The 57,671-nt window shown below is 38.3% G+C and carries 54 protein-coding genes and 3 pseudogenes (1 of these 57 running past the window's edge); 12 read left to right on the top strand and 45 right to left on the bottom strand.

The genetic code is table 11. The features are described 5' to 3' along the window. The 12 genes and pseudogenes from KE503_RS08990 to KE503_RS09045 form a co-directional block, all read right to left on the bottom strand. A partial coding sequence (locus KE503_RS08990; protein ID WP_001820669.1) for a hypothetical protein occupies positions 1 to 188 on the bottom strand: 188 nt, incomplete at its 3' end. Positions 189 to 259: 71 nt separating this feature from the next. Next, positions 260 to 490 carry a YdbC family protein gene (locus KE503_RS08995; RefSeq protein WP_001206986.1) on the bottom strand — a complete coding sequence of 77 codons (231 nt, stop codon included), beginning with the start codon at positions 488 to 490 and terminating at the stop codon, positions 260 to 262. 45 nt (positions 491 to 535) lie between these two features. Next, entirely contained in the window at positions 536 to 1,390 is an 855-nt protein-coding gene (locus KE503_RS09000) for a ParB/RepB/Spo0J family partition protein (protein WP_000743700.1), read from the bottom strand. Positions 1,391 to 1,398: 8 nt separating this feature from the next. Further along, on the bottom strand, positions 1,399 to 2,364 hold the full coding sequence (gene mobV, locus KE503_RS09005; RefSeq protein WP_001820668.1) for a MobV family relaxase: 966 nt from the start codon (positions 2,362 to 2,364) through the stop codon (positions 1,399 to 1,401). Positions 2,365 to 2,881: 517 nt separating this feature from the next. Further along, a pseudogene (locus KE503_RS09010) lies at positions 2,882 to 3,914 on the bottom strand (AAA family ATPase). A gap of 154 nt (positions 3,915 to 4,068) precedes the next feature. Continuing rightward, a pseudogene (locus tag KE503_RS09015) lies at positions 4,069 to 4,543 on the bottom strand (RNA polymerase sigma factor). A gap of 83 nt (positions 4,544 to 4,626) precedes the next feature. Then, entirely contained in the window at positions 4,627 to 5,052 is a 426-nt protein-coding gene (locus KE503_RS09020; protein WP_000323895.1) for a sigma-70 family RNA polymerase sigma factor, read from the bottom strand. A 94-nt stretch (positions 5,053 to 5,146) separates the two neighbouring features. After that, positions 5,147 to 5,656 (bottom strand): sigma-70 family RNA polymerase sigma factor, encoded by a 510-nt coding sequence (locus tag KE503_RS09025; RefSeq protein ID WP_105116765.1) that lies wholly within the window; start codon positions 5,654 to 5,656, stop codon positions 5,147 to 5,149. A gap of 490 nt (positions 5,657 to 6,146) precedes the next feature. Then, a complete protein-coding gene (locus tag KE503_RS09030; RefSeq protein WP_002779755.1) occupies positions 6,147 to 6,320 on the bottom strand; it encodes a cysteine-rich KTR domain-containing protein in 174 nt (57 codons plus the stop codon). A 51-nt stretch (positions 6,321 to 6,371) separates the two neighbouring features. Further along, positions 6,372 to 8,291: a tetracycline resistance ribosomal protection protein Tet(O) gene (gene tet(O), locus KE503_RS09035; protein WP_015521635.1), complete on the bottom strand. Its 1,920-nt coding sequence runs from the start codon at positions 8,289 to 8,291 to the stop codon at positions 6,372 to 6,374. Between the two features lie 366 nt (positions 8,292 to 8,657). Further along, positions 8,658 to 9,032, bottom strand: a complete 375-nt coding sequence (locus KE503_RS09040; RefSeq protein WP_001129922.1) for a TnpV protein — start codon at positions 9,030 to 9,032, stop codon at positions 8,658 to 8,660. Positions 9,033 to 9,083: 51 nt separating this feature from the next. After that, positions 9,084 to 9,236, bottom strand: coding sequence for a hypothetical protein (locus KE503_RS09045; RefSeq protein ID WP_330621962.1), 153 nt, complete (start codon positions 9,234 to 9,236; stop codon positions 9,084 to 9,086). On the opposite strand from KE503_RS09045, the gene KE503_RS15065 reads away from it, so the two are divergent. Continuing rightward, complete coding sequence (locus KE503_RS15065; RefSeq protein ID WP_349110089.1) at positions 9,235 to 9,441, top strand: FCD domain-containing protein; 207 nt, start codon at positions 9,235 to 9,237, stop codon at positions 9,439 to 9,441. The genes KE503_RS09045 and KE503_RS15065 overlap by 2 nt on opposite strands. Before the next feature lie 57 nt (positions 9,442 to 9,498). On the opposite strand, the gene KE503_RS09055 is transcribed toward KE503_RS15065, so the two are convergent. Together KE503_RS09055 and KE503_RS09060 are read right to left on the bottom strand one after the other, a co-directional pair. Then, on the bottom strand, positions 9,499 to 11,172 hold the full coding sequence (locus tag KE503_RS09055; protein WP_212385041.1) for a glycoside hydrolase family 13 protein: 1,674 nt from the start codon (positions 11,170 to 11,172) through the stop codon (positions 9,499 to 9,501). A gap of 13 nt (positions 11,173 to 11,185) precedes the next feature. Then, positions 11,186 to 12,754 carry an AAA family ATPase gene (locus KE503_RS09060; protein WP_212385042.1) on the bottom strand — a complete coding sequence of 523 codons (1,569 nt, stop codon included), beginning with the start codon at positions 12,752 to 12,754 and terminating at the stop codon, positions 11,186 to 11,188. A gap of 230 nt (positions 12,755 to 12,984) precedes the next feature. Between KE503_RS09060 and KE503_RS09065 the strand changes: the two genes are divergently transcribed. From KE503_RS09065 to KE503_RS09080, 4 genes are all read left to right on the top strand, one after another. After that, positions 12,985 to 13,092 carry a hypothetical protein gene (locus tag KE503_RS09065; RefSeq protein ID WP_207642837.1) on the top strand — a complete coding sequence of 36 codons (108 nt, stop codon included), beginning with the start codon at positions 12,985 to 12,987 and terminating at the stop codon, positions 13,090 to 13,092. Between the two features lie 139 nt (positions 13,093 to 13,231). Continuing rightward, positions 13,232 to 13,972 (top strand): hypothetical protein, encoded by a 741-nt coding sequence (locus KE503_RS09070; protein WP_212385043.1) that lies wholly within the window; start codon positions 13,232 to 13,234, stop codon positions 13,970 to 13,972. Continuing rightward, positions 13,908 to 14,252, top strand: a complete 345-nt coding sequence (locus KE503_RS09075; RefSeq protein WP_212385044.1) for a PTS sugar transporter subunit IIA — start codon at positions 13,908 to 13,910, stop codon at positions 14,250 to 14,252. The genes KE503_RS09070 and KE503_RS09075 overlap by 65 nt, the downstream gene beginning before the upstream one ends. A gap of 105 nt (positions 14,253 to 14,357) precedes the next feature. After that, a complete protein-coding gene (locus KE503_RS09080; protein WP_212385045.1) occupies positions 14,358 to 14,594 on the top strand; it encodes a hypothetical protein in 237 nt (78 codons plus the stop codon). An 84-nt stretch (positions 14,595 to 14,678) separates the two neighbouring features. Here the strand turns inward: KE503_RS09080 and KE503_RS09085 are convergent. The 5 genes and pseudogenes from KE503_RS09085 to KE503_RS09105 form a co-directional block, all read right to left on the bottom strand. Next, a pseudogene (locus tag KE503_RS09085) lies at positions 14,679 to 14,975 on the bottom strand (AAA family ATPase); the annotation flags it as partial. Between the two features lie 124 nt (positions 14,976 to 15,099). Next, the gene (locus KE503_RS09090) at positions 15,100 to 16,428 is read right to left on the bottom strand and encodes a dicarboxylate/amino acid:cation symporter (RefSeq protein WP_022375566.1); all 1,329 of its coding nucleotides are present in this window, start codon (positions 16,426 to 16,428) and stop codon (positions 15,100 to 15,102) included. Positions 16,429 to 16,976: 548 nt separating this feature from the next. Beyond that, on the bottom strand, positions 16,977 to 18,872 hold the full coding sequence (locus KE503_RS09095; protein ID WP_117944505.1) for an ABC transporter ATP-binding protein: 1,896 nt from the start codon (positions 18,870 to 18,872) through the stop codon (positions 16,977 to 16,979). Further along, positions 18,865 to 20,598, bottom strand: a complete 1,734-nt coding sequence (locus KE503_RS09100) for an ABC transporter ATP-binding protein (protein WP_055197726.1) — start codon at positions 20,596 to 20,598, stop codon at positions 18,865 to 18,867. The genes KE503_RS09095 and KE503_RS09100 overlap by 8 nt, the downstream gene beginning before the upstream one ends. Continuing rightward, positions 20,591 to 21,073: a MarR family winged helix-turn-helix transcriptional regulator gene (locus KE503_RS09105; protein WP_008391831.1), complete on the bottom strand. Its 483-nt coding sequence runs from the start codon at positions 21,071 to 21,073 to the stop codon at positions 20,591 to 20,593. The genes KE503_RS09100 and KE503_RS09105 overlap by 8 nt, the downstream gene beginning before the upstream one ends. Before the next feature lie 191 nt (positions 21,074 to 21,264). On the opposite strand from KE503_RS09105, the gene bioB reads away from it, so the two are divergent. The 3 genes from bioB to KE503_RS09120 all read left to right on the top strand — a co-directional run bounded on the left by bioB (position 21,265) and on the right by KE503_RS09120 (position 24,143). Next, complete coding sequence (bioB, locus tag KE503_RS09110; protein WP_117944507.1) at positions 21,265 to 22,218, top strand: biotin synthase BioB; 954 nt, start codon at positions 21,265 to 21,267, stop codon at positions 22,216 to 22,218. Positions 22,219 to 22,462: 244 nt separating this feature from the next. Further along, positions 22,463 to 22,984, top strand: a complete 522-nt coding sequence (locus KE503_RS09115) for an ECF transporter S component (protein WP_212385046.1) — start codon at positions 22,463 to 22,465, stop codon at positions 22,982 to 22,984. A 25-nt stretch (positions 22,985 to 23,009) separates the two neighbouring features. Continuing rightward, the gene (locus tag KE503_RS09120) at positions 23,010 to 24,143 is read left to right on the top strand and encodes a pyridoxal-phosphate-dependent aminotransferase family protein (protein WP_055197732.1); all 1,134 of its coding nucleotides are present in this window, start codon (positions 23,010 to 23,012) and stop codon (positions 24,141 to 24,143) included. A gap of 153 nt (positions 24,144 to 24,296) precedes the next feature. Here KE503_RS09120 and KE503_RS09125 read toward each other — a convergent pair whose 3' ends face one another. The 15 genes from KE503_RS09125 to KE503_RS09195 all read right to left on the bottom strand — a co-directional run bounded on the left by KE503_RS09125 (position 24,297) and on the right by KE503_RS09195 (position 36,394). After that, on the bottom strand, positions 24,297 to 24,941 hold the full coding sequence (locus KE503_RS09125; protein WP_242852144.1) for a Crp/Fnr family transcriptional regulator: 645 nt from the start codon (positions 24,939 to 24,941) through the stop codon (positions 24,297 to 24,299). 104 nt (positions 24,942 to 25,045) lie between these two features. Continuing rightward, positions 25,046 to 25,621 (bottom strand): xanthine phosphoribosyltransferase, encoded by a 576-nt coding sequence (locus tag KE503_RS09130; RefSeq protein WP_055197736.1) that lies wholly within the window; start codon positions 25,619 to 25,621, stop codon positions 25,046 to 25,048. 39 nt (positions 25,622 to 25,660) lie between these two features. Next, positions 25,661 to 26,266: a nucleotidyltransferase family protein gene (locus KE503_RS09135; RefSeq protein WP_022374682.1), complete on the bottom strand. Its 606-nt coding sequence runs from the start codon at positions 26,264 to 26,266 to the stop codon at positions 25,661 to 25,663. A gap of 1 nt (position 26,267) precedes the next feature. Next, a complete protein-coding gene (locus KE503_RS09140; protein ID WP_055197738.1) occupies positions 26,268 to 28,553 on the bottom strand; it encodes a xanthine dehydrogenase family protein molybdopterin-binding subunit in 2,286 nt (761 codons plus the stop codon). Further along, entirely contained in the window at positions 28,550 to 29,023 is a 474-nt protein-coding gene (locus tag KE503_RS09145) for a (2Fe-2S)-binding protein (protein ID WP_022374680.1), read from the bottom strand. The genes KE503_RS09140 and KE503_RS09145 overlap by 4 nt, the downstream gene beginning before the upstream one ends. A 2-nt stretch (positions 29,024 to 29,025) precedes the next feature. Then, complete coding sequence (locus tag KE503_RS09150; protein WP_022374679.1) at positions 29,026 to 29,823, bottom strand: FAD binding domain-containing protein; 798 nt, start codon at positions 29,821 to 29,823, stop codon at positions 29,026 to 29,028. Between the two features lie 81 nt (positions 29,824 to 29,904). Beyond that, the gene (locus tag KE503_RS09155) at positions 29,905 to 30,840 is read right to left on the bottom strand and encodes an anthrax toxin lethal factor-related metalloendopeptidase (RefSeq protein WP_212385047.1); all 936 of its coding nucleotides are present in this window, start codon (positions 30,838 to 30,840) and stop codon (positions 29,905 to 29,907) included. 136 nt (positions 30,841 to 30,976) lie between these two features. After that, positions 30,977 to 32,035: a type IV pilus twitching motility protein PilT gene (locus tag KE503_RS09160; protein WP_055197809.1), complete on the bottom strand. Its 1,059-nt coding sequence runs from the start codon at positions 32,033 to 32,035 to the stop codon at positions 30,977 to 30,979. A 14-nt stretch (positions 32,036 to 32,049) separates the two neighbouring features. Further along, positions 32,050 to 32,535 (bottom strand): hypothetical protein, encoded by a 486-nt coding sequence (locus KE503_RS09165; RefSeq protein WP_022374676.1) that lies wholly within the window; start codon positions 32,533 to 32,535, stop codon positions 32,050 to 32,052. Next, positions 32,522 to 32,962 (bottom strand): hypothetical protein, encoded by a 441-nt coding sequence (locus KE503_RS09170; RefSeq protein WP_212385048.1) that lies wholly within the window; start codon positions 32,960 to 32,962, stop codon positions 32,522 to 32,524. The genes KE503_RS09165 and KE503_RS09170 overlap by 14 nt, the downstream gene beginning before the upstream one ends. 9 nt (positions 32,963 to 32,971) lie before the next feature. Beyond that, positions 32,972 to 33,427 (bottom strand): DUF4860 domain-containing protein, encoded by a 456-nt coding sequence (locus tag KE503_RS09175; protein WP_212385049.1) that lies wholly within the window; start codon positions 33,425 to 33,427, stop codon positions 32,972 to 32,974. 23 nt (positions 33,428 to 33,450) lie between these two features. After that, positions 33,451 to 33,786, bottom strand: a complete 336-nt coding sequence (locus KE503_RS09180; RefSeq protein ID WP_022374673.1) for a hypothetical protein — start codon at positions 33,784 to 33,786, stop codon at positions 33,451 to 33,453. A 12-nt stretch (positions 33,787 to 33,798) separates the two neighbouring features. Continuing rightward, a complete protein-coding gene (locus tag KE503_RS09185) occupies positions 33,799 to 34,839 on the bottom strand; it encodes a type II secretion system F family protein (RefSeq protein WP_022374672.1) in 1,041 nt (346 codons plus the stop codon). A 12-nt stretch (positions 34,840 to 34,851) separates the two neighbouring features. Next, positions 34,852 to 35,763, bottom strand: a complete 912-nt coding sequence (locus KE503_RS09190) for a transglutaminase-like domain-containing protein (protein WP_022374671.1) — start codon at positions 35,761 to 35,763, stop codon at positions 34,852 to 34,854. A 166-nt stretch (positions 35,764 to 35,929) separates the two neighbouring features. Continuing rightward, positions 35,930 to 36,394, bottom strand: coding sequence for a hypothetical protein (locus KE503_RS09195; protein WP_022374670.1), 465 nt, complete (start codon positions 36,392 to 36,394; stop codon positions 35,930 to 35,932). 121 nt (positions 36,395 to 36,515) lie between these two features. Here KE503_RS09195 and KE503_RS09200 point away from each other — a divergent pair, with 121 nt between their 5' ends. Both KE503_RS09200 and KE503_RS09205 read left to right on the top strand, forming a co-directional pair. Then, a complete protein-coding gene (locus tag KE503_RS09200; RefSeq protein ID WP_022374669.1) occupies positions 36,516 to 37,493 on the top strand; it encodes a phosphotransferase in 978 nt (325 codons plus the stop codon). Positions 37,494 to 37,552: 59 nt separating this feature from the next. Then, the gene (locus KE503_RS09205) at positions 37,553 to 39,277 is read left to right on the top strand and encodes a phospho-sugar mutase (RefSeq protein WP_212385050.1); all 1,725 of its coding nucleotides are present in this window, start codon (positions 37,553 to 37,555) and stop codon (positions 39,275 to 39,277) included. Positions 39,278 to 39,444: 167 nt separating this feature from the next. Here the strand turns inward: KE503_RS09205 and KE503_RS09210 are convergent, their stop codons facing one another. From KE503_RS09210 to aroF, 9 genes are all read right to left on the bottom strand, one after another. After that, entirely contained in the window at positions 39,445 to 39,927 is a 483-nt protein-coding gene (locus KE503_RS09210; RefSeq protein ID WP_022374667.1) for a GNAT family N-acetyltransferase, read from the bottom strand. 23 nt (positions 39,928 to 39,950) lie between these two features. After that, the gene (locus KE503_RS09215; protein ID WP_212385051.1) at positions 39,951 to 40,625 is read right to left on the bottom strand and encodes a GntR family transcriptional regulator; all 675 of its coding nucleotides are present in this window, start codon (positions 40,623 to 40,625) and stop codon (positions 39,951 to 39,953) included. A 74-nt stretch (positions 40,626 to 40,699) separates the two neighbouring features. After that, complete coding sequence (gene ispE / locus KE503_RS09220) at positions 40,700 to 41,566, bottom strand: 4-(cytidine 5'-diphospho)-2-C-methyl-D-erythritol kinase (RefSeq protein ID WP_022374665.1); 867 nt, start codon at positions 41,564 to 41,566, stop codon at positions 40,700 to 40,702. A gap of 92 nt (positions 41,567 to 41,658) precedes the next feature. Continuing rightward, positions 41,659 to 43,221: a DUF3794 and LysM peptidoglycan-binding domain-containing protein gene (locus KE503_RS09225; RefSeq protein ID WP_022374664.1), complete on the bottom strand. Its 1,563-nt coding sequence runs from the start codon at positions 43,219 to 43,221 to the stop codon at positions 41,659 to 41,661. 66 nt (positions 43,222 to 43,287) lie between these two features. Beyond that, positions 43,288 to 43,536, bottom strand: a complete 249-nt coding sequence (locus KE503_RS09230; RefSeq protein WP_022374663.1) for a Veg family protein — start codon at positions 43,534 to 43,536, stop codon at positions 43,288 to 43,290. Between the two features lie 212 nt (positions 43,537 to 43,748). Further along, positions 43,749 to 44,858, bottom strand: coding sequence for a peptidylprolyl isomerase (locus tag KE503_RS09235; protein ID WP_212385052.1), 1,110 nt, complete (start codon positions 44,856 to 44,858; stop codon positions 43,749 to 43,751). A gap of 63 nt (positions 44,859 to 44,921) precedes the next feature. Next, positions 44,922 to 48,443, bottom strand: a complete 3,522-nt coding sequence (gene mfd, locus KE503_RS09240; protein WP_117944518.1) for a transcription-repair coupling factor — start codon at positions 48,441 to 48,443, stop codon at positions 44,922 to 44,924. A 3-nt stretch (positions 48,444 to 48,446) separates the two neighbouring features. After that, positions 48,447 to 49,019, bottom strand: coding sequence for an aminoacyl-tRNA hydrolase (gene pth, locus KE503_RS09245; RefSeq protein WP_022374660.1), 573 nt, complete (start codon positions 49,017 to 49,019; stop codon positions 48,447 to 48,449). Between the two features lie 134 nt (positions 49,020 to 49,153). Then, positions 49,154 to 50,161, bottom strand: coding sequence for a 3-deoxy-7-phosphoheptulonate synthase (gene aroF / locus KE503_RS09250; protein WP_022374659.1), 1,008 nt, complete (start codon positions 50,159 to 50,161; stop codon positions 49,154 to 49,156). Positions 50,162 to 50,857: 696 nt separating this feature from the next. Here aroF and KE503_RS09255 point away from each other — a divergent pair. Next, positions 50,858 to 52,582: an ABC transporter ATP-binding protein gene (locus KE503_RS09255; protein WP_212385053.1), complete on the top strand. Its 1,725-nt coding sequence runs from the start codon at positions 50,858 to 50,860 to the stop codon at positions 52,580 to 52,582. A 546-nt stretch (positions 52,583 to 53,128) separates the two neighbouring features. Here KE503_RS09255 and KE503_RS09260 read toward each other — a convergent pair. After that, positions 53,129 to 54,094 (bottom strand): D-2-hydroxyacid dehydrogenase, encoded by a 966-nt coding sequence (locus tag KE503_RS09260; RefSeq protein WP_212385054.1) that lies wholly within the window; start codon positions 54,092 to 54,094, stop codon positions 53,129 to 53,131. 240 nt (positions 54,095 to 54,334) lie between these two features. On the opposite strand from KE503_RS09260, the gene KE503_RS09265 reads away from it, so the two are divergent. After that, positions 54,335 to 54,502, top strand: coding sequence for a hypothetical protein (locus tag KE503_RS09265; RefSeq protein WP_212385059.1), 168 nt, complete (start codon positions 54,335 to 54,337; stop codon positions 54,500 to 54,502). A 210-nt stretch (positions 54,503 to 54,712) separates the two neighbouring features. On the opposite strand, the gene carB is transcribed toward KE503_RS09265, so the two are convergent. Further along, on the bottom strand, positions 54,713 to 57,671 hold the 3' portion of the coding sequence (gene carB / locus KE503_RS09270; RefSeq protein WP_022374574.1) for a carbamoyl-phosphate synthase large subunit. 269 nt of this gene lie beyond the right edge of the window; 2,959 of the gene's 3,228 nt are visible here — the last part of the coding sequence; the start codon falls outside the window, past its right edge; its stop codon occupies positions 54,713 to 54,715.

Below are 57,671 nucleotides of genomic sequence, written 5' to 3' on the forward strand. Positions count from 1 at the left end.
GCGGACAGCCCCTCATTGTCGAAGGTGTCGCCCTCGGCAATCTTCTTCCGAATATCCTCGGAGATAATCGGGACAAACGCTTCTGTAACGGTCTGTGTGCCGACATATTCACGGCTGATTATCATCTGCACTGGTGCTTTTGGCACGATACGCTTTCTCTTTTTATCTGCTTTCTTATCCTCGCCCATACTTAAATCTTCCTTTCCAGACAGGGCAGGGAAGAGTTTGGAAATGTCCCCGCCCTGCCAATCAGATACCATTAATCCTCGCTGTTTAATTCTTTCTGTAATGCTTTAAGGAGTGCCGCCGCTTCATCAGCGTTCAGCGTGATTCCCTTGCCGCACTTTTCACGGTTCGGGGAAAAGCTGCGGATGTCATACTTCGGCTCTTTCCCATTCCATGAAATGAGATTGATTTCCTTTGTGTAGCCACTGTCGCCCGTAGACAATACTGCGATTTCCTTTACGATTTCATACTGGATTTCTCTCATTCTCCATACCTCAACTCTCTGTATTTACTTCCCGAAAAAAGAAGATTAGCGGCTGTCACGGTTGCGTTTCCTCTGCAACTCACGCTCCAAAAGTTTGATGATGGTTTCCTCCATCTGCTTCGGCGTTGTGTTCTTCGGAAAGTATTTTTTCAGCTTGCTTGTGTTGATTTTCAAGGTTTCTTTCTGGTTGCCCTTTTCCTCCGTCATAATCGCAAATATCGTATCCATGTCAAGCCGCCCGCTCTGGCTTAACTGTTTCATCCGCTGTGCCTGTGAGAGTGAGGGCGTTGCTTCTTCGCTCTCCATCGTGGCAAAGAGGTTTTCCTGCTCGTCTTTCTTCAAGAAGGACAGTTCCACCGCAGGCGTGAGGGCGATTTTCCCCTCGTCCACCATCTGCAAAATCGGCGGTATCAGTTCCGTCAGGCGGATAAAACGCTGCACGGTCATCCTGCCCACGCCGAAGCCCTGTGCCACCTTGTCGTCCGTCCGCAACTTCGTCACAACTTGTGACGAGGTTAAGTCTGTGCGGAAACCCTGCCGCTTCATGGCTTCGGATTTCATCTTGTAAGCAAACGCCCGCTCCGATGGCAGGATATTCTCACGCTGCAAATTGCTGTCTACAAGGGTGATGATGGCTCGGTCACGGTCTAAGGGCAGGACAAACGCAGGCACGGTATTTATCCCTGCAAGTTCAGAAGCACGGACACGCCGCTGTCCTGCAATCACTTCATAACCGTCCCCGTCCTCTTTCGGGCGTGTGATTATCGGCGTGACAATGCCAAATTCCTTGATGCTTTCCGCTAACTCTGACAGTGTTTCATCTTCTGCCACATGAAACGGATTGTCGGGGAACGGGTACAAGTCTTTGGTCTTTAACACCTTAAAATCCTGTTTCTTCATTCACATATCTACCTTTCTTTCGCTCTGCTTCTATGATTTTTCTGCAATTCTTCCAACACTTCGGGCGGTATTTTTGACAGCAGCCGCCCCATCTGCTCGTTGGTTCTCTGCAATTCAAATATCTTCTGATTCGCTTTCTGCACCTTTAGTTCCTGCTCGTACTTTTCATCACGCATACGCCCCGCATAGTCTGATTCCTGCCCAATTCTCTCTTTCAAACTGTCGATATACGCCTGCTGTTTCCCGATTTCCTTAGAGAATTTCTCCACGTCTGGCAGCCATGCAGAGAGTAAATCTAACGCTTTATCCCTTTTCTTCCCTGCGTTAAAGGCGTTGATGTCGGATAGGGCAGACACGATTTCTTCATACTGTTTATCAAGCCTGCCGCCTAATTTATAGAGCCATGTGGGGACGTGTTTCCGCTTGGTTTCCATTGAGGACTGCCCCCGTTCAAGCTGATTCCACCGTGAGGACATCCGCTCATGGTAGGCGGTCTGCCACTCGGATAATGATTTCTGGTTGCCTAAGATAGCTTTCGCTGACAGCTTATTGTCTGGCGTAATCGGCACAAAGCAGAGGTGCATATGGGGCGTTCTCTCGTCCATATGGACGACAGCGGAGAGGATATTCTGCTTTCCAACACGCTCCGAAATGAAGTCAAGAGCCGTCTGGAAATACGCTTTTTGTTCTTCGGGCGGTAACTGGTTCATAAATTCTGGTGAAGCTGTGATGAGCGTTTCCACCATCATCACGCTGTCTTTCCTTGTCCTGCACCCCGCTTCGGCTACCATGCGGTTAATCTCTTTCTTGTAGGTGTACTTTGGTGGTGCTATGAGATGGTAATTGTTTTTAGAGCGTTCCATATCTATATCTGGGTTGCTTTTGTAGGCTTCTTTCTTCCGCTCGTTGTGGCGTTCACAAGCCGCAACGCCGCCCGCTTTTCGTTTCTGGAAACGCAGGATTGCATAAGGCATAGGCGGATTCCTCCTTTCTTTCGGCGGGTGACCGTCCTTTGGGGTGACAGCGGTGACGGTGGTGACAGCAGTTTTGGGATACCCCCTGCCGACTGCCGCAACTGTCACCCTCACCCCCTGCATGACGGTCATGTCGATGATGACGGTGTTTTTGGGATACCCCCCTCGCAAGAGCCGTCACCGTCATGCCGCCATTCTTTTATCCGAAGCCGTAAGGCGTAGGATAGCAGGGCACAGCCCTGCCTTAAGGGAGTCCAGAGGGAACGTCTGGCACACGACTTTGCAGGGCAAAGTGTAGTGTGTTACACCCTGTAAACGCAGTCGGAAAAATCGGAATGATTTTTCTGACCGCAGGGGTGGTTTTACACGACCGAAAAGGGCGAGTAAATCTCACGCCTGCATTTTGCGTTTACGGGGTGTTCTCCCGTAGGGATGACAGCGGCAGGGTATCCTAAAATCACTGTCACCACCGTCACTGCTGTCACCCGCAGGGCAGAGCCGCCAGCTTTACATGGCTTTAAGCGTCAATGACAGTAACAGGGGGGTATCCTAATATCGCTGTCACCACCATCACCGCTGTCACCCGCCCTCCTTGCAAGGGCAATCCGCCTGCCGTCTTTCCTGCGGCTGTACTGGTAGCAGATACGGTTCTCGCTTAAAAATGTGGTGCGGTATTCATTCAGCCATTTCGTAATCACCGTGGGTATGGTTTCCGTTTCCCCCATAGCGGCTAACAGTTCCGTTGCCGTGCCTATCCATTCTTCCTTATCCCTCATAAAATCCACCAACCGAAAAAGGACATCTGGTATCGTTTCTTTCGCAAGCTGCTCCTGCGTTTTCCGCTCCACAAGCTCCCAACGGCAATCACGGAAACGCAGCGTGTATTCCTGATAAGGCGTGTCCCTGCCCGTCACATACAGCTTGGCGGTGTCAGACGCACGTTTCTCCTTTTCCAGAACAAAGGTAGCGTCCGCACTCCCCGTTAATCCTGTCGTCCCAGACACCTTGTTGAACACGTCGCTGTCATTCTGCTTTCGGATGTGGTGTACGACAATGACCGCCAGAGAGTGCCTGTCGGCAAAGTCTTTGATGAGGGAGATGTCCCCATAGTCGCTTGCATAGGCATTGTCTTTTGAAGCTGTACGGACTTTCTGCAAGGTATCAATGACAATGAGCCTGCTGTCTGGGTAATCTTTCAGATAATCTTCAAGCTGCACGATAAGACCGTCTGACAGCTTGCAGCTTGCCACGGCAAAGTGGAGCCGCCCGCTTGCTTCGTCCGTCAAACGAAATAACCTGTCCTGTATGCGGCAGAACGTGTCCTCAAGGCAGAGGTAAAGCACATCGCCCTCCATTGTCGGCATATCCCATAAAGGGATTCCCTGCGACACGCATAAGCATAGCTTCAGCATGAGCCAGCTTTTGCCTATCTTCTGTGAGCCGCAGAACAGCGATAAGCCTGTCGGGATAAGGCTGTCCACCACAAAGGATGGTTTCTCAAGCGGTTCATAAAGGAGCGTTTCGGCGTTGACTGTCTGTAACTTCTGCATGGCTTTCCTCCTTTCGGGCGGTGTCTTTGTTTTCGTTGCACATAGGCGTTGACCTCCTTAAAAATAGATTTACTCCCACGGAAAAAAGTGAGAGTATGTAATGCCGCCAATCCCACACAAATAAAAAACAGATTTCTTTTTCGGGCGGTGTCGGTCACGGTTGGAGATATTTCTTCAATTTCCGCCTTTACTTTCTCCTTTGCAATCGCAACAGATTTCTGTATTGCCGAAGCGGTGCAATGCTCCATAGCGGCGATTTGGTAAAAATTGAACTCATACTCGTAGTAGAGCAGGAAACGCCGCCTTTGTATCTCTGGAAGGCTCCCAACCGCCTTATAGAGCGTTTCATTCCGTTCTTCCTCAACCATGCGTTCATCAAGGCTCTTAGGCACACGCAACGCCCGTCTGTAAAGGGTTTCGTCCCATACCTCGTTAAACTCCCTGTGCCGCTCGTCCCATTAGAAAAGATTCCTGTTCCTGCGCTCCATCTGCCGAAACTCCATAAAGAACTGTTCCGACACTTCCAACTCGTGGGATTTGCCCTGCCCGTCCTTAAAGCTGATAAAATACCTTGTGCCGCTTTCCGTGGATTCCTCCCGAAGCGTGTATGCCTTAACCCTGTATGCCATCCTGTTGTCCTCCTGCAAAAAATGAGTGAGGGGATTTCCATCCCTCACCCAGTAGCCCGCAGGATGGCAGGCTGTTTTAGAAGCTATAAAATTTTCCGCAGCTTCTTCCGCAGATGGTCTAACCTCGCATAGATGGCACCAGTCGTCAAATGCACAAGCGGGGCAATCTCCTTTGTGGAATACCCCTGCATTTTCAGCAGGACGATTTTCAAGGTACGCCCGTCCACCGTGACTAATACTTGATAGAGATTTTCGCTCTCAATCTCTTCCAGTAACTCCGCAACCGTACCCACTTCCGCCTGCCGCTCCCTGCCTGCCATGTCCTCAAGATATTCCGCAACGTCATTCGTCCATCGGTAAAACCGCCTGTTGGAATTGAAGTCTGCCCTGTCCGCCATGCGTATCTGCTCAATGGTCGCTTCATCAACGCCGCACTCACGCAGCAGCTTTTCCTCCGCTTCTTTCCAGATACGCCATTTCCTGTCCTCCCGTCCGTGGTTGTATGCCATTCTTACTTCCTCCAATCAGAATTGATTGAGAGGGCAGAGAAAAGCCCCCTCATCTTCCCAAAGGAAAAAACAAGGGGGCTGAACGCCTTAAATTTTAATTTTCTATTATCTTTCTTAGTTTTATTAGGATTCTGGCTTTGCGTTTGTTTACAACGCTCTGGGTTATGCCCAACCTCGCCCCGACTTCACGCTCGGAAAGTCCGTCAAAAAAGATTGCCTGTATCAGCTCCTGTTCACTATCCGACAGCAAAGGCAGGGCGGCTTTCAGCCTGTCCACCATGACCGCATTGACAACGGTTTCTGCAATGTCCACCGCTTCATCAGTGATAAAGTCCAGAGGATTCCCCTCGCTGTCCGTAAATCCGTCGAGAGATAGCAGTCTATTCTTTGTATCTAATTTTTGCAGATAACGCCACCGTTCCTTGTCACGGTAGAAGTCTGTGTATTGCTCCCTCACGACTTCAAGCAGACAGCCTTGAATGGGGATAAACAGCTTGTCCATATAGGTCTGGTCGGATTCCCTGCAACGGCAGAACTCCGTGTAGGATAATTCCACATAGCCGCCACTTTCTCTGATATATACCTTTCTTGGTGCATATTTCACCATAAATACCTCCCATCTGAATTTTTGAAATGTAAAAAATCCAGATGGAGAGGCGGAGAACGACACCGCATATCAGAAACAGCCCTACGGCACTTTCCAACAAAAATCGACAAAAGAAAAACCGCAAAGGCTCTGTGACCTTTACGGTTATAGGAAATAGTAATTCTATTGTATGGAGATTGTACTTCCACTTTCAAGGTGAGAAGTACCGTTGCACTGGCAGAAATTTTTTTAACTGGTTTCCTGCCGTTCTCTGATATGCTATGTATTGATAAATTTTGCTTCGTATGAGCAGATAGATAACTGCCCGAAAAAAGGACATAAAAAAATCCCTCCAAATTTAAAAACAAATTCAGAGGGTAATTTAGGGTATAACAAAATAACCCACCCGAATATCGTTTTTTTTATTTGGTGAGTTTGTTCTTTCAAATACGAAACAAAAAGAGCCGATGATTCGTGAATTGTTCCACAATTTCATCGGCTCTGCGTCTTAAGCGTCTGGCTCTTTGATGACAGTTATCTTCAAGTTGTCAACTTTAATCAATCTTTCTTGTCTGCATTTTGGACAATAAAGGGGATAATTCTCCAAAACAGTGTCCTTCCTAATTTTATTACGGGTTTTGCTCCCACAAACAGGACACAATATCCATTCGCATTTCATCATAATTAGTCTCTAATCCTTTCAAATCTCATTTTATATGACTTTTGCAAGCTGTTAAGCTAACTTGTGGAACATATGCCGAACCTTATCTATACGGCTATTCGGGCGGCGGGGTTGGCAAATAAATTTACCAATAGCTGGCTGGTATCCTTTTAACTCTGTCAAGCAGACTCCCTGCCCATTTGTGAAATAAGTTAAATCGTTCCTGTATTCTTGAATACATCTGGCAGGGATTTCTCCTTTCAGAATGACCTCGTCATTCTTTATCTGAGTACTTACAATATCTGCACAATACCTTGGAGCATCATGATACGCCCGTGAGAGATATTCCTGCGGTGCATAAATTTCAAAGTGGAGATATGGCTCTAATAGTTCTGTCCCTGCTTTTTTTAAAGCCTGCTCCAATACGATAGGGGAAAGCAGCCGAAAGTCTGCGGGGGTACTTACAGGACTATAATACAATCCATATTCAAAACAGATTTTACAGTCTGTCACTTTCCATCCATACAGCCCCTGCTCGCAGCCATAAAGAACCCCCTCCATAACCGCATTTTGGAACGATTGATTTAAATATCCAAGTGAAACTCTGCTTTCATACTGCACTCCGCTTCCAATAGGGAGCGGCTCTATGGACAACCCGACAGAAGCCCAGAAAGGATTTGGCGGGACTTCTATGTGGATGGTATATTCTGCTTTTCTAAGCGGTCTTTCCATATATATAACAGTAGGCTCTTTTATTTCTGCCTCCACATGATATTTTTCCTCAAGGATGGCACAAATGACTTCCATCTGCACATTCCCCAAAAAAGAAAGTATAATCTCATGCGTTGTAGTATCCACATAATATTTTAAAAGAGGGTCTGTATCAGCAATCTCTGCGAGGGCATTTAACAGGGCTTCCCTTTGCTCCGGCTTTTGCGGCTCTACCGTTGTCCGAAGTAATGGCATGGGATTATCAATCCGTGTTTTGTGAGGCAGGAGTTTTTCATTTCCCAGAATGTCGTTCAGTTTCAAAGTATCATCAGCTAAAATAACAATTTCTCCCGGACAGGCATGGTCAGCCGGGACGATTTCACCATTTGTCGGAACACACATCTCTGTGATTTTTATTTTCTCTTTTTCAGATATTCTAATAACATCCCTCAAATGCAATGTTCCGCTATATATACGCACATAAACAAAACGCCGCCTTTTCTCTGAATATTCAATCTTAAAAACCTGCCCGCATAGTTCAGATTGACCTTCAGGCGTTGATGAATAAAATTTACTGGCAATTACTTCTATAAGCTGCCGAATCCCCAGATTGTTTTTAGCGCTTCCGTGATAAACGGGAAATAACGTTCCGTTTTGGAATCTCCTGTTTTCTTCCTGTTCCAGTTCTGACATTTTAAACGGTTTCCCTGACATATATTTCTCTAATAGTTCATCGTTTCCCATAATTACCGCATCCCACTGTTCCATATCGTCATTGTCCGTTACATTTATATGGGGATGCTGCCCAACCTTTTGCTTCACTATAATTTCCGAAGAAAGCTTTGCTTTCATTTCCCGATATACCATTGGCAAATCAATCCCCTCTTGGTCAATTTTATTGATGAAAAAAATTGTCGGAATCTTCATTATCTGTAGTGCATGAAACAGTATACGGGTCTGTGCCTGTATGCCATCCTTTGCAGAAACTAATAATACTGCTCCGTCTAATACGGATAAAGAACGGTATACTTCCGCCAAAAAATCCATATGGCCTGGCGTATCTATAATGTTGACTTTTACATCCTCCCACTGAAAAGATGTCACTGCTGTCTGGATAGTGATTCCCCTTTGACGCTCCAAATTCATTGTATCTGTCCTTGTTGTGCCTTCATCTACGCTCCCTAGTTCTGCAATTGCACCACTGGTATACAATAAACTTTCCGTTAATGTTGTCTTTCCTGCGTCAACGTGAGCCAGAATGCCTAAGTTAATTATTTTCATGTGATTTTCCTCCTATCAACACCCAAAAAAGGGCATAAAAATACCCAGTGATAAATACTCCTATCACTGGGTAAATAACTCCAATAGCCCCAAAACACTTATATGTTTTCGGGCATATAAAATTACATGATAAAAGTATTCTTAAACTGGGTACAAAAAACTAAGCCCCATATTAAAAGTGAAACGGGACTGCTACTTTTTGTTCCCACTATCAAATTGACAGTTTATTTAAGAATACCTTGCCGCATATTTATTAACTCCTTGTATAATACTGAATCTAATTATATTCCTTAACCCTTTATTTGTCAAGCTGACAAACTAAAGCAGAAAAAGCGGCAGGATTTCCCCCTGCCACTAATCATCTGTTTATGCAAAAATAATTTCCTTTTCCACAATCTCCCTCGCACAAGCCCTTATGTTATTGAGGCATCCTGTCCATTCTAAGGCGTTTTCTGCCTTTAGCTGTTCCGTTATGCCCTGTGCCTGTTTCATACCCTCTATGAGCCTTTCAAAGCGTTCCTGTGCCTGTCTGTTGATGTCGGCAAGGTAGGCGTTTAGCCTGCCGCTTGTAAGAAGATTGGTGTATGTAACTTTACGGTACTGTTTTAGATAATCTAAATGCCGTTGCCCCCAGATGCCTATTGCCTGTTCTTCTTCGGCGGGTACAGTTAAGCACGGTATCAAATAATCCCCTTGCCTTTCGTATTTGCCGCCCAGTTCCTCAAATAATGATTTTGCCATTGTCTGTTACCTCCACATTCTTTTTTATTTTGAATGTCCGCAAAATCCGTCCTACATCGGATGGTGAAACACCTCATCCTGCTGTTTGAAATCTGGTTGAAATGGAACTCCGTCTTTTACATCTCCTGTCTGATGATCCTGTTCATCTTTCCATAAATGATATGGTTCAATTCCAAATAAAACATCAATATATGGAAGACACATCGTACAGAAATCTCTTGCTTCCTCCCAATCCCAGAGAGTACTTCTAAATGTAGAAACAACAGGTAACCGTCTGCACAATGAGACAATTGAATCTCATAGAGAAATTGCACAGGCGATTGCCGCGCATGACCCTTTGAGAGCACAGGATGCAATGTATCTACATCTTGTTTATAACAGAAAGGTGATTTCCACTTCCACAATCTAGGGAAGCAAAAATTCCTGAGAACAATTTTATTTTTATTGCTCTCAGGAATTTTTATTTTCATCTTTTTTCATAAACCACACATTCATAAGGCTTCATTTGCAATCGGTTTCCAATCACTGTTGTCTGTTCATAATTTACAAATACAACACTTTCATAATCTTCTAGCAATTCTACGCTTTTTTCCTCAGAGCTAAAATTACAGATCAACACAAGCTTCTGATCTCCATACGATCTGCTATATGCAAAAATATGGTATTCTTCCTCATACATTGGCTTAAAATCACCATATGTCAATATCTCATTATATTCTCCTGATTTTCGAAATGCGATGAGTCTTTTATAGAAATTTAAAATAGATCCATATTCTTTTTCTTCATCTTTGACATTAACGATCTTATAATTTTCATTCACTGGCATCCAAGGTTTCTCTGTTGAAAATCCTGCATTTTCATCGTGATTCCACTGCATTGGCGTTCTCGCATTATCTCTGCTATGATGACTTGCTATTTTCAATGCCTGTTCTTCTGACATTCCAGCTTCCCGTGCAATATGATACTGGTTAATCGTTTCCAGATCATTAAACTCTGCATATTCCCATCTGCGGTTACTCATTCCAATTTCCTGTCCTTGATATAGAAATGGTAATCCCCTCTGACAAATCATGATCATTGCAAGTGCTGACAGGCTATAAAATCCATAATCTTCTTCTGGAATGAACAGGCTCGCTCCTCTTGGCTGGTCATGATTTTCGATAATGTTCGCTTCAAATCCTGCCTTTTCGATGATCTTTTGGTTATGAAATGTTTCTTTTTTCCAGTCATCAAATGGCTGCGGCCAGTCATAATCCATATAGTTTTTCCCTTTTCGATATGCATGACATGGCTCAAATGCAAAGATTGTGGAAAAATATCCTTGATCTCCGATAAATTGTGGAAGAATTTCTTCTTTGACAAACATTGCTTCTCCAACAGTTAATGCATCGTATGGTTCAAAACAACGATGTTTCATTTCCAGAAGAAAATCTCCGATTCCTTTAACTTTTCCAGTTACTTTATATACATCTGCGAGTCCGTCCGGACCATCTGGTTCTAAGTCACTCCATGTCAGGTCTTTCTTGATATTCATGATCGCATCAATCCTAAAACCTGCAAGTCCCTGATCCATCCACCAACAGATCATCTCATAAATCTTCTCTCTGACAACTTCATTTTCCCAATTTAGGTCTGGCTGTTCCTTTGCAAAGGAATGCAGATAAAACTTATTCTCATATCCTGGGACTTTCTCCCATACACTGCCGCCAAAATACGATCTCCAATTTGTTGGTGGCTGTCCATTTTTCCCCTCTTTGATATAAAAATAGGTTCCATATTCTCCATCTGGATCTGCCATTGCTTTTTGAAACCATTCATGTTGGCTGGAACAATGGTTTACAACCAAATCCATCAAAAGATACATGTCTCTTTTCTTTGCCTCATCAATCAAACTCTTCATATCTTCCATCGTTCCAAACATCGGATCGATTGCATAATAATCAGAGATATCGTAACCGTTATCCACCATTGGAGACTGATATATCGGAGATATCCACAAAATATCGATTCCAAGGTCTTTTAGATAGTCTAGTTTGTTGATAATTCCTTCAATATCACCGATTCCATCTCCATTGGTGTCTAAAAAGCTTTTGGGATAGATCTGATATGCGATTTTATTGTGCCACCATTTTTTCTTCATGTTTGATTCCTTTTTATTTTAATTTCTCTATTTTACACTCATGTGTTTTTGTTTTCCTATCATAATTAATACCAACCAATAACATATTATTTTTATATTCTTCCAAACTCTCAAAATACTTTTTATCTTTGATCTGCTTGATCGCACCTTCTGCACTCTTATCCCATTTCAATTCAACAACCAATGCTGGTTTTTCTGCAAATTGTTTCTTCGGAATAAATACCAAATCAGCAAATCCTTTTCCACCTGCCAGTTCTCTATGAATCGTATAGAAATTCCTTGCTGCATATAATGCTAATGAGATTGTATAACTCAATGCATTTTCATCATTATACTGGATATGTGATGTCTCAAAATGTGCCTGTTCAATCACTTTCGCTACCTGTTCTTCTCTGCCTTGCCAGATTGCATTTAATGTATCTGCAGAATCTTTTAGTGCTTTTGATACAGATCCCCAGTCTGATACTGAAACTGTATTTACATATTCTGCCCGAATCTCGCTGTTTGGTATCTTAACTGTTTTTGTTTTATCATCATATGCAAGATATCCCAGATGGATCAGCAGTGTCAACACATCATCTTCTGTGCGGAATGTTTCCATATCATTTGTAAAACTTTCAGTGTTAACTGCTACACTTTCCCCAGCGATCATACTTAAAACATCATCTTTTAAATGTTCAAAATTCATATCGATATAAACTTGCAACGCCTCAAAAGTCTCTGTCTGATTCCAATAATTTGATATCTTCTGAAATCTCATACTGTTTACAACTGATCTTGGACTATACACGGAAGGCACTCCATCAAACGAATAGCCATCATACCAGTTCTTGACTTCTTCCATGTCCATTCCATACTGTTTGCAGAGTTTTTCGACTTCTTTCTCTGTAAATCCAACATAACATGCTAATGGTCCCGGATTGATCATGGAAAATTCATCAAACATATTCAGTGCTGAATGAGTTCCATATTTTTTAATTGGTAAAATTCCTGTCATATAAGATAGATAAATACATGCTTTGTCTTTTAAAAGATCTCTTAAAAAATCTAAATATTTTTCCTGCGCTTCTTTATCTTTTTTATATTCTCTAAAAATACAATCCCATTCATCAATGATCACAACAAATGGGCATTGCGTTTGTGCATAAACATCCTGCATAGACTCGATTAGATCTGTATCATCAAAGTAATCAACTTCTGGATATTCCATTTTTAAATCTCTGATCACGAGTTTCTTTACACGTTCGATCAATTTTTCTACATTATAACTTCGGCTTAGAAATTCCTGCATATTTAAGAATATCGTATTGTATTGATTCAGGTATTTTTCAAAGTCTTTATCTTTTGCAATTTCAAAACTATGAAATAATTTTTTTGAATCACATCCACGACTATAATAAGCTGTCAACATATTCGCAGCCATAGATTTTCCAAATCTTCTTGGGCGGCTGACACAGACATAATTTTGTGCTGTATCAAGTACGGAATTCGTATATTTTATCATTCCAGTTTTATCTACATAGATTTCAGACTGGATCATTCTTCTGAACTTTTCATTTCCTGGATTTAGATAATTTCCCATACGGATACACCTCCTTGACTAAACCTATTGCAAACTTTTCTTTTATTATAAGATAATGCAATTTTTCCTACAAGGTTTTATTTCCACATTCATTGTGGTAACAAATAGTCTTTTCAATCTATTTTCCCATGGTTATAATAAAAGCATCAAAAACAACAGAAAACATTTCGCGGAATGTCTGATATCTTAAACTTGTCATACTGACGATTGTCAGAGAAAGGAATTGAATTATGAAAATCGTAGCAGTTAGCACATGTACAGCAGGAATCGCTCATACTTATATGTCTCAGGAAGCATTAGAACAGGAATGTGAAAAAAGAACTGGGTACAAGCCCTGATATCGATCTTTTATTATCAATTGTTAATGAAATCGAAAAAGCATTTCAGGTGCATTTTACAAAAGGATAACTTGGATATCTGCTTTTACAGATTTCAGGAGAAAAAACAATTACTACAAAAGATATATCTGGAAATACTGTGATCAGTGAAGAAACTTATAAACTTGTAACTCAAATGTTAGAACGTGTGAATGAAGTTTTCAAAATTGATTTCCGTTATGATCTTGAACTGATCACCATGTTATCCACTCATCTTATGCCACTGGAAATCCGTGCAAAACATGGAATTGCTTTTGTTGCTCTTCCATTTTCACTTGCCTTAAAACGAAAATGGAAAAATCAAAAAGAAAAAGTCCTCATTGTATGTGGAAGCGGAAAAGCCAGTTCCGAATTATTGGCGTATCAAGTAAAAGAAAATTTTGGGAACTATCTTGATGTCGTTGGAGTAACAAACCACCATTCTCTGGAATTATATGATTTTTCAAATGTTGATTATATCCTTACGACCGTTCCGATCGATATTCCTGTTCCGATCCCGATCATTCGAACATCAACATTTTTTGAAACAAGCTTTATTCATCAGGTAAATCAGGCAATCACCGATACCAGAAGCAGTCGTTTTATAGAATATTTTCATAAAAATATGGTATTTGGGTCTTCTTCTGATGATAAAAATGAAATCCTTGAACACATGTGTGAAAATGCGGTCCAGAATTATGACATTCCAGACGACTTTTTCCATTATGTTATGAAACGTGAGGAAATCGGACGCACATCCGATTCATCCGATCGACTGGGATGGAGAACCCGCACAATTGATCTTTCTTCTTTCCATGAAGGAAAGCGGAGAAAATACGATCAGTACTTTTATCGGATATGATACTGCAATTCCTCATGCAAAAACAGATGCTGTAAAAACTCCATTTGTCGCTTATGCAAAATTATCTCATGCAATGGATTGGGATGGAAATGGCGAAATGGTCAAACATATTTTTATGATCGGAGTTCCAAAAGAATCTGGTTCTAATCTTCATATGCGTATCATCTCTGAACTTAGTAAAAATATTATGAGAAATGCATGGAAAGAAAGCTTTATGAATGCTGCTTCTGCCGATGAAGCTCTAGAAATCTTAAAACTGATCGAAAAGGAGGTTATATAATATGGCAACAAAATCTAATAGAAAAAACAAAGTCTTCCAGCTCAGCTGTTTAAACATTTTAATACAGGAATTTCTTATTTCCTTCCAGTGATCATTGCTAGTGGTATGTTATTTTCCTTCACACTGATCACTGGTAAGATTGATAACGGCGCAATTGTTCCAAGTAATCAGTCCTTCCAAAATATTTATGATATTGGTCAAGCTGGTTTTGCTATGATGGTTCCTGTTATGTGTGCTTATATTGCTTATGCGATCGGAAGTAAGCCTGCATTTACATTGGCACTTATGGCAGAAGGAATTTATGGACCAAATGGTGCCTTCAGAATGTATCATCTGTCGTAGCATTTTGTGGAATTGTTGCTATCTCTGGTGTATTTAAGAGTCCTTTATGGTATGTGATCAATATGCTGATCGGTGCTGGAATCATTGTACATCAATATGAATCACATCATATTTGTTTAGATGTTTCTTAAAGTCTTCTGTTTTTCCTATCTCTAAGTCAGAAAACATCTCTTCTGAAGATGCTCCTTTGCTATAATACGCTGCAAGCATATTCGCTGCATAGGATTTTCCAAAACGCCTTGGGCTGCTGTTACAAATATACGCATCTGTAGAATCCAGAACTTCATTCATACATGCAATTAATCCTGTTTTGTCTACATAAATTCTGGAATTCAGTGCTGCTTGGAACGCACTATTATCTGGATTAACAAATCTGTCTATTATTACACTACCTTTTAAACAACAAAAAATTTCGTACTATCATAAGATTATGATAGCACGAAATTTTAGCTGCCTCAACTTATATTGATTACATGAAGTGTTTATATATAGAATTGTTTCTATCCTAGTTATTTACTGCAACATGTTTAGATTTATCTGAATTATAAACTTCTTCGTCAACCAGTCCTTCTGTCGCTGCTGTGATAACGGCTGCTGTTGCTGCTCCTGTTACGTTTGTCATTGTTCTTGCCATGTCAACGATCGTTGAGATTGGTGCGAATACGACAACTAATTCGATTGGTAATCCAAGTGCTGCAAATACGGCTGTTGATGTAATGGTTGCTGTTCCTGGAACTCCGACTGTTCCTACGGATACAACTAATGTGATCAGGATTAAGAATGCATACTGTGCAATTCCATAATGGTATCCTAACATATGAACACTGAATACTGCTGTTAATGCTGGCCAGATTCCTGCACATGCTGGCATTCCAACATTAGCTCCAAGACCTGCTGTAAAGGATGCAACGTCTGCATCAACTCCAAGTGCTTCTTTTAACTGTCTTAATGTGACTGGAATTGTACCAACACTGCTCTGTGTTGTAAATGCTACATACTGAGCTGGTGCGATTCCTTTGAAGAACTTGATTGGGCTTAATTTTGCTACAAATTTGACTAAAAGCCCTTCTACACCAAATGACTGAACTGCACATAAGATATAAGATAATACTAATGTACTTAATAATGGAAGTAATTCTGCCACGCTGCTTCTTCCAACGGCTCTTGCTAAGAAAGATAATACGGCATATGGTGTAAATCCAATGATCCAGTCAATCGCCTGTCCAATGACCTGATTTCCTGCATCAATAAATGCTTTAAATGGTTTGACTGATTCATTATCTTTTGAAATTGCATTGTAAGATAATGCAATGATGATCGCAAATACAACGATTGGAATGATCTGTCCTTCACTCCAGTTTGTTGCAAAGTTACTTGGGAATAGGTTTACGATCGTATCAACTACTGATGGTACTTCAACTTTCTGATATCCATCTGCTACTTTATAAGCAAATCCATCACCAACATTTAAGATGACTGCTACGATCACTGTGATCGTACTTGCGATTGCTGTATTTAAGATCAAGAAGAAGATTGATTTTCCACCGATCTTCTTTAAGTGAATAGATTCACTTAAGTTTGTGATACTTGCAATGATACTAAATAACAGCATTGGTACAACGAGTGCTGTTAATACATTTGTATAAATACGTCCGAAAATTTCAACATATGTAAAATGATTTCCGAATCCCAGACCAACTGCGATTCCAAAGACTGTTGCTAATAATGTTAAAAGTCCGAAGTCTACGCCTTTCTTATAATCTAAATAGTAAATTACTGCAAACAGAACAACTGTGACTGCTAGTGCGGCAAAATCTGTTGTGTTAATGCTCATTTTGTTACACATCCTCTCATTCGTTTTTTCTTTTCATAGTTTTTCAATAGGAATTATTCGTATAATAGCATTTCCTAGGGAATGTGTCAACAATATTTAATGCTTCTTTTTTTGTACAATCATAATTTAAAATCATACATTATTTATTTTCCATCTTTATCACTCACAACACTCTTTCCATTTACAAATTTTGCAGCTACATTTCGATCGTCTGCAAGATAGATCATTCTTTCTAATCGTTCTTTCACTTTATCTTTACATATTTATAATAATTTTTGCAACTCTTTATAAATTCTTTAGAATTATTCATAATTTATACATTGAATGAACCAGGAATTTTGCTATACTTAAGACATAGTTTTTCATATATATTTTTTAATCCTCTCTTTTCAGAAAAGTATCCGTTCACATTATGTGAGCGGTCTTTTTTTATTCTATAGATTTCAGGTATACGACAAAAAATAAATAAGCAACCGAAAGCGCTTTCGATTGCTTATTTATTTTTTATCATATACTCGAAATCTACAGTTGGCCATTCAAATTAAATTCTAAGACAATTCAAGCTTACCAGTATACAACTGATAATAAGTTCCCTTATTCTTGATCAGATCTTCATGATCTCCACGTTCAATGATCTTACCATGTTCAAGTACAATAATTGCATCACTATTTCGGATCGTAGATAATCTATGAGCGATCACAAATACAGTTCTGCCTTTCATCAAGTTATCCATTCCTCTCTGTACGATACTTTCTGTTCGTGTATCAATACTTGATGTTGCTTCGTCTAAGATCAGTACTGGTGGGTTAGCAACTGCTGCTCTGGCAATAGAGAGTAACTGTCTCTGTCCCTGAGATAAGCCTTCTCCGTCTCCGCTGATCACTGTATCGTAACCGTCTGGAAGCATTTGAATGAACTGGTCTGCATGAGCTAATTTTGCTGCTCCATAGATTTCTTCATCTGTTGCATCTAAGTTTCCATAACGAATGTTGTCTTTGATCGTTCCTGTAAAGAGGTGTGTATCCTGTAATACGATTCCCAAGGAACGTCTTAAGTCGTCTTTCTTGATCTTCTTGATGTTGATTCCGTCATAGCGGATCTTTCCGTCCTGAATATCATAGAAGCGGTTGATCAGGTTTGTGATCGTTGTTTTTCCGGCTCCTGTGGATCCTACAAATGCCAGTTTCTGTCCTGGTTTTGCAAACAAACTGATGTCATGAAGAATTGTTTTGTCTTCGTTGTAACCAAATGTTACATCTTCAAATCTTACATCTCCTGTTAATTCTGTGTAAGTTACAGATCCATCTGCAGAGTGTGGATGTTTCCATGCCCACATTCCTGTTCTTTCTTTACATTCGATGATATTTCCATTTTCATCTTTCTTCGCATTTACTAATCTTACATATCCTTCATCTGTTTCAGGTTCTTCGTCGATCAGTGCAAAGATTCTTTCTGCACCTGCCAGTGCCATAACGATGGAGTTGAACTGCTGAGCTACCTGCATAAATGGCTGTGTGAAACTCTTTGTAAACTGAAGGTATGATGCCATAACACCTAATGTGATTCCTCCAATTCCTTCAATGGCTAATACTCCACCTAAAACAGCTGTTAATACAAACTGAAGGTTTCCGATATTTCCTACAACCGGCCCCATGATGTTTGCATATTTGTTGGCATTTGCAGCACTTTCAAATAAAGCTTCATTTAACTGGTCAAATTCTTCTTCGGATTTGCGTTCGTGGTTAAAGACTTTGACAACTCTCTGTCCGTTCATTCGCTCTTCGATAAATCCTGTCACATCAGCTAAAGATTTCTGCTGACGGACAAAATATTTTCCACTGTTTCCGCCGATCGCTTTTGTGACTGCGATCATGATTCCGATAACAACAACTGCAAGAATTGTTAACACTGGGCTTAATGCTACCATTGAAATAAATGTTACGATGATCGTGAAAAATGCCATCATTGCCTGAGGAATCGCCTGACTGATCATCTGTCTTAAGGTATCTGTATCATTTGTGTATAAACTCATGATAGAACCATTTGTATTTTGGTCAAAATAGCGGATTGGTAATGTCTGCATATGTTCAAACATATCATCTCTGACACGTTTTAAGACACCCTGTCCAATGAATACCATCATTCTTGTGTAGACAAATGTTGCGATCACACCTGCTGCAAAAATACATCCAAGAACGATCATTGCATGATAGAAGTTTGTAAAATCTGGATTACTCTGTCCAACTAATGGAAGGATAAAATCATCCAACATGAATTTTAAGGACAAGGATACAGATACGGAAGCTGCTGCACTAATGAAAATACAGATAAATACAATGATGATCTGCAATTTATAAGTATCTGTTACATATCTTAAAAGACGTTTTGCTGTCTTTAATGTATTTTTGTTAAGCACCTTTTCTCTCTTTGGTCCTTTACTCATCGTCTTCTCCTCCTTTCACCTGTGATTCATAGACTTCTCTGTAAATATCATTTGTCTTTAATAACTCTTCAGATGTTCCAATACCTGAGATCTTACCATCATCTAATACGATGATCTGATCTGCATCTTCAATCGAAGATACTCTCTGTGCAATGATGATCTTTGTAGTATTTGGAATTTCTTCTCTAAATGCTTTACGGATCAATGCATCTGTCTTTGTATCTACTGCACTTGTAGAATCATCTAAGATTAAGATCTTAGGTTTCTTTAATAACGCTCTTGCGATACATAATCTCTGTTTCTGTCCACCAGAAACATTGTTTCCACCCTGTACGATCTGTGTATTGTATCCAGCTGGGAATTCATTAACGAATCCATCTGCCTGTGCTAATTTACACATTCTCTGAACTTCTTCATCGGATGCATTTTCATCACCCCAGCGGATATTATCATATATAGTTCCTGTAAATAATACATTTTTCTGAAGCACCATGGATACCTGATCTCTTAATGCTTCTAAGTTATAATCACGAACATCGACTCCACCGACTTTGACACATCCTTCTGTGACATCGTAAAGTCTTGGGATCAGCTGAACTAATGTAGATTTTGCACTACCTGTTCCACCGATGATACCGATCGTCTGTCCTGATTTAATATGAAGATTGACATCTTTTAATGAAAGATTTCCGCCTTCTCCTGCATAGCTGAAATTCACATGATCAAAGATGATCTCTCCATCTTTGACTTCTGTTGCCGCATCTGCTTTATCCTGCATCTCTGGGACTTCTTCTAAGACTTCTGTGATACGATCTGTGGATGCTTCTGCGATCATGATCATAACGAATACGAATGTTACCATCATCAAAGAACCAATGATCTGTAGTGCGTATACGATAATACTTGTTAATTCTCCAGTTCCCATTGTTCCATGGATGATTCCTGTTCCACCGATCGCAACTAACAGCAGAACAACGACATACATTGTAAACTGCATAACTGGTGAGTTCCATGCAACAATCTTTTCTGCTTTTGTAAACAGTTTGTATACATACTTAGAAATTCCATGAAATTTATTGATTTCATAATCTTCACGTACAAATGCTTTTACCACACGAGATGCATTTACATTTTCCTGTACGGAATTATTTAAAATATCGTATTCATCAAATACTTTGATAAAATGTGGATGTGCTTTCTTTGCGATAAAGATCAATGTTCCACCTAATAATGGAATGACGATCAAGAACAGTACCGCTACAGTCACACTATATTTTAATGTCATTACCCATGATAAAACTACCATGATCGGTGCTCTGGCAAGCAGACGGATACTCATCATATATGCCATCTGAATATTCGTGATATCGGTTGTCATACGTGTGACAAGTCCTGATGTCGCAAAGTGGTCAATATTCTTAAATGAGAATTCCTGCACTTTGTAGAAAATATCATGTCTTAAGTTCTTTGCATATCCAGCACCTGCAACGGCTGCCATATTTCCAGCTGAAATCCCGAAAAACAGGGATAACATTGCCATAGCAACCAGGATCACTCCTCGCTGGATAATATAATGTAAATCTCCGCTTGTCATTCCGATATCAATGATATTTGCCATCTCCATCGGAATCAAAACTTCCATCAGTACCTCAAGAATTACCAGGATTGGAGCAAGTATGGATTGTTTTTTGTATTCTCGGACTGATTTTAATAGGGTCTTATTCATCTTTCTTTCCTTCCTCCTTGTGTTTTTCTATAAGATTTTGTAATACCTGATATAAAACATGTTTGCATGTTATGACATCTTCCTCAGGAATGCCTTTTTCCATTCTTTTTTCACTAAGCTTAATATCTTCCAAGATTGCCTGTCTTAATCCTTCGGCTTTCTCTGTTGGTACCAGCCGCTTCTTTCTAGCATCTCCTTTGACACTTTCTCTTGTCAGATATCCATTCTTCTCCATCAACTGTACATATCCTGTCACAGTTGATTTGCGGATCTGAAATTCTTCTTCAATGTCTTTTTGATAAAGATCTTTATGCATTGTTTCTAATAAAATAAACTTTAAAATATGTTTCTGCATGATGGTAAGATCAGCCTTGATCACTTTATCAATTGGCTGATTCCTCTTCATCTCATGTGATAACATATGGATCAGTTTTCCCATGTGCATGTTATTGATCTTATCATTTATATCCTGCATTCACTCATCCCTTTCTTTTCAAAATGGTTAGCTTCCTAACTTTTTAGTATTATACAGAGATTGATATTTAATGTCAACCATTATTTAATTGTTAACTATAGTAATTCATTTTGTTGACAATAAATTTTATTCATGCTAAAGTTCAGTTTAATAAGATATTTTGAATTTAAACAAAGGAAGGTACATATCATATGAATTCAGAGCAAAATTTAACCCGTGAAGAAGCAATCGCCATCTTAAATACACCTGATGAACAATTAAATGAACTAATCGAACGTGCCGGTGCACTTCGTAAAAAATATAAAGGGAATCATGTAAGCATTCATCTTTTAACAAATGCCAGAAGCGGAAACTGCTCCCAGAACTGCGCATACTGTGCACAATCCTGCCGTTCCCATGCAGATATTGAGAAATATAAATGGGTTGATGATGAAAAGTTATATGGAGATAATACATTTGTCCATGATCATAAATTATCCCGTCATTGCATTGGATTAAGCGGTATGAAGTTTAGTGATGAAGAAATCGAAGAACTGGCTGGTAAGATTCGTAAAATGAAAGAAGATGGTACACACTTATGCTGTTCCATTGGATTTTTAACAAAAAAGCAGGCATTAATGTTAAAAGAAGCTGGCTTGGATCGTATCAATCATAACCTGAATACAAGCCGTTCTAACTATCCAAATATCTGTACAACACATACATATGAACAGCGTGTTAATAATATCCATATGTTACAAGATCTAGGATTTGAAATCTGCAGCGGTGGTATTATTGGAATGGGTGAAAGTAAGGAAGATGTCGTTGATATGTTATTAGATCTGAAAGAAATCAATCCAGAAGCACTTCCTATCAACTTCTTAATTCCGATCAAAGGAACTCCTCTACAGGATCGGGATACTTCAAATTTAACACCAGAATATTGCCTGAAAGTATTATGTCTTGCAAGATTAATGGTTCCAACATCTGATATCCGTTGCGCTGCTGGTCGTGAAATTTATTTTAAAGGAAGAGAAAAAGAATTGTTGACGATTGTGAATTCTATCTTTGCATCTGGATATCTGACTGCAGATGGGCAGGGAATTGAAGATACGATCAAGACGATTACGGATGCAGGATTTACGTGCGAAGTTGAATCTGACTAATTTTTGTACTCGCTAACAGAAGATTAAAGGTCTTTAAGAACACCAATTTATCAAAATGTTTAGTAAATAAAAAAACTCCCAACGTAAACATTACATTGTTATGCAAAAACTGGCACTGTCAAGAATCAAAAAACTGGCTATTTTAAAAATGCCAATTTTTCGATAAATTATAACACAATAAAGGAACGCAGCGTACTTAAAAAACTATATATGATCAAAGGAAACAGAAAGTGAGGAAAATAAAATGAAAGAAAATAAAGTACAATTTATTGCAGTTACAGCAATGGCAGTTGCCTTAACTTATGTGTTTACTGCATTTGTTAATGTAAGATTACCGATTGCAGCAAATGGAGGTCTGATTCATTTAGGAAATGTACCATTATTTATCATGGCGATCTTATTTGGGAAGAAAACAGGAGCAATTGCTGGTGGTGTTGGAATGGGATTATTTGATCTGTTATCTGGATGGACAGCATGGGCCCCATTTACATTTATTATTGTAGGTATTATGGGATATGTTGTTGGAGCAATAACAGAAAAACATGACCAGTATGGATGGAAAGTTACAGCAATCTTTGCAGCATTTGTGATTAAGATCGTTGGTTATTATATCGCAGAGATCATCCTTTATGGAAACTTTGTTGCACCGATCACTTCTGTACCAGGAAATGTCGTACAGATTGCAGTTGCAGCTGTTATTGTCCTGATCGTGATCGAACCAATCGAGATTGCGGTTAAGAAAATTGGAATTACACAGTTTGCATAAATAAAAAAGAAAGTGAGTGGCAAATATGAGCAAATATAAGATCATGACACCAGGACCTGTTCAGGTTCCTGAGAATGTGAGACTTGCAAGAAGCATCTCAACAACAAATGCCGATCTAGATCCACAGTTTTATGATGAATATAAAGAAACCTGTGAATTGATCAGTAAATTACTTCATACAAAAAATGAGACTCTGATCCTAAGCGGAGAAGGAATTCTTGGATTAGAAGCAGCATGTGCATCCATGACAGAATCAGGAGATCGAGTACTAATTCTTGACAATGGAATTTATGGAGCAGGATTTGCGGATTTCGTATCTATGTATGGTGGAACAGCTGTAATGTATACAAAAGATTATAAAAATGCTTTTGATGTAAATGAATTAGATGCATACCTCAAGAAAGATCATGATTTTAAATACGCAACAATTGTTCATTGTGATACACCAAGCGGAATGTTAAATGATATTCATAAAATCTGCCCACTATTAAAATCCTATGGAATTATGACTGTCACAGATTCTGTATCAGGAATGTTTGGAAATGAAGTTGATGTTGATAAAGCACAAATTGATATTTTATGCGGTGGATCTCAAAAAGCCGTTTCAGCTCCTCCAGGACTTACATTTGTAACAATCAGTGATGAAGCAAAAGCAGCAATGGAAAACAGAAAAACACCAATTGCATCATTTTACTGCAATCTGACAATATTCAAAGACTACTACAAAAACCTATGGTTCCCATATACAATGCCGATCAGTGATATCTATGGATTAAAAGCCGCAATTGACAATATTGCAGCAGATAAAGACCTGATCAAACGACATGCAAAGATTGCAAATGCAACAAGAGAAGCATTAAAAGAATTCGGAATCAAGCTGCATTTAGAAAGTGGATTTTCAGATACCGTTACCGTCTTCGACGTACCAGAAGGAATGACAGCCGATGATATTCTCAAAAGAATGAGAGAAGAGCATCATATCATGTTAGCAGGATCATTTGGAGATCTGGCAGGAAAAGTCATCCGAATCGGACACATGGGTGCAAGCGCAAATGTAGGAGATATGCTTGAAGTTATGAGTGGCCTTGAGGAAACTTTGCGGTATTTGGGATGGAAGAGTGAGAAATCTTTGTTGAAGAGTTTTCATGATAAATTGTAGATTTTTAATTTGTTGAGTTGGCCAACTGTAGATTTCGAGTATATGAGGTGGCAACGATTAGCAGATTTTAAGTGCGTGTTGCCACCAGTTGTTTTAAATATTGATTCTTATCTTATTTTTGTCACATATACGAAAGCCTACCCTCACAAATCACTATTTCAACTTAAACTGATTCTTCCAGAATTCCAACATTCCTTCATCTCTCATCTTACCAAGTTCTGCTGATAATGCGCTTCGATCTACTGACAAATACTCTGCCAGTTGCTGTCGATTAAATGGTATTGTAAATTCCTTACTTCCAGCACGCACAGCTTCTGATGATAAATAAGACAATACTTTATCCCTCAATGATCTCTGTGACATATGCTCTACTTTTCTTGTCATTTCTAATGTTCTTTCCGCTATAGATGATAATAAATTTCTTATGATCTTAGAATGAAATTCACAGCCATTTGAACATACTGTCAGTACTTTCTGAATATCTAAAAATAACACTTTTACATCTGTTTTTGCGACAACACCGACTTCTAAATGTTTGACTCCTGCACAGGCATAGACTTCTCCAAATAAGTCTCCAGGGCATGCTTCTCCTAAGATCATGACATTCCCCCAAACATCTTCTTTCATCATGTGAACTGTTCCTTCCAGAACCATACCAATCTGGGTAACTTTATCTCCTGTATGAAATATAAATTCATTTTTCTTGTAATTTCGCTCTTTTGCAGAAAGACAACTCATCATAGAATCAAGATCGTGTGTTCCAACTCCTGCAAAAAGTGCTGATGTAGGTATTTTCATTTTCATCTTCCTCGCTTATTCCGATTATAATAAAACAAAGAGCCGTATCAACTAACGACTCTCTGTATATTATATTCTCATTTGATAATTATTCTATCCAATTATTATTCGCGGAATGTGATCTCTCCTGTTTTCTCATCCATTGAATCGACAATTGCAAGGGATTCTAAGTGTGTCTGTTTTCTCAAGAAATCTCCACCTGGCTGGAATCCTTTCTCGATTACAACTCCGGCTCCGACTAGTTCTGCTCCAGAGTCTTTGACTAATTTTGCCAGTCCTTCTAAGGCTTTACCATTCGCAAGGAAATCATCGATCAGTAAAACTCGATCTCCCTCTCCTAAAAATTCTTTAGATACAATGATATCATAAACTCTTCCGTGTGTGTATGACTCTACTTTTGTTGTGTATACATCTCCAGCAATATTCTTTGTCTGTGTTTTCTTTGCAAATACGACTGGTACGTCAAAAATTTCTGCTGCTATACATGCAATTCCAATTCCTGATGCTTCAATTGTAAGAATTTTATTAATATTTTCACCTTCAAAACGTTTTTTTAATTCTTTTCCAATTTCACGGAATAATTTTACATCCATCTGGTGATTTAAAAAACGGTCTACTTTCAAGACATTTCCTTCTTTTACAACTCCATCTTTTCGGATTCTCTCTTTTAATAGCTCCATTGCTTGGCCTCCACGCTCTTTTGTATTTTAAATAATATTTTAACTACTTTTGCCTTGCTTTGCAAGCATTGCTTGCATTTCTTTTGGATAATCTATATCACAAAGTTCAGATTCTTCCAGAACCTTGAAAAATCTGGCATTTTCTATATGTTTTTTTAGAATTTTTTTACCACCGCAATCACCTGTTAAAGATAAAAGCTCTTTTTTATATTTCTTTGAAAACCATACTGGATTGCCAAGTTCTTCTTCTGTCCTGACACATCCAAGTTCATAACGTCCTTCTGCCATAAAAGAGAGAAATCTTTCGATCGTCTCTCTTTTCATATTGGGCTGATCTGCTACAAAAAATGTATAGAAATCTGCATCTTTAGCTGCTTTGATTCCTGCTTTGATCGACCATGAAATCCCATATTGGCTTTCTTTACAAAATACTGTCGTTACCGAATCATATTGTATCTGTTTCATAATTTCCTGATACTGCGTGATAACAATAACTTCAAACTCTTCCTTTTCTTTGCATATATCGATCAGTCTGTCCAAACCATAACGGTACATCGGTTTGGTTTGGATATTTTTTAATAATTTATTTTCATAGCCAAAACGTTTGCTATTTCCTGATGCCAGATAAATAACTGCTGTTTTCATCCTATTTTTGTTCCATCAGACCCATTGCAATTTTTTCACTTGTGATCGGCAATTCACGAATCCACAATCCTGTCGCATTAAATACTGCATCTGCTATTGCTGGAGATGGTGTATTGATAACAATCTCTCCGATCGATTTTGCTCCAAATGGTCCAGTTGGTTCATAGCTGCTTTCGAATTCTACGCGAAGTTTTCCAACATCCACTCGTGATGGCACTTTATACTGCATGAAAGAATTCTGCTTCACATATCCATTCAAAGTATAATCAACGCCTTCATATAATGCCATTCCGATTCCCTGTCCAAGTCCGCCTTCTACCTGTACTCTTGCAAGATTTGGATTCACAGGTGTTCCACAGTCTACAACTGCAACGTAATCTAAGATCTCGATATGTCCTGTTTCTTTATCAAGCTCGATTTCAACCATTCCGACCATGAATGGAGGTGGTGATACTGGGGAACTATTTGTTTCTGTCACCTGGAAGGTTTCATTATTGTTGACCATAGATGCTGTTGAAATATCAACTAATGAAATTTCTTTTCCACTCTCTGGATCGCTTACTTTTTTACCATCAAATTCCAGATTATCCGCAGAATCAATTTCCATCATTTGAGCTGCTTTATTTAAAATACGTCCTTTTAATTTTTCACACGCACGTTCTACTGCTTTTCCAGTAACATAGGTAGAACTTGATGCATAAGATCCAGAATCATATGGTGATGTATCAGTGTCTGCTCCACTGACCATGATATCATCAATTGAACATTCCAGACATTCTGCTGCCATCTGTGCTAAGATCGTGTCACATCCAGTTCCCATATCTGCTGCTGCAATAGAAAGTGTATACAGTCCATCGTCATTTAATTTGATCGTTGCAGATCCAACGTCAACTCCCGAAATACCAGATCCCTGCATTGCCATAGAAACTCCAACACTTCGGACTTTTCCATTTCCCATATCCTTGCATGGATATTTCTCATCCCATTTGAGCATTTCCTTGGCACGAGCCAGACATCGGTCTAAAGCACAACTATTTGCTGTCTCTCCATAATATGCAGGCATAACATCGCCTTCACGAACCATATTCATCTCACGGATCTTTGTTGGATCCATGCCAATCTTCGCTGCCAGTTCACTCACTGCAGATTCCAGTGCAAAAATACCTTGCGTTGCACCATATCCACGATATGCACCTGCTGACATACGGTTTGTATACACAACATCATACGCAAAACGATGTGCCTCCAGATCTCTGTATAAAGGAATAGATTTATGTCCAGACAATCCAACGGTTGTCGGTCCATGTTCTCCATAAGCTCCTGTATTAGACAGTGTATACACATCAATCGCACGAATCTTTCCATTCTTATTTGCCCCGACACGAACTGTCACTTCCATCTCATGACGTGGAGAAGATGCAATCTGGGATTCTACTCTTGAAAAAATGATCTTAGATGGTTTCTTTGTCATCCATGTGACAAATGCTGGATATACTTCTGAAATCGCACTCTGTTTTGCACCAAATCCACCACCGATCCTAGGTTTGGATACTCGAATCTTTGATTTTGGAATACATAATGCATTTGCCAAGATTCTTCGTACATGGAATACGATCTGTGTGGAACTTACGACATTTAATCTTCCGTATTCATCAATAAAGCAATACGTTCTAAAAGTCTCCATCATCGCCTGCTGGTTGGCTTTTGTATGATATGTGTGTTCTACAACAACATCACAATCTTCCAATACTGCATCAACATCTCCCTCATGGGTTTCTTCTGTAGCGCACAGATTTTTCTTATTATCTGCTCCAATATTGCATAAAGCTTTCCAGTTATCTTCTGGATGCACTAATGGTGTACCCTCATCCATTGCTTTCCGTGGATCTAAGTTTGCAGGCAGTACATCATATTCTACACGCAACATCTTAATTGCCTGATCTACACACTTCTCATTCTCACCCGCAACGATCGCAACTGGATCTCCAACATATCGGACGTGCTGATCTAAGATCTGTCTATCATATGGACTTAACTCTGGATAAGTCTGTCCTGCCATCGTGAAACGTTCCTGTGGCACGTCTTCCCATGTATAAATTGCCTCGATTCCCGGCACTTTCATAGCAAATTGGGTATTGATCGATTTGATCATCGCATTGGCATATGGACTTCGGAGTAATTTTACGATCAAGCAGTCTTTTGGTGCCTTATCATCTGTAAATACAGGTTTTCCTGTCACAAGTGCCATTGCGTCTTTCTTCATAACTGGCTGATTGACTACTTTCATTCGGCACCTCCATTTTTATTTTTCTTGTATTCTAAAAAGTTTAAGATTCCTCGAAGCTGTCCTTCGTATCCTGAACATCTGCACAGATTTCCTGCTAAATATTCTTTGATCTCTTCTTCTGTTGGATCAGGAATCTCTCTGAACAATGCGATCGCATTCATGATCATTCCTGGATTACAGAATCCACACTGTTCTGCTCCCTGATTTGCAATAAATGCTCCAAACTCTGCTGCTTCTTCCTGCAACCCTTCTAATGTATCAATCTTATGCCCATCGACTCTTGCTGCAAGAATGGAACATGAAAGAATTGGCTGATCATCCATAAATACTGTACATAATCCACAGTTTGATGTCTCACATCCACGTTTCACACTGTAACATCCAAGATCTCTTACAAGATCGATCAGGAGAGTATCTGCCTCAATCTGTCTGCTTATTTTCTTTCCATTTAATGTAAATGTAATATTCATGACTAATTTTCCCTCCTTTCTTCTAACTGTGCCAATCCCCTTCTTATAAGGACTTCTGATAAATGTCTTCTATAATCCGCACTTCCTCGCATGTTACTTCCAAAATTAAGCTGTCCTGTGACTTCATCTGCAATCTTTCTTCTTCCTTCATCGTCTTTGATCATAACATTCCATTGATCTGATAATTTTACTTTTACCGCTCTTGATGGTCTTGCTCCAACAACTGCATAAGCCTCTTCCTTTCCTAATGAAATGGCACATGTTAAAACCGGAAAATCTGTCTTCGAATTTCTATGAGAAAGATAAACACTTTCCTGTGGATGTTTCTTGACGATCAGACGCACCAGAATATCATCTGGATATTTATTCACTGCAAACTGCTCCAGTGGAATAATTCCTTCGTGATGTAATTCCACATAACTGTCAAATGCAAGGAAGCAGCTTAATACATCTGAAAAACCAAACTTTCCGAAAATACTTCCGCCAACCGTAGCCAGATTACGAAACTGTACGCCAACGATATGTGTTACACTTTCTTTGACAGCTCCATGACTCCATGTATTTAATCCTTCATGAAGTTCGATCTGTCTTAATGTGACCATTGCTCCTATGGAAAATTTCTCATCATCTTCTTCAATCTGATCAAGCCCAAGTCCCGATAGATCAATTGCTTTTTGTACATTTCTTGTGACCATTTTAAGCCACAACATACCGCCAATCACACAGTTCGTCTTCTTCTGGTTCAGCTCATATGCCTGTTCAAGACTTTCTGCTTTGACATACTCCTTAATCTTTAACATTCTATTCATCCTTTCACATTTAGTTTCTTTATCACAAGAAAAAAGGAGTACTTTCCAAGAAAGTACTCCTAAGGTCTGCTTTTATAATCCCCAGTATTCTCCATAAGTATCTTTGATTTCCTGCACATCACTGTCAGAAATACCATTGATCGTCTTCTTAACAAACTGGTAAGTCCTTGGTCGTTTTGACTTCAACGCTGTTGGATTTTCTCTATAATCTCTGTAAGATTCTGCAAAATATTCAGAAGCTGTCTTTGTTACATAAGCTTTGTTATATCCTGTATATTTTGACTTCTCAGCTTTGTAAATCTTGTTCCACTCACTTGTGCTGACTTTATCTCCTGCAAGGAAGTTTGCAAAATGTCCAAGTTCATGTAATAATACATAATCTTTCGCACTCTGGATCTCAATCTTATGATTCCTTACACTGAACACTCCTGTATGTGATGCATTCTTATTGATCACAAACTTAAACTTTAATGTATCAAATGCATTAAGAATCTTCTTATCTGCCTTTGCTCCCAAAGTTTTTACAGTTGTTCCTTTAGAACCTGACTGTATAAGCTGTACAGTTGTTGTCTTAACCGTTGTCTGAATAACTGTCTTAATCGTTCTCTTGTTGGAACCCTTCTTATCATAATCTTTCGTTGTTGTGATAACCTTTGTATCTACTACCTTACGCTGAGAATTACTCTGACTTGTTTTCTTTGTTGTCTTTGTCTTCCTTATTGTTGTTACTTTACTCTTTGAAGCTTTCTTCTTTAGTTTCTGAATTTTTGTGCTTTTCTTGATTGTTGTCTTTGTTGTTACTTTCGGTGCACTGCTCAATGGCACTTCAACACCATCAATCTTAATTGTTGATTCTTTTGGATGCTTCATTGTATCAACACTTTCAAATGAAGCCATCTGTTTCTCAAACTTCTTCTGCTGATGGTTATTATAAAATGTAACCCCGCCGAAAATTAATACAACTGCAAGAATAATTGACGTCAGTCCTGCTACAACTTTCTTCTTCATAATTATCGCCCCTTCTTTATACTTATTTATACTTGATTTAGTTTCATGTTCCAACTTCCCCAAGTTTGAAACATCGTCTATCTATACACTTTCATCGTACAGTATTCAACTTTCTTTGTCAATGGATTTGTCTCATTTAACGCAGCCTTTTACTTAACATTTCAGCATTTAACGCATATAAAACCGCTGTCTCTTTCGTGATCTTTCCATCTCTGTATGCCTGCATTAATGACTGGTCCATAGACATCATTCCGCTCCCCGTTGATGAATAGATCAGGCCATCGATCTGATGAACCTTATTCTCACGGATCATATTGCGGATCGCAGGAGTTACTTCCATGATCTCAAATACAGGGATCAGTGTTCCATCAACACTTGGAATCAACTGCTGTGAAATAACTGCCTGCAGAACAGATGCAAGCTGAATCGTGATCTGTCTTTGCTGGTTTGGTGGAAATACATCAATGATACGTTCAATCGTATTTGCTGCTCCAATCGTATGAAGTGTTGAAAATACAAGATGTCCCGTCTCTGCTGCGGTCATAACAACCTGTATTGTTTCATAATCTCTCATCTCTCCAAGCAAGATCACATCCGGACTTTGTCTTAATGCTGCACGTAAAGATGTTACATAATTCACCGTATCCATATTCACTTCTCTCTGGCTTACGATACTTTTCTTATGCTGGTGCAGAAATTCCAGCGGATCCTCTAATGTAATGATATGATCTTCTTTCGTCTCATTGATCTCTTCCACCATACAGGCAAGTGTCGTTGACTTTCCACTTCCAGCCGACCCAGTTACAAGCACCAGTCCTTTATTTAATTCACTCAGCCTCATTACCTGATCAGGTATTCCAATTTCTTTTGAATCCGGAAGACGAAATGCAATCACACGGATCACAGCTGCGAGCGATCCTCTCTGCTTATAAGCACTCACACGAAATCTTGATAACCCTGGGATCGCAAAAGAAAAATCATCATCTCCTGTTTTCAGTAATTTATCAATATTGCGGTCAGCTGCCATTTTATAAATCTCACGGATCATTTCTTCCGTATCCTGTGGCATCATTCGTTCTTCATTGATCCGGTGCATCACTCCATTTGTTTTCATTGTAAGAGGTAATCCGGCAATAATAAATAGATCCGATGCCTCTTTCTCTGCCGCCAATGTTAAAAATTCTTCTATGTTCATTTTGTCCCCTTTGATCATTTTCTTTGAAATACTGGAAGTGAATCATCTTTCTTCCATGTACCAACTGCTTCGTTTTTAAAACATAATATCTCATAGCAATGGTTTCTTTGTTTTTCTGGATAACAGATTCTGATCTTTACATTAATCTGCTGTTTACTTGTAATACTCTTTTGAAACTGTATAGTATGTTTTGTTTTATCATACGTGATACCTTTTAAATCCACCAAACTTTTTGATATATTTTTCATGTAAGATTTTTTATTTTTTGTTTTATGATAATTCTTCCACAGTTTCTTATCAATCTGGCTTAACGTGCAATTTACTTCATTCGATGCCTTGTAATAATTTGTTGTTCTCTCCAGATTTTTTTGACTTAATGTATAATCCCCATTTGCACTGGAAATCGTAAGTGTTGCAAACACTGATAAACTAACAATGGTTAAAACCAGAACAATGGAAGCTGCTCCTATTCCAAGAAACGGCATTCTATGGTCTTTCATTACTTTTCCCTCCTGGCAAATGTTTTAAAAGTTCCAAATGATATATCTGCTTCTTTGCCTTGAATATCGTTATCTTCCCATTTCTGTCTGATCCTTGATCATCAAAGCTGATCGTCATTTTATATACTGCGTTTTTCTTTTGGGTCATCTTCCAGTCTTTATCAAAATATCCCTGATAAATCCCTTGATCTTCTTCAAGCTTTGGAAAATACTCTTGATAATGTTCTATATCTGTATACCCTGTTTCAAACAGTTCTGCTGCCTGCGTGACACAATTTTTTGTCTCCGTAAGTTCTTTTGCTTTTACACTGATGTTATGTGACTTTACAAATACCTGTAAAAGAACCGCCCCGCAGATCGCAAAGAAAAACAAGACAAACATCAATTCCATCAAGATCAAATGGCTTCCATTTCTCTTTTGTCTCATAGTCCCTCCTTACTCTCTGCTCTGTCTGTATACACAAGTCCGGTACTGCTTTCCATCTTCTCCTGTGATCGTAATATCATACATCTGGTCTTCCTCTTTTATCTCAAATCCTTTTGCCGGCACGATCTGTTCTCCCTGCATTTTCTCTGTATGAAGTCCTTCCCGAACCATCAATTCTCTTAAAGCGCCATTCTCCTGATAAATGTATGTATAATATTTTCTTCCGGCTGCCACTTCTGTATGAATCAAAGCCGTCTTATTATGAAATGTTCCAATGGAAATACTGTTTTGTTCATCCCACTGTTTTATTTTTTCTGTGACATAAGAAATATCAATTCTCTTCTCATAGTTATCATTCATTGCCGATGCCGTATGGCTGTATACATTTGCACCCACCATGATCAATGTAAATGCACACACTGCAAACGTCGCAAATAAAAGAATGAGAAACATCTTATCTACCATATGTTTTTGTCTCTCCACCGATATCACCTCTCGTTCAATGCGATCACAGTTACCTGCGGCATTCTGTTTGATCCTGTGATCTCGTAGGAAACTATAAACTTGTCTTTATCATAACTGACTCCATAATGTTGTTCCAGATATGACAGGCTTTCTGGATAACGGCCTTCTACCGCATAGCATTGTACTGCACCTTTGAGAACGGCATTCTTTGTGCTTTCTTCCTGGCGTTTCTGAGTTTCACTAAAAATACGGCTGCTGCTTCCCCACAACACTGCTGCCATGATCAGACATATTACGATTGGAAGCAGAAAAGCAATCTTACTTTTTATTTTTGTTTGTTTTTGAAAACGATTTTTCAAGGCACGCCTCCCTTATCCAATCCCTGCCATGATTCCTGCTAATGGCAGCATAACAGACAGCAAAATAACTCCTACGATCACACATAAAATCCCAACCAATGTTGGTTCCAGAATGCCGATCATTTTCTGAATCTGATCCTGAAGCTCCTTCTGATACAGATCCGCAGACTGTTCCATCACCTCATCAGTTGCTCCAGTTTCATATCCGATCACCATTAGTCGTTCCTGCATTCCTCCAAAAATATGAGATTCCTTCAGTGCTTTTGGAAATGATTCTCCATTTTTCATGTCTTCTCTGCACACCGCGATCTGTTTTCTTAACGGTTCATAATCTACCAGTTTTTCTGCAAGTGTAAGACTTTCATCTATATCAAGCCCACTCTTTAAAGACATCGCCATTCCACTTGCAAATCTCGTTCTTGCCCGTTTCCAAGCTAGCTTTTTCATAAATCCGATCTTTGAAATTTTTTCAAATAATTTATTCCTGAATTTTTCTGAAAAAACTGCACTACACACAATCATTAATACGATCACTGCAATTACAGAAAGTATGATCGCTGATTGTCTCATCCAGTTTCCAATATTTAAAATATTACGTGCTACACCTGTCATTTCCTGGCCAAGCTGAAGATAAACCTGTTCAAACACTGGCATTACTTTAATAAATAATACAATAATGATCACAAGCATCATTCCAAGCATTGCAACAGGATATGTTACTGCGCTTTTTACTGCTTCAAATATTTCTTCTTCTCTCTGATAATAAGCTGCCAGTGCTTCCATCGTCTCATCAAGTCTTCCTGTCTGCTCTCCGATCTCTGTCATATGCAATGCATATTCCGGAAATACCCCTGACTTCTTCATTGCTGGATATAGCATCCCACACATCTCGATTTCTTCTCGTATCTCTTTTAAAATCTCTCTTCCATCCCCAGAGACATCTCCATCTTCCATGATATAAATTCCTTCCAGCGAAGATATTCCTGATTTCAAGATCAACGCCATCTGACTGCAAAACGTGATCAATTCTTCATTGTTAAGTTTCCTCTTCATATCTGTCCCTTCTTAATAACTATACTGGAGTGCATAATGATCTCCATCTCCAACATATTCTTTTACATCATCTTTGTTATCATTGTTCGCTGCCAGTGTCGGATCTATCAATTCCCAACTCTTTCCATTAAATTTGATAATATTATCTATCCAGCCTTTTTCATCAAGCCACGTACTGATCCAAGCATGATAGACACTGCCAGAATACCCAATCTCAAGCTTCGTCGGAATTCCCTGCGATCTGAGCATCGCTGTCATCAATGCCGCATAATCAAAACATATCCCTTTCTTTGTCTCCAATGTCTCATCCACCGATGGCAGATAACCTTTTTGCACATTCTTTGCTTTGTCATCATCATATTTTATATTCTTAACAACATAATGGTATATCGATTTAACAATGGAAAGAGCATCTTCCTTTCCTTTCGCAAGTTCTTTTGCTTTCTTCACCGCTTTTGTTTCACTTGTAAACTCTACATATTGATTTGGATATAAAAACGGCAGAAATCTGTTCTTTAATTTTACATCAAAACTATCCATCATCAAAGCACTATATTCATCTCCTTGAATATTCTCATATACAGCGATCTGATACGTTCCATTCCCACATGTCAGTGGAAAATAAACTGGTTGTTTTGTTTTATTTACAAAATATTTATATGTTTTATCTTTCTTTCCTGTAATCTCTATGCTGATCTTTCTGGCATTTCCACTATATCTGACCGCAACATATCCTTGTGAGACATTCGATATATCTACAACTGCCTCCCCATAATCCAACACTTCATCTCCTGGTGCTTTTGGAGTTAAGACTTCTGCTTTTCTTGTATTTGTCGTTTGCTGTTTGTTCTTTTTACAGCCATTTAGGGATAATATAAAAATCAGACATGTCAGAATCAGGAGTGATTTCTTGACATGCTTCATTTGAGGCTCCTTTGTTTTTGTTAGTCTTTTCAGTATAACAGATTTTGATTTGTGAAGGTAGTCTTTATGATTAATGTAGCAAAATAAGAGAAAAAGGGGACAGCTCCTAAAAACGTGGAGCTGCCACCCTTCTCTTATAAATCTTATGTTTATACATCAATCTCTATTATTTTACAGAAAGAATTTCCTTATTTGCCTGTCCTTCTACAGCTCCATAAGTAAATGTGATCTTACTTCCTTCTGACTTCTTGCTTAATGCTGTTTTGACATCGTCGTCATTTACAAGAAATGTTTCAAAATTACCATTGGATAATTCAATTTCTACAGAGTTTGTATCTGCAAATCCATTGTATGTTCCTGTTGCTGTCTTTGGTTTTGCCTGTTCGTCTTTCTTGGATGCTGTTGATACTTCTTCTGTTGAGGATTTTGTTGCCTCTGTTGCCGTTGATACTGGTGTCTCTTTCTCTGTTGTATCTTCTGTATTATTCTCTGTAGTTGGTTCTTCCGTTGTTGCTTCTTCTGTTGTCTCACTGCTTGCTTCCGGGCTGCTTGGACTCTTCTTTCCACAGGCTGCTAATGTAAATGCACTTAGTACAAATATTGTTGAAATTAATAAAAATCTTTTTCTCATAATCAATTTACTCCTTTCTGAGATATTTTCAGTATATCCTATTTAATCTTTGATAGCAAGTTACTATCATATTCCTCTTATTATCTTCATATCATTAGAGGTAGAACATGAAGGAGGATATATGTTGAACGAAAAATATCAAATGCTGCTCGATCAATATGATATTTCTGTTTCTTATACCAGGCGGGGACGGGGTTGTGTTTTATGTTTTGGCAAAGATGATGTTTATGCCCTTTCTCAGACTTCTCTGTCTGAAGAGCGGCTTTGTGCCGTAGCCAAATGGACAGATGCCATGCACGATCATCATTTTTATAAGACCGATCAATACCTTTTAAATAAAGATGGTTATTTTCTTACATTTGACCGGTATTATGAGACGTTTGTGCTAAGAAAGACCTTTTCAGGAACGGAATGTGATATTCATTCTTTGAATGATGTAAAAACTGCTGCTCAAAATCTTGCCAGCTTTCATAATCACTGTCTTGATATTTCATTTTCATCCGAAAATCTCCGAAAATATAATTCCATTTCCAAGCAGTATGAACAGAAATATTCAGAATTAAAAAGCATTGGCCGGTACATACGAAAACGAAAAAACAAAGGGATTTTTGAATATCTGTTTCTGGAGCAGACAAAAGAATTCTGGGTACAGTTAGAAGATTCTATAAAAATTTTAAACAATACCATACCATCGAGATCTGGGTGGTGTCATGGAAATTACAGCCACCATAATATTATCCTGACATCTGATTTCCCTGCTACAATTCATTTTGAACGGTTTTATCATGGTTATCCGATTCTTGATGTCTATTATTTTCTGAAAAAAGCACTTGAGAAAAATAATTATAACTTTACGTTTTGTGAAACATTTCTTGTAAATTACGACCGTTTTCTTCCTCTTTCCAAAAATGACCTATTATGCCTTTATGGACTGTTCTTATTCCCTGAAAAGTTCTGGAAGATCTCAAATCAGTACATGGCACACAAAAAACATTGGATTTCTCCACGATATATCGAGAAATTAGAGGAATTTGTCCACAAAAAAGACCTCCGCTCGATTTTTCTCGAAAAATATCTACAAATTTATAATGTTTTTTAATGCGTTTTAAGGTATAATTAAACAAAAGGCATTTTTATAACTTAAAGGAGGAGTAATTTATGAACTACAAAGAAACTTATCAAGAATGGCTTTCCAATCCTTATTTTGATGAAGAGACAAAAAAGGAATTAAAAGCCATTGAGAATGACGAAAATGAAATTAAAGAACGTTTCTATGCTAATCTAGCATTTGGAACTGCCGGACTTAGAGGAATCATTGGTGCTGGTATCAACCGTATGAATATTTATGTTGTAAGAAAAGCAACACAGGGGTTAGCTGACTATATCTTAGAGCAGGGAACAGACAAGAAACGTGTTGCCATCGCATTTGACTCAAGACATATGTCTCCAGAGTTTGCAGATGAAGCTGCTCGCTGCCTTGCCGCTAACGGAATTAAAGCATTCATCTTTGAATCTTTACGCCCAACACCAGAATTATCATTTGCAGTTAGACATTTAGACTGTATTGCAGGTATCAACGTAACTGCCAGCCATAACCCACCACAGTATAACGGATACAAAGTATACTGGGAAGATGGTGCACAGTTTACAGATCCTCATGCTTCAGGTGTTACAGCCAAAGTTAATGCGATCACTGACATTTCAACTTGCAAAACAATATCCAAAGAAGATGCCGTAACAGCAGGTTTATATGAAGTGATCGGAAAAGAAGTTGATGATGCTTACATCGCAGAAGTTGAAAAACAGGTCATCAATCATGATTCTATTGATGCGATGGCTTCAAAATTAAAGATCGTTTATACTCCTCTCCATGGAACAGGTAACCTTCCAGTACGCCGTGTACTTGATGATCTTGGATTTAAGAATGTATATGTTGTTCCTGAACAGGAACTGCCAGATGGTGACTTTCCAACAGTCAGCTATCCAAACCCAGAAGCAAAAGAAGCATTTGCATTAGGTCTTGCTCTTGCCAAAGAAAAAGACGCTGACCTTGTTCTTGCAACTGACCCTGATGCTGACCGTTTAGGTGTATATGTAAAAGACGTGAAGAGTGGAGAATACATTCCATTAACAGGTAATATGTCTGGTTCTTTATTATGTGAATATGTATTAAGCCAGAAAAAAGAAAAGGCTGGATCTCTTCCTGCAGATGGTGCTGTTGTTAAATCTATCGTTACAACAAACCTCGTAGATGAGATTGCAAAAGCTTACAATGTAAAACTAATCGAAGTATTAACAGGATTCAAATGGATTGGTAAAGAAATCCTTGGATTTGAGCAGAGTGGTAAAGGAACATACCTGTTTGGATTAGAAGAAAGCTACGGATGCCTGATCGGTACATACGCAAGAGACAAAGATGCTGTTTCTGCAACTGTTGCTCTTTGTGAAGCCGCTGCTTACTATGCAACAAAAGGTAAAACATTATGGGATGTTATGATCGATATGTACGAGAAATACGGTTACTGCGTAGACAGCATCACCGCTATGGACTTCCCAGGATTAGAAGGTATGGATAAGATGAAAGCTATGCTTTCTAACCTTCGTGAGAACCCATTAAAAGATATCGCTGGATACAAAGTTGTTAAGATCCGTGATTACAGCAATGATACAATCCTTGATGTTGAAAGTGGTAAAGTAGAACCTACAGGACTTCCTGCTTCTAATGTTCTTTACTATGAACTTGAAGGTGGAGCTTGGGTATGCGTTCGTCCATCAGGAACAGAACCTAAGATCAAATTCTACTATGGAGTAAAAGCTTCCAGCATGGATGAGGCACAGGCTGAAAGTGCTAAATTTGCTGAATGGGCGAAAGCTCAGGCTTAATTTTAATTTGTATATTGGCCAACTGTAGAATTCGAGTATATGATAAAAAATAAATAAGAAACCGAAAGCGATGCATTGGAATTTTGCCATATTTTGAACAAAATTCCAATGCATCGCTTATATTGATTCTTATCTTATTTTTATCACATATACGAAAGACTATCAAATCAAAACTTTAGCCGCATCTGATTCCACCTTACTCCTCCATGTTCGGACTCAGATATGCCTTCATTCTCAAATCCAAATTTGGCATAATAATGCACCAAATGATCCTTACAAGTGAGCACTAATCCTTTTCTTCCATGCTTTCTTGCATCTTCAATCGCGCATTTGAGCAACTCTCCTGCATATCCATGTTTTCTATAAGCAGGTATTGTATTTACACCAAAGATCATCTGCCATGCTCCATCTTCATTGTGTAAATCTGCCTTTGCATACATCTCATCTGTGAGATCTTCTTCATCTGTTACAAATCCATCTACAAATGCAATTAATTTGTCTCCATCAAACATTAGCCAAAAATGATCAGCATAATATGTTAAGCGTTCCTCTAATTCTTCTCTTGTTGCGGCTTCCGCTGGTGGGAAACATTCTGCTTCGACAGCTGTTACTGCATCCAAATCTTTGATCGTTGCTATTCTTATATTCATGATATCTCCAACATCTTTATTGATCAATATTCTTCTTTAATGTTGCGGATCACTGTCATTTCCTGATTAGTGATATGTTTCTTCATGATCTGACGTGCTTCTTCTTTCTTTCCAGATTCGATTGCATCCACAAGTTCTTTATGCTCATTTAATAATACGATATGGTAATCTGTATCTTTAACATATTCCAGACGATAACGATAAAACTGTTCTCTTAAATTGCTAATGATCTGAATCAGTCTTGGATTTCCTGTCGCATCAAAAATAATATCATGGAATTCCATATCGCTATCTGCGATGGCTGCATTATCTCCAGATTCAATAGCTACTTCAAATTCCTGTAATGCTTTGTCTAATTTCGCTTTACCTTCTTCATCCATTCGTTCTGCTGCCAGTTCTGCTGCCAGTTCTTCCAGAGAACAGCGTACTTCTAATACATCTCTTAAATCTTTTTCTGTGATCCTTGCAACTTCTGCACCTTTTCTTGGAATCATAACTACAAGTCCTTCGAGTTCCAGCTTACGGATTGCTTCTCGGACTGGTGTTCTGCTGACTCCTAATCTATTAGCAAGTGCGATCTCCATCAGACGCTCTCCCGGTGCAAATTCTCCTGTGATGATCGCCTGTCTTAGTGTATTAAATACCACATCTCTCAGTGGAAGATATTCATTCATATTTACCTTTAATTTATCGCTCATAGTTTCTTCTCCTCCTGCTTTTTCCAATGTATCTTCAATTTTATTCTGTTCTGTTTTCTTACCTTGAAAATACATTATCGTATCGGTCTTACTACGTAGGCCTGTTTTATGTCCTCGATACTTCGTAATGATTTCAATGCGTTATCTGCTGTTTTCTTATCCTGAAAAATTGCGAAGATTGTTGGTCCGCTTCCGCTCATTAATGCACCCATTGCTCCCTGATCCATCAGGTGTTTCTTTACTTCCTCAATGATTGGATATTCTTTGATTGTTACTGTTTCTAGAACATTCTCCAAACGATCACAAATTCCTTTTAAATCTTTGGTCCTCAGACATTCTAACATGCCATCGATATCCGGGTGTTTCGCCAATCCTGAAAGATTAAGATTCTGATATACAAATGCTGTCGATACGCTGATCCCCGGTTTTGCGATCAGTATATAACATTCTGGCATTGCATCAACTCTTGAGAGCTTCTCTCCGATTCCTTCGGAAAGGGCTGTTCCACCCCAGATACAATAAGGAACATCTGCTCCAAGTGTTACTCCTATCTCACATAACTCGTCGATTGACAGGCCCAGATCAAACAGCTGATTCATACCTTTTAATGCTGCAGCACAGTTAGAACTTCCGCCAGCCATACCAGCAGCTACCGGAATTCTCTTATTTAGATTGATCTCTACACCATCTTTAATATGATATTTATCCTTCATGAGTTTCACTGCCTTGTATACAAGATTTCTCTCATCTGTTGGAAGAAATGTCAGATTACAAGTCATCTGAATCTTGTCATCTTTGATCTTCTTCATCGTCAGCAAATCATAAAGTCCAACCGTCTGCATGATCATGCGCACCTCATGGTATCCATCTTCGCGCCTTCTTAAAACATCTAGACCAAGATTGATCTTCCCATATGATTTTAGAACAATACTATTATCCATATGCACTCCTTTATCCTATGTGAAATAGTTTCTATCTCACATCTTGTATACAGAATATTATAATATTGTTCTTAAAAAAATGCAATCCTTATTTACTGAAATATTCCTATTTCTTTTACGATTAAAAGTTTATCCCCAGGTTTTATCTCACTGACTTCTTCATTTTGTTCTCTGATACTTTCGACCGTTGTAAAATAAGTTTTTGCAATAGACCACAAAGTATCTCCCTCCTTTACAACATATCCTACAATTCCAGGGATTTTTCGTATCTTTTCGTAGTCTAGTGCTTCTTCTTTCATGTCCGTCATAATTCTTTGTCTCGTCTTGTGAAAAGATATAAAATCAAACAAAATGGCTGTTCTGATTTCTATTTCTCCACCTTCTGTTGGAACCGCACTCATCTGATCAACCCTGACATCCAGCTGATAATCTTCATTTCCACTAAGATATTTTGTCTCTACAAAAAATGTAAATGGCTCCATGTAGGAACTGTTCATAACAGGTGTTGCATCCTCCGTAGAAAGATATAAAACGTCCGCCATCCACACACCTTCTACTGACAACCCTTGTTCTGTAATTTCTACATCATCTACCGTTACACTGCCTTTTACAGATAGCACTTGCAGAAGCTTCCCTGGTTCCTGTTCCATCCGAAAACGTTTACCTGATTTCATCACCGCCTGATTTTTCCCGATCAGAGTCTCAAAATCAAACATATGATATTCTGGAATCAGTGTTTTCTCCATGCTGCATCCATCATCCACATAACTGATTTTGTGGTCTTCATAGATTTTGATATCACAATCGATCGTTACTTCCAGAGAAATGATCCGCTCCTCTCCGTCTTCATCTGGTCTTACCTCCAGCTGCTGCCCACCCAGTGACATTCCTATTTTACCGATCATTCCTGGCACACATTCATAGCATTCTAACTGTGTATCCACAGGGATTTCCCATCTGGCATACTGAACTGGCATTTGTGCATCTTCCCCAAGATACAATATAAATACCTGCATTGATCCTTGAATCTCAATCATATGCTCTGCAATTTTTGCCTGTAGATTCTCTATATCTACCTGTGTCCACAATACCTGATAAACATTGGCTTTATTTGCAGGGAGAATCAACTCTTCTTTTAATCTCGCCAAATCTTTTTTATTTACGATAAGATCCGTAACCTGAATATCTTTTTTCAAAACAGATACATTTTCATCATGAATCGCTGTAATTCCTTCTTCTTTTATTTCTTCTGTAATCTGAAATGAGAATGTTAACAGCACACGGATACTGATCTTTCTTGAATTGATCAATACCGTGTTGATATCATCGATCGTATATTGTACTTTGACATAATCTGAAGGAAGTACCCCATCAATATGTACATACTCTTCAAACGGCAGTGAATATTCTAAAGATTCTAAAAATGTTGCCGTATCATTTGTTCCATACAGGCCCTGGAATAAGAATTCACCTTTCATCCTGACACGATCGATCATCATTTCCGTTTCCTGTATCTTTACCATCCCTCTTGTCTGAATCATCTTTTCTATATCTGGTTTTGTATCTGCAACATTACAGTCCTGATCGATCGTGATCTGCATCTGTTTTTTCGCTTTCGCCACAATCCCATAAAATTCTTTTTTCTCAAAATCCATAAAAAAATTCCTCCCTGTCTGTATATACAAATATATTCAGACAAGAAGGATTCTATGCATCACCCGTTAGTTTTCTAAAAGCATCATGCGGACATCTCTTGTAATCACATCCTGATAACTAAAACTTACTGTTTTATTCTGGTCATTACCTTCCGTATTCTCTAGTTCTACCAAAAAGATATTCGGATATGTCTGTTTGATCACGCCCTCTGCTGTCACAAATTTATGTCGTCCTCTGTTTGCACTAATCTTGATTTTGCTGCCAATCTGATTCTTAATTGACTGCCGTACTCTGTTAAGATCTAATTGTGTCATAAATTCACCTCTTTTATATACAGAATATTCTGGAAATTCTGTATAATGATTTTACTATTATAACATTTTGCCCAGTTTTTGTCAAATTTATGCATACAATATACTTTGCGTTTGTTTTAAATTTAAACTAAAAATCGAGGAATTCCATCTTTGAATTCCCCGATTTTACTTGTCTTATTAACAATCAACGTCAAAACGATCAATCTCTAAGATTATTTGCTCTTAGTTGTTTTGCTTGAAGATGTTGCTGTTGTAGTTGACTCAGATGTTGCTGCTGTAGATGCTGTAGTAGCTTTATATTTAAATTTAACTTCTTTCCACAGATCCTGATCTACAGATTTTGTATCATCCCAGTCTTTGTCAGCTGATTTTGTCCACTTCTTGTAAATTTTCTCATATGCTGCCTGCTGTTTTTCCTGCAGTAATGTGGATTTATTTGTTGCAGCTGCTGTTTTGTCATTTGGATTTAACATCTTGATGATCACGTATGCATCGTCTAATTCTACAATTCCACTTACCTGATTCTTCTTGAGTTTAGATGCCGCTGTTTCGAATTTATCTCCTAATGCTGATTTCCCTTTTGTATAGGACTCTTCATTGTCAGAGTTTACGCTGAATTTCTTAGCTACAGAACTTACACTCTGGCCTTTCTTGATCATCTTTAATGCTGATTTTGCTTTCTTTAACTGATCTTTCTTCTCAGCCGCTGTCATATCTTTTTCTTTTCCTGTCTTGCTGTCTGTTGTCTTTGTTGTGAAAACAAGTTTGTAGACTTTGACAGTTCTAGCTTCATCATCAGATACTGTTACATTTGCTTTCTTGGTGATCGCCTGCATCACTTTACTTGCAATTGTGCTTTCTTCGTAAAGTTTCTGGATCGTATCTTTATCAGCTTCTGTCTTCTTCATGACTTTCTTACCTGTTTCGTCTTTTGCGAAGGCATTTACGCTTTCTTTGATCTGTTTCTTCTCAGCTTTTGTTAATTTGACATTATAGTCATCTGCATGTGCTACTAAAACTTTGATCTGTTTTAACTGACTGATAACGCTGTCTTTTACTGACTTCTGCATTGTGATCTTCTTACCTTTGCTGTCTGTTCCGACCTGCATAGACCACATGCTGTCTCCAAAGTATGCTCCGTACTGTGCTTCTGCCTGATACTGCATGATTCTTGCATATACATGAGCTTCCTGGAATGTTACTTTCTGTCCTGCATATTCAAATAATGTCTTCTCATTCTTACTCTTACATCCTGTAAATAAAGAAAGAGTTAACGCAAGAACTGCAGTTAAACATAGCAACTTCTTTGCTAATTTCTTCATTTCATTTTCTCCTTCACATTTGAATTATATTCAGTTTATATCTTGCGATATTATAGCATAAAACTATCGGATTATCAATGAATTGAGCGAGTTCACACAATGTTCAATCTTTTCCAACTGTTTTACTTTCTTTGTTTTTGAAAGATCTAATACAAATGTTGGATTCTTTCCTGCCTGAAAGGATAATTCGTGTTTGTACTCTTCTAATACTTCTGGTATTTTTTCTACATCTACTGCTGCATCTGGCTTCATTTCAAATGAGATTTTTTCTCCTTTTTGTTTCACATCTGTCATGTAGGCATGATGAGCTAATGCTTTTAAATATGCAACATATAAAAGATTATAGACTGCCTTTGGCATTTCCCCAAAACGATCGATCAACTCGTCTGTCATATCTTCCATCTCATCTTTTGATTCAATTGAAGAAATTCGTTTGTATAATTCCAGTTTCTGATATTCATTGTATACATAAGTTGCTGGTATAAATGCACTGATGTCAAGATCGAGGGTCGTATCAAATTCCTCCTCTTCATGAAGTTCTCCTTTTAATTTAAGGACTGCTTCATTTAACATTTTGCAATAAAGATCATATCCAACAGCTTCCATATGGCCAGACTGTGCCTGCCCGAGAAGATTTCCTGCCCCACGGATTTCAAGATCTCTCATTGCAATCTTGTATCCAGAACCCAGATCTGTAAATTCTCGAATTGCCTGAAGACGTTTTTCTGCTGTTTCTTTTAGCAATGTGTTCTTCTTATACATTAAAAATGCAAATGCATTTCGGTTAGATCTTCCGACACGTCCCCTTAACTGGTATAACTGAGATAATCCAAGCTGGTTTGCATCGTGAATGATCATTGTATTAACATTCGGAATATCAAGTCCTGTCTCGATGATCGTTGTAGAAACTAAAACATCGATCTCATGATTCATAAATCCCATCATGATCTCTTCAAGTTCCTTCTCCTTCATCTGTCCATGAGCAAATGCAACTTTAGCATCTGGCAGCAATTTCTGAAGTTCTGCGGTAACTTCTGCAATGTTATTAACACGATTATACACGTAATATACCTGTCCACCGCGAGTCATTTCGCGATAAACTGCTTCTTTCACCAGTTCTTCATTATATTCCATTACATAAGTCTGTATTGCTCTTCGATCATGTGGCGGTTCTTCTAATACACTCATATCACGGATTCCGATCAGACTCATATGCAGTGTTCTTGGAATCGGTGTTGCTGATAAGGAAAGAACATCGACATCTTTTTTCATTGTCTTGATCTTCTCTTTATGAGTAACTCCAAACCGCTGTTCTTCGTCAATAACGAGAAGCCCAAGATTCTTATACTGCATGTCTTTTGAAAGCAGGCGATGTGTTCCGATCACAACATCTACAGTCCCATTTTTCAAACCTTCGATCGTCTCTCTCTGTTCTTTTGGAGTACAAAATCTTGACATCATACGAACTGTGATCGGATAATTATGAAATCTCTGGGCAAATGTATTGTAATGCTGTTGCGCAAGAATGGTTGTCGGCACAAGGTAGGCCACTTGTTTTCCATTATCTACTGCTTTAAATGCTGCACGAATCGCTACTTCTGTCTTTCCATAACCAACATCTCCACAGATCAGACGGTCCATGATCTTTTTGCTTTCCATATCACGTTTCGTATCATCAATTGCATTTAACTGATCTTGTGTCTCATCGTATGGGAATAATTCTTCAAATTCTTTCTGCCATACAGAGTCCTTATCATAGACATATCCTTCTTTTGCCTGTCTTATAGCATATAGTTGTACAAGTTCTTCCGCAATATCTTTAACCTGTCCTTTAACACGGGTCTTTGTCTTCTTCCATTCATTACCGCCTAATTTATGAAGCTTTGGCTTTCTGGCATTCGCGCTTGCATATTTTGCGATCTGATCTAAGGCTGATGCAAGAATAAATAAATTATCTCCACCCTGATATTCAATACTGATATAATCTTTTTCAACCCCATCCGTTGTGATCTTTTCGATTCCACGATAAATACCGACTCCGTGTTTTTCATGAACAACATAATCCCCGATATTGATATCCGCAAAACTGTGAATTTTTTGTCCCAGCTTTTTCTTTTCTTTTTTTCTACGCTGTTTTTCTTTTCTTCCTTTAAAAATATCTCCTTCAGAAATCAACACCCATTTGACTGCTGGATACTCAATTCCTGTAAGAAGCTTTCCTGCTGTCACAACAATCTGTCCTGCTTCTACTTCATGTGTCAGTTCTTTATCATAGGTAACAACCAATCCATTTTCTCTCAGATCATCACTTAAACGTTTGGCTCTTGTAACAGATGGAGATGCAACAACAATCTTATAACCTTTTTCCTGATATTTTGTAAGATCTTTGACCAGTTCTTCAAAACTATTGTTGTAGGACTGTATCGATTTTGTCTCCATAAATAAAGTTTTTGATACAACAAAATCATTGATCTCTGTGGAAATAACAGAGTAACTGATGATCGGATGTTTCTCAATCTGATATAAAATACTTTCATAATCTGTCACGGTATGTGCCTGTTTTGGAAGCAGATATCCACCTTCCAGTCGACTTTTCATACTTTCTGAATATTCAAGATAAAATGCATCTGCTCTTTCTCTGATATGTTTTGGTTCATCAAAATAGATCAGACTTTCTTTTGGAAAATAATCCAAGATACATTCTGTATTGTCATAAAAATAAGGAAGATATCCTTCGACTCCAATCAGCATATGAAGTTCTCTTAACTCCTCGCGGACACGATTCATTTCTTTTTTTAAACGTAACTGCTGATCTGTCTTTTTCTCTTTCTTGAATTTCTGAATTAATTTTTCGTAATCTTCTTCCATCTGGCGAAGACCATGATCGATTCTTGGCTGATTCAAAATGATCTCGGATGCCGGATAGATCGTAAGCGTCTCTACTTCTTCGATCGATCTCTGACTTTCTTTATCAAAGCTACGGATAGAATCAATTTCATCTCCCCAAAGTTCAATTCGATATGGACTTTCCTGAGTATAAGGAAAAATATCGATAATACCTCCACGAACCGCAAACTCTCCAGGTGCCTCAACAAATGGTGCTTTTTCATAGCCTCTAGCAACAAATTCTTCAGCAATTGCTGCTTCTTCTAATGTTTCTCCTGTTTTGAAAGTCATTTTGTGATTCTTGATATCGCTTAATGGAACAACCTGATCCATCACCGCATCAATCGTCATAACAAATATTCCACATTTATCATCAAGGATCTTTTTGATCGCCAGCATACGGTCTCTTGCAATCGCATTTCCATGAACGTCTGCTGTATAAAATAATGGATCTTTTGCTGGAATATACTGTGCTTTTTCTCCAAAGAAATGACTTGCTTCCACCCACTGTCTTGCCTTATTTTCATCTGGCACAATAATGATCTTAAATTGTTTTTTCTTTTTATTTCCGATCAGACTTGTAAGATGCCATTTAGCCGTATCCGTACATCCTGACACCAGAATAGGACCTCTGTAGTCTTCAATTCCATCTTTTAGCTGTCTATATACCGGATCATCTTTTAATATATGTTTTAACACTTTTTATCCCTGCTTTTTCTTATTGTGGCGATTCATCGCTTCTGTGATGTCGCCCATAACGATCAGCTGTACGGCATCGTACACTTCATCAAAACGTTCCGCAAAAATTGCCTGTTCCTGTTTTGTAAAATGTCCTAACACATAATCTGCCAGATCGTATCCTTTTGGTTTCTCTCCGACACCAATCTTCACTCTTGGAAAATCCATGCTTCCTAAATGATTGATAATACTTTTTAATCCATTATGGCCACCGGCACTTCCTTTTCTTCGGATGCGTAATCTGCCGACATCAAGATCTATATCGTCATGAATGATAATAAAATCTTCTGGTTCTAATTTATAAAAATCCATGATCGGACGTAGACTTTCCCCGCTTAAGTTCATAAATGTCTGTGGTTTTACAAGAAGAACTTTCTCTCCTCCCATATAACCTGTTCCAATCAATGCCTTATATTTCCCTGTATTTATATTTATGCCTTCTTTGTCTGCAATATAATCAAGGGCTTCAAATCCAATATTGTGTCTTGTATTATCATATTTCTTTCCTGGATTTCCCAGTCCAACGATTACTTTCATAAAATGCTTCTCCTTTTCTTAAATCAAAGTCATTTTGTCACACTGACAAACACCCGGAAATCCTTAGATTCCCGGGTTATCTTTTTCTTTATTTAGCTATAGTATATCCCAATTTGCTGTTGTCAGCAAGATATTTATAATGTTTCAAAAAACTGTCTTGTTTTATTTACTTTATTCATTAAACTGTCAAACTGCTCTGGTGTCAATGACTGTGGTCCGTCACATAGTGCTTTTGCTGGATTATTATGAACTTCTACCATAAGTCCGTCTGCTCCTGCTGCGATCGCTGCTAATGACAGTGGTTCTACCATCTCTCGGATTCCTGTTGCATGAGATGGGTCAACCATTACTGGAAGATGTGATTTCTTCTTGATAACAGGAATGGCAGACAGATCTAAAGTATTTCTTGTTGCTGTCTCATATGTTCTGATTCCTCTTTCACAAAGGATTACATTTTCATTTCCTCCTGCCATAATATATTCTGCACTCATAAGCCACTCTTCAATTGTTGCTGCAAGTCCGCGTTTCAAAAGGATTGGTTTGTCAATCTTTCCTAATTCTTTTAATAATTCAAAGTTCTGCATATTTCTTGCCCCAACCTGAATCAGGTCAACATCCTCGAATAATGGAAGGTGACTCGCATCCATGATTTCTGTGACAACTGGAAGTCCTGTTGCTTTCTTTGCTTCTAATAATAATTTTAATCCGTCACCATGGAGTCCCTGGAAAGAGTATGGAGAAGTTCTTGGTTTGAAAGCTCCTCCTCTTAAAAGCCCTGCACCGGAATTTTTCACATCATTTGCTACTTCTGTGATCTGTTCTTTTGTCTCTATGGAACATGGACCTGCGATTACCTGAAAATTTCCTCCTCCGACTTTTACTCCACTTACATCGACAATTGTATCATTTGGATGGAATTTTCTGTTGGCTTTCTTGTATGGTTCCTGAATACGCTGTACATTTTCAACAATGCTGTTTGCCATAATGTGACGCATATCTACAATAGAAGTATCTCCTACTAATCCCAGGATTCTTGTATTCACACCTTCAGATTCATGAATTCCTAATCCCTGGTCTGTCATCTCTTTCTTTAATGCATTGATCTGTGCCTCTTCCGCCTGTTTCTTTAAAATAATAATCATGTTCTTTGTCCTTTCCCGGCTATGCAATATGTGTGTTCCATACAAAGTGTGCAGCTTTTTTCTACGGTACCTTTAGAAAAAGAAAAGGCATGCACTCTGTTGCAAGAATGCATGCCTTAAATATTTTACTTTGTCTGTTTAAAGTGACATAAGCTTTGGCGATGATTCATTGCAACAAAAATAGTCAGGATAAAAATAATAACCCTGAAAGCTAAAGTAATAGAATGTGCAATTGTTCATCTTACTTGTTGTCATCTTTGTTCTCCTTGTTTTGATGTTTTTACGATACATTAATTTTGATATTGTGTCAATAGATTTATAGACGTTTTTTATAAAATTCATAAATTATTTTTATTATTCGGTCTTGCATGAATTCCTACTGAAGTCTGTACTACAAAATCAAATTGCTTCATGACTTCCTTACAGTAGGACGGCTTACTTTATAGCTCTCACAATATTTTGTTTATAACTATTTATAAATTCTTTAGAATTGTTCATACTTTATATATTGAATACCTCACAGATTTTGCTATACTTAAAACATAGTTTTTCATATATATTTTTTAATCCTCTCTTTTCAGAAAAGCAACCGCTCATTTTATTGAGCGGTCTTTTTATTTTTCAGAAATTAGTGTATGATAGGCTTTGGTTGTTTGTATACAATCAAATTTTTAAAGAAGGAGTCACTATTTTATTATGAATACTTTTCAAAAATTCATCCAATACTATAAACCTTACAAAAAAGTCTTCATTTTTGATCTGATCTGTGCAGCATTTATCAGCCTTGTTGATCTTGCTTATCCACAGATCCTTCGTTCACTTACAAAAACTTTATTTCTTAAAGATGCTTCTACGATCCTTAAAACACTTCCTGTGATTGGCGGTATCTTATTTATCTGCTATGTTTTTCAGGCTTTTTGTAAATATTATGTCAGCTGTCAAGGACATATCATGGGTGCCCAGATGGAACGTGATATGCGTCGTAAACTTTTTGATCATTATGAAAATCTTTCTTTTTCTTATTATGATCAGCATAACACTGGACAGATGATGAGCCGTCTTGTCTCTGATCTATTTGATATTTCTGAGGCAGCCCACCATGGACCAGAGAACTTGTTTATCTCTCTTGTAAAGATTGTTGGATCTTTTATTTTCCTGTTTATCATTCAGTGGAAATTAGCCATCATTCTTCTTGTGATCGTTTTGCTTATGATCTTCTTTAGTGCAAAACAAAACCGTAGAATGCAAGCGACTTTCCTCGATAACCGTAGAAAGATCGGTGATATCAATGCATCCCTTCAAGATTCTCTCTCTGGAATCCGTATTGTACAGTCTTTTGCAAACGAAGATATTGAACGCGAGAAATTTCGCCTCGGAAATGAAGCTTTCTTAGATTCCAAACGTGATAATTATCATGCCATGGGAAGCTTCCAAAGTGGGAATACATTTTTTCAAGGAATGATGTATCTTGTAACATTGCTTGCTGGAGGTTATTTTATTGCTCTGGGACAAATGAGTGCCGCTGACCTTGCGATGTATGCGTTATATATTGGAATCTTTATCAGTCCAATTCAGATTCTTGTAGAGTTAACTGAAATGATCCAGAAAGGTATGTCTGGTTTTATCCGCTATCAGGCAATCATTGATATTGAACCTGAGATCACAGATTGTGTTGATGCTGTTGATATGAAACATCCTGATGGAGATATCTGTTATCATGATGTTTCATTTAGTTATGAAGACAATGAAATTGTATTAAATCATATTGATTTCACAATTAAATCTGGAAAATCCGTTGCTCTTGTCGGACCTTCTGGTGGTGGAAAAACAACTATCTGTTCTTTACTTCCTAGATTTTATGATATCACAGACGGCTCCATTACCATCGGTGGTCAGAATATTAAAAATATCAAATTAGAAAGTCTTAGAAATTCCATCGGTATCGTCCAACAGGATGTTTACCTCTTCGGTGCCAGTGTGAAAGAAAATATTGCTTACGGAAAACCAGATGCAACATTTGATGAAATTGTCGAAGCTGCTAAAAAAGCAAATATCCACGACTTTATCATGACATTACCAGATGGCTATGATACATTCGTCGGAGAACGAGGCACAAGATTATCTGGCGGCCAGAAACAAAGAATCTCCATTGCGAGAGTCTTCCTAAAGAATCCACCAATTTTAATATTAGACGAAGCCACCAGTGCATTAGATAACGAAAGTGAACAACATATCCAGAAAAGTCTGGACGCACTTTCCAAAAATCGTACAACCATCACAATTGCACACCGTTTATCAACCATTCAGAACGCAGATGAAATTCTTGTTATCGACGGACAAACAATCAAAGAACGCGGAACACATGAAGAATTGATCACCTTTGGTGGACTTTATGCAAAATATTATTATATGAACAAATAATGCATTTTTATCATCTGTTAACATAATTAGTTTAGAAGTGTTTATAAATTCTTTAGAATTGTTCATACTTTATATATTGAATGAGTTGAGGATTTTGATATACTTAAGACATAGTTTTTCATATATATTTTTAATCCTCTCTTTTCAGAAAAGTAGCCGCTCGTTATGAGCGGTCTTTTTTTGTAGAAATTGAATAATTTTAATTTATAGTTGGCCAACTGTATATTTCGAGTATATGATAAAAAATAAATAAGCAACTGAACGCGATGCGGTGGAATTTTAAGGGGATGTGTGTGGAGAATGGTATTGGATATGAATTAAGGTTTTCTCAGACAGATGATATGAAGTTTGAATGTAGCTCAAACATCTCATTAAATCAGTATTCATAAGTCTCTTGAATCTTCTGTTAACGAATACAAAACTTATCAGCCAATACCCTATAACATACACTCTGTATAGTGGTTTCGATAGACTTCAGTTTTATGTGACGGAAATAAGATAACAAGAAATATTTCCGTCACATATACGAAATCCTACCGTCGCAAATCAGGATTTATATCCTGTCTCCATATCCACCACATTCATCAGTCCATCTCCCGCCATATATCTCTGCAGATTTCCCGCAGCAATATCCACAATTCGATATAATGTTGCCGGATGATGAAAATCTCCTGAAATATGTGGTGTGATGATCACATTTTCGATATTCCATAATTTATGCTGTGTCTGAAGCGGTTCTGGATCTGTTACATCTAAACCTGCCCCGTAGATTTCTCCCTGAATCAGTGCTTCGCATAGATCTTCTGTATTGACAGCGCTTCCTCTTCCTGCATTTAAGAGAATTGCTGTATTTTTCATTTCTTTGAATCGCTGTTTATTGTAAATGTTTCTTGTAGCTTTTGAATCTGGTAATATGGAAAATACTACATCTGCTTCTGGCAATAATTTATCTAGATCATCCATTGTATGAAGTTCATCAACATCTTGTGGTACCTGTCCAAGTCTTCTTTTGATTCCGATAATGTGATAACCAAAATTTTTCATCAATCTTGCAAAGTATAATCCAATATCCCCAAGTCCAACGATCAGTAATGTACCACCTCGTAATGACATAACAGCCCCTTCATCATGCCATTGGCATTGGTTCTGATTATCTCTATACAGATGTAACTTCTTCTGAAGTGAAAACAGCACTGCTAACATGTGTTCTGCAACACCAGGGCCATAAGCTCCTGTTGCATTTGTTAAGATTACATTCTCCGGTAATACACCCTTTTTTACATATGGGTCTGCTCCTGCTGAATTTAACTGCAACCATTCTAGATTTTTGGCTTCCTTTAAATAAAATGGAGCTACATTTCCGATGATAATGTTGGCTTCTTTTATCATCTCTGGTGTTACCTTGTCGTAGGAACTATATACAAAATGACTTCCTTTGGCATGTTTCTCTAATGTTTTTTTATGTTCATCTTCTACTGGCATAACAACCAAAATGTTTTTATTTGTTTTCATTGTTTTAACGCTCTCCTTATTTGATTTTAGATATTGTTTCTATTGTAACTCGTTAATTAACAAAAGAAAACCCCCGGAGTTTTTCTCTTTTATAAATTGACATTTATAATTATTTTTTGTTAATATATTCCATGTAAATATTTTACAATATGTTTGAGTCTCTTCTTTCATCTGTTATCAGCATCAAATATTTCAGTCAAACGCCGGCCACAATCTGAGCATGAGAGCAGAACCTCTCCCTTGAAAAGACAAGTACGGCTTGATGTTTGGGCAGAAGACGAAATGGATGCTGTTTATAATATTGAAGCTTTATATAACTGTATAAAAGAGTATCTCCAACAAAGCACTGAAGAAATTAAATATACTCTTCATCCCAGACCTGCTGGATATGGATTATTTCCTAAATGAAGATGTGTTTGGTGATGATTTTGGTGAAGAAGGTTTTTATATTTTCTAAAACCATGATCATCTGTTTGCTCTGCCCACTTTTATGTGGGCTATTTTTCTTTTGGGAAGGAGCCAAAGGCGAACTTTCCTATAAATTAAAAAAAGAAAAGAAACATCTCCATAACCACATGAAGATGCCTCTTTTATTTTATTTCCTAAATATTAAATTTATCAATCTGAAATCTGTGCATGTAACCCCTGCAGTGAATTTACTTCTTCATTCTGATCTGCATGTGCTTTTACATAAGCAATTCCTTCTGCTGCCGCTTTCGCTGCTGCAATTGTTGTATAATATGGAATCTTTGCTTTGATCGCACCTTTTCTTAAGTAGCTATCATCATGAATACTGTCTTTTCCAACTGGAGAGTTTACAACAATGTCAATATCACCATTTGTGATAAGATCAAGGATATTTGGTCTTCCTTCACTTAATTTATTGACTTTCTCTGCTTTGATTCCTGCTTCATTTAACAGCTTACATGTATTGTTTGTTGCAAGAATCTTGAATCCATCTTGATCAAATGCTTTCGCTACTTCTACGACTTCTTCTTTATCCTTGCGGTTTACAGAGATCAATACAGTTCCTTCTAAAGGAAGTTTCGCTCCAACACCTTCCTGTGCTTTATAGAAAGCTTCCCCATAAGATTTGGATAATCCAAGAACCTCACCTGTAGAACGCATTTCTGGTCCTAGAACTGGGTCTACTTCCTGGAACATATTGAATGGGAAGGCTGCTTCTTTGACTCCATAGTATGGAATTTTTTGTTCTTTTAATTCTGGTACTGGCGATGGTTTTCCTGTTAATTCAGATGTGATGATCTGTGTTGCAAGTGGTACCATTCTCACGTTACATACTTTAGACACCAGAGGTACTGTACGGGATGCACGTGGATTTGCTTCTAATACATAGACTTTTCCACCTTCGATCGCATACTGCATGTTCATCAATCCTTTGACATGCATTTCTTCTGCGATCTTTCTTGTATATTCTTTGATCGTTGCTAAATTTTCTTCCGAAATATGAACGGATGGAAGGATACAAGCGGAATCTCCTGAATGAACTCCTGCAAGTTCGATATGTTCCATTACCGCTGGTACAAATGCGTGCGTTCCGTCACTGATCGCATCTGCTTCGCATTCCATTGCATGATTTAAGAAACGGTCGATCAAAATTGGGCGGTCTGGTGTTACACCAACAGCTGCTTTCATATATCCTGTCATGCTTTCGTCATCATAGACAACTTCCATTCCACGTCCACCAAGAACGTAAGAAGGTCTTACCATCACTGGATATCCGATCTTTCCTGCAATCTCTAATGCTTCTTCTACCGTTGTTGCCATTCCTGATTCTGGCATTGGAATCTCTAATTTATCCATCATTTCACGGAACAGATCGCGGTCTTCTGCAAGATCAATGACAGATGGAGATGTTCCAAGAATCTTCACACCATTTTTCTCAAGTTCTGCAGCGATATTCAGTGGTGTCTGCCCACCAAACTGTGCGATCACTCCTAATGGTTTTTCTTTGTTGTAAATGCTTAATACATCTTCGACTGTTAATGGCTCGAAATATAATTTATCAGATGTATCGTAGTCTGTAGATACTGTTTCTGGGTTACAGTTTACGATAATTGTCTCAAATCCCATTTTCTTTAATGCCTGAGATGCATGTACACAGCAGTAGTCAAATTCGATACCCTGTCCGATACGGTTTGGTCCACCGCCTAAGATCATGATCTTTGGCTTGTCTGTAGAAACTGGATTCTTATCTTCTGCGTTATATGTTGAGTAATAGTAAGCACTGTCTGGTGTTCCACTGACATGCACACCTTCCCATGCTTCTTCCACACCGATGGAGATACGTTTATTTCTGATATCTTCTTCTGGGATTTCTAATAACTGACTTAAATATTTGTCAGAGAATCCATCTTTCTTTGCTGCTGTTAACATTTCATCAGATGGCATGTTTCCTTTGCATGCAAGAAGGGCTTCTTCTTCCTCAACTAATTCTTTCATCTGCTCAATAAAGTATGTTTTTACTTTTGTCAGTTCAAAGATTTCATCAACAGTAGCACCTTTTCTTAATGCTTCGTACATGATGAAATGACGTTCGCTTGATGGTGTTACTAATTTCTTTAATAATTCTTCTTTTGTTAAAGTATCGAAATCTTTAGCGTGTCCAAGCCCGTAGCGTCCTGTCTCTAAGCTTCGGATTGCTTTCTGGAATGCTTCTTTGTATGTCTTACCGATACTCATAACTTCACCAACGGCACGCATCTGTGTTCCAAGTTTGTCTTCAACACCTTTGAATTTCTCAAATGCCCAGCGTGCAAACTTGATAACGACATAATCACCGTCTGGTACATATTTATCTAATGTTCCATATTTTCCACATGGAATATCTTTTAATGTAAGTCCTGCAGCAAGCATTGCGGAAACTAAAGCGATTGGGAATCCTGTTGCTTTGGATGCTAATGCTGAGGATCTTGATGTTCTTGGATTGATCTCGATCACGATGATACGATCTGTCACTGGATCATGTGCAAACTGAACGTTTGTTCCACCGATAACCTGTACAGAATCTACGATCTTGTATGCCTGTTCCTGTAATCTCTGCTGGCATTCTTCGGAGATTGTAAGCATTGGTGCAGAACAGAAAGAGTCTCCTGTATGAACACCTAATGGGTCGATATTCTCGATGAAACAGACTGTAATCATATTTCCTTCTGCATCACGAACTACTTCTAACTCTAATTCTTCCCATCCAAGAATAGATTCTTCAACAAGTACCTGCCCAACTAAACTTGCCTGAAGTCCTCTTGCCATAACGGTCTTTAATTCTTCTTTGTTGTACACCAGTCCTCCACCGGCTCCACCCATTGTGTAAGCTGGACGAAGTACCACTGGATAACCAAGCTCATCAGCGATCTTTAGCCCATCTTCCACGCTGTAAGCAACTTCGCTTCGTGCCATCTCGATTCCAAGTTCATCCATTGTCTTCTTGAACTCGATACGGTCTTCTCCACGTTCAATACTATCTACCTGTACACCAATTACTTTGACATTATACTTATCTAAAATACCCTTTTTATATAACTCTTCACATAAATTTAATCCGGACTGCCCACCT

The organism is Anaerostipes sp. Marseille-Q3525 (assembly GCF_018223505.1).
Classification (GTDB): Bacteria; Bacillota; Clostridia; order Lachnospirales; family Lachnospiraceae; genus Anaerostipes; species Anaerostipes amylophilus.

What these genes read in the sequence shown, in the direction of transcription:
- KE503_RS09140 (WP_055197738.1), bottom strand. Translation starts at nt 28,553, where the DNA reads ATGAAAGTAGTCAATCAGCCAGTTATGAAGAAAGACGCAATGGCACTT.
- KE503_RS09200 (WP_022374669.1), top strand. Translation starts at nt 36,516, where the DNA reads ATGTTGAACGAAAAATATCAAATGCTGCTCGATCAATATGATATTTCT.
- KE503_RS09225 (WP_022374664.1), bottom strand. Translation starts at nt 43,221, where the DNA reads ATGGATTTTGAGAAAAAAGAATTTTATGGGATTGTGGCGAAAGCGAAA.
- KE503_RS09175 (WP_212385049.1), bottom strand. Translation starts at nt 33,427, where the DNA reads ATGGTAGATAAGATGTTTCTCATTCTTTTATTTGCGACGTTTGCAGTG.
- KE503_RS09080 (WP_212385045.1), top strand. Translation starts at nt 14,358, where the DNA reads ATGTTATTTTCCTTCACACTGATCACTGGTAAGATTGATAACGGCGCA.
- KE503_RS09260 (WP_212385054.1), bottom strand. Translation starts at nt 54,094, where the DNA reads ATGAAAACAAATAAAAACATTTTGGTTGTTATGCCAGTAGAAGATGAA.
- KE503_RS09030 (WP_002779755.1), bottom strand. Translation starts at nt 6,320, where the DNA reads ATGATGAAATGCGAATGGATATTGTGTCCTGTTTGTGGGAGCAAAACC.
- KE503_RS09055 (WP_212385041.1), bottom strand. Translation starts at nt 11,172, where the DNA reads ATGAAGAAAAAATGGTGGCACAATAAAATCGCATATCAGATCTATCCC.
- KE503_RS09185 (WP_022374672.1), bottom strand. Translation starts at nt 34,839, where the DNA reads ATGAAGAGGAAACTTAACAATGAAGAATTGATCACGTTTTGCAGTCAG.
- KE503_RS09165 (WP_022374676.1), bottom strand. Translation starts at nt 32,535, where the DNA reads ATGAAAGACCATAGAATGCCGTTTCTTGGAATAGGAGCAGCTTCCATT.
- KE503_RS09255 (WP_212385053.1), top strand. Translation starts at nt 50,858, where the DNA reads ATGAATACTTTTCAAAAATTCATCCAATACTATAAACCTTACAAAAAA.
- aroF (WP_022374659.1), bottom strand. Translation starts at nt 50,161, where the DNA reads ATGATTATTATTTTAAAGAAACAGGCGGAAGAGGCACAGATCAATGCA.
- KE503_RS09215 (WP_212385051.1), bottom strand. Translation starts at nt 40,625, where the DNA reads ATGAGCGATAAATTAAAGGTAAATATGAATGAATATCTTCCACTGAGA.
- KE503_RS09170 (WP_212385048.1), bottom strand. Translation starts at nt 32,962, where the DNA reads ATGAGACAAAAGAGAAATGGAAGCCATTTGATCTTGATGGAATTGATG.
- KE503_RS09130 (WP_055197736.1), bottom strand. Translation starts at nt 25,621, where the DNA reads ATGGAGCTATTAAAAGAGAGAATCCGAAAAGATGGAGTTGTAAAAGAA.
- bioB (WP_117944507.1), top strand. Translation starts at nt 21,265, where the DNA reads ATGAATTCAGAGCAAAATTTAACCCGTGAAGAAGCAATCGCCATCTTA.
- KE503_RS09150 (WP_022374679.1), bottom strand. Translation starts at nt 29,823, where the DNA reads ATGTTAAAGATTAAGGAGTATGTCAAAGCAGAAAGTCTTGAACAGGCA.
- KE503_RS09230 (WP_022374663.1), bottom strand. Translation starts at nt 43,536, where the DNA reads ATGACACAATTAGATCTTAACAGAGTACGGCAGTCAATTAAGAATCAG.
- KE503_RS09190 (WP_022374671.1), bottom strand. Translation starts at nt 35,763, where the DNA reads ATGAAGCATGTCAAGAAATCACTCCTGATTCTGACATGTCTGATTTTT.
- KE503_RS09145 (WP_022374680.1), bottom strand. Translation starts at nt 29,023, where the DNA reads ATGAATATTACATTTACATTAAATGGAAAGAAAATAAGCAGACAGATT.
- KE503_RS09125 (WP_242852144.1), bottom strand. Translation starts at nt 24,941, where the DNA reads ATGAAAATACCTACATCAGCACTTTTTGCAGGAGTTGGAACACACGAT.
- KE503_RS09105 (WP_008391831.1), bottom strand. Translation starts at nt 21,073, where the DNA reads ATGCAGGATATAAATGATAAGATCAATAACATGCACATGGGAAAACTG.
- KE503_RS09040 (WP_001129922.1), bottom strand. Translation starts at nt 9,032, where the DNA reads ATGGCAAAATCATTATTTGAGGAACTGGGCGGCAAATACGAAAGGCAA.
- KE503_RS09210 (WP_022374667.1), bottom strand. Translation starts at nt 39,927, where the DNA reads ATGAATATAAGAATAGCAACGATCAAAGATTTGGATGCAGTAACAGCT.
- KE503_RS09135 (WP_022374682.1), bottom strand. Translation starts at nt 26,266, where the DNA reads ATGAAAACAGCAGTTATTTATCTGGCATCAGGAAATAGCAAACGTTTT.
- KE503_RS09090 (WP_022375566.1), bottom strand. Translation starts at nt 16,428, where the DNA reads ATGAGCATTAACACAACAGATTTTGCCGCACTAGCAGTCACAGTTGTT.
- KE503_RS09160 (WP_055197809.1), bottom strand. Translation starts at nt 32,035, where the DNA reads ATGAACATAGAAGAATTTTTAACATTGGCGGCAGAGAAAGAGGCATCG.
- KE503_RS09235 (WP_212385052.1), bottom strand. Translation starts at nt 44,858, where the DNA reads ATGAAGAAATTAGCAAAGAAGTTGCTATGTTTAACTGCAGTTCTTGCG.
- ispE (WP_022374665.1), bottom strand. Translation starts at nt 41,566, where the DNA reads ATGGATAATAGTATTGTTCTAAAATCATATGGGAAGATCAATCTTGGT.
- KE503_RS09065 (WP_207642837.1), top strand. Translation starts at nt 12,985, where the DNA reads ATGAAAATCGTAGCAGTTAGCACATGTACAGCAGGAATCGCTCATACT.
- mobV (WP_001820668.1), bottom strand. Translation starts at nt 2,364, where the DNA reads ATGCCTTATGCAATCCTGCGTTTCCAGAAACGAAAAGCGGGCGGCGTT.
- KE503_RS09100 (WP_055197726.1), bottom strand. Translation starts at nt 20,598, where the DNA reads ATGAATAAGACCCTATTAAAATCAGTCCGAGAATACAAAAAACAATCC.
- KE503_RS08995 (WP_001206986.1), bottom strand. Translation starts at nt 490, where the DNA reads ATGAGAGAAATCCAGTATGAAATCGTAAAGGAAATCGCAGTATTGTCT.
- KE503_RS09095 (WP_117944505.1), bottom strand. Translation starts at nt 18,872, where the DNA reads ATGAGTAAAGGACCAAAGAGAGAAAAGGTGCTTAACAAAAATACATTA.
- KE503_RS09060 (WP_212385042.1), bottom strand. Translation starts at nt 12,754, where the DNA reads ATGGGAAATTATCTAAATCCAGGAAATGAAAAGTTCAGAAGAATGATC.
- KE503_RS09120 (WP_055197732.1), top strand. Translation starts at nt 23,010, where the DNA reads ATGAGCAAATATAAGATCATGACACCAGGACCTGTTCAGGTTCCTGAG.
- KE503_RS09000 (WP_000743700.1), bottom strand. Translation starts at nt 1,390, where the DNA reads ATGAAGAAACAGGATTTTAAGGTGTTAAAGACCAAAGACTTGTACCCG.
- KE503_RS09195 (WP_022374670.1), bottom strand. Translation starts at nt 36,394, where the DNA reads ATGAGAAAAAGATTTTTATTAATTTCAACAATATTTGTACTAAGTGCA.
- KE503_RS09115 (WP_212385046.1), top strand. Translation starts at nt 22,463, where the DNA reads ATGAAAGAAAATAAAGTACAATTTATTGCAGTTACAGCAATGGCAGTT.
- KE503_RS09205 (WP_212385050.1), top strand. Translation starts at nt 37,553, where the DNA reads ATGAACTACAAAGAAACTTATCAAGAATGGCTTTCCAATCCTTATTTT.
- KE503_RS09155 (WP_212385047.1), bottom strand. Translation starts at nt 30,840, where the DNA reads ATGAAGAAGAAAGTTGTAGCAGGACTGACGTCAATTATTCTTGCAGTT.
- KE503_RS09045 (WP_330621962.1), bottom strand. Translation starts at nt 9,236, where the DNA reads ATGTGTCTTCCATATATTGATGTTTTATTTGGAATTGAACCATATCAT.
- KE503_RS09020 (WP_000323895.1), bottom strand. Translation starts at nt 5,052, where the DNA reads ATGGCATACAACCACGGACGGGAGGACAGGAAATGGCGTATCTGGAAA.
- pth (WP_022374660.1), bottom strand. Translation starts at nt 49,019, where the DNA reads ATGAAAGTAATCGTTGGACTGGGAAATCCAGGAAAGAAATATGATAAT.